General features: G+C 68.9%; 51 protein-coding genes (2 of these 51 running past the window's edge). 19 read left to right on the plus strand and 32 right to left on the minus strand.

What is annotated here, in order from left to right:
- Positions 1-1002 carry the 3' portion of a benzoyl-CoA 2,3-epoxidase subunit BoxB gene (gene boxB / locus ACOCMH_RS06070; protein ID WP_427308246.1) on the plus strand. The gene continues 426 nt to the left of window position 1, outside the view, so the window shows 1002 of its 1428 coding nt (coding positions 427-1428); its start codon lies beyond the left edge, outside the window; its stop codon occupies positions 1000-1002.
- Between the two features lie 194 nt (positions 1003-1196).
- Positions 1197-2477 carry a benzoyl-CoA 2,3-epoxidase subunit BoxA gene (gene boxA / locus ACOCMH_RS06075; protein ID WP_427308247.1) on the plus strand — a complete coding sequence of 427 codons (1281 nt, stop codon included), beginning with the start codon at positions 1197-1199 and terminating at the stop codon, positions 2475-2477.
- Positions 2478-2568: 91 nt separating this feature from the next.
- On the opposite strand, the gene fusA is transcribed toward boxA, so the two are convergent.
- Both fusA and ACOCMH_RS06085 read right to left on the minus strand, forming a co-directional pair.
- Positions 2569-4632 carry an elongation factor G gene (fusA, locus tag ACOCMH_RS06080; RefSeq protein WP_427308248.1) on the minus strand — a complete coding sequence of 688 codons (2064 nt, stop codon included), beginning with the start codon at positions 4630-4632 and terminating at the stop codon, positions 2569-2571.
- A gap of 206 nt (positions 4633-4838) precedes the next feature.
- Positions 4839-5720: an oxidoreductase gene (locus ACOCMH_RS06085; protein ID WP_427308249.1), complete on the minus strand. Its 882-nt coding sequence runs from the start codon at positions 5718-5720 to the stop codon at positions 4839-4841.
- Between the two features lie 189 nt (positions 5721-5909).
- Here ACOCMH_RS06085 and gcvA point away from each other — a divergent pair, with 189 nt between their 5' ends.
- The gene (gcvA, locus tag ACOCMH_RS06090; RefSeq protein WP_427308250.1) at positions 5910-6806 is read left to right on the plus strand and encodes a transcriptional regulator GcvA; all 897 of its coding nucleotides are present in this window, start codon (positions 5910-5912) and stop codon (positions 6804-6806) included.
- 15 nt (positions 6807-6821) lie between these two features.
- Here gcvA and ACOCMH_RS06095 read toward each other — a convergent pair whose 3' ends face one another.
- From ACOCMH_RS06095 to ACOCMH_RS06140, 10 genes are all read right to left on the minus strand, one after another.
- Positions 6822-7502 carry a nitroreductase gene (locus tag ACOCMH_RS06095; RefSeq protein ID WP_427308251.1) on the minus strand — a complete coding sequence of 227 codons (681 nt, stop codon included), beginning with the start codon at positions 7500-7502 and terminating at the stop codon, positions 6822-6824.
- Complete coding sequence (locus tag ACOCMH_RS06100; RefSeq protein WP_427308252.1) at positions 7499-8731, minus strand: CaiB/BaiF CoA transferase family protein; 1233 nt, start codon at positions 8729-8731, stop codon at positions 7499-7501. Before ACOCMH_RS06100 ends, ACOCMH_RS06095 begins: the two co-directional genes overlap by 4 nt.
- Before the next feature lies 1 nt (position 8732).
- Positions 8733-9158: a PaaI family thioesterase gene (locus ACOCMH_RS06105; protein WP_427308253.1), complete on the minus strand. Its 426-nt coding sequence runs from the start codon at positions 9156-9158 to the stop codon at positions 8733-8735.
- Positions 9155-10138 (minus strand): tripartite tricarboxylate transporter substrate binding protein, encoded by a 984-nt coding sequence (locus ACOCMH_RS06110; protein ID WP_427308254.1) that lies wholly within the window; start codon positions 10136-10138, stop codon positions 9155-9157. Before ACOCMH_RS06110 ends, ACOCMH_RS06105 begins: the two co-directional genes overlap by 4 nt.
- A 32-nt stretch (positions 10139-10170) precedes the next feature.
- Positions 10171-10974 carry an enoyl-CoA hydratase/isomerase family protein gene (locus tag ACOCMH_RS06115; RefSeq protein WP_427308255.1) on the minus strand — a complete coding sequence of 268 codons (804 nt, stop codon included), beginning with the start codon at positions 10972-10974 and terminating at the stop codon, positions 10171-10173.
- A gap of 10 nt (positions 10975-10984) precedes the next feature.
- Positions 10985-11749 (minus strand): SDR family oxidoreductase, encoded by a 765-nt coding sequence (locus ACOCMH_RS06120; protein WP_427308256.1) that lies wholly within the window; start codon positions 11747-11749, stop codon positions 10985-10987.
- A gap of 1 nt (position 11750) precedes the next feature.
- Positions 11751-12896 (minus strand): thiolase family protein, encoded by a 1146-nt coding sequence (locus ACOCMH_RS06125; protein WP_427308257.1) that lies wholly within the window; start codon positions 12894-12896, stop codon positions 11751-11753.
- Positions 12897-12925: 29 nt separating this feature from the next.
- Entirely contained in the window at positions 12926-13279 is a 354-nt protein-coding gene (locus tag ACOCMH_RS06130) for a Zn-ribbon domain-containing OB-fold protein (protein ID WP_427308258.1), read from the minus strand.
- Between the two features lie 166 nt (positions 13280-13445).
- Positions 13446-14375, minus strand: a complete 930-nt coding sequence (locus ACOCMH_RS06135) for a LysR family transcriptional regulator (RefSeq protein WP_427308259.1) — start codon at positions 14373-14375, stop codon at positions 13446-13448.
- A gap of 125 nt (positions 14376-14500) precedes the next feature.
- On the minus strand, positions 14501-14944 hold the full coding sequence (locus tag ACOCMH_RS06140) for a GNAT family N-acetyltransferase (protein WP_427308260.1): 444 nt from the start codon (positions 14942-14944) through the stop codon (positions 14501-14503).
- An 839-nt stretch (positions 14945-15783) separates the two neighbouring features.
- Between ACOCMH_RS06140 and ACOCMH_RS06145 the strand changes: the two genes are divergently transcribed.
- Positions 15784-16557 (plus strand): SDR family NAD(P)-dependent oxidoreductase, encoded by a 774-nt coding sequence (locus ACOCMH_RS06145; protein WP_427308261.1) that lies wholly within the window; start codon positions 15784-15786, stop codon positions 16555-16557.
- Here the strand turns inward: ACOCMH_RS06145 and pdeM are convergent.
- The 8 genes from pdeM to ACOCMH_RS06185 form a co-directional block, all read right to left on the minus strand.
- Complete coding sequence (gene pdeM, locus ACOCMH_RS06150) at positions 16542-17249, minus strand: ligase-associated DNA damage response endonuclease PdeM (protein WP_427308262.1); 708 nt, start codon at positions 17247-17249, stop codon at positions 16542-16544. The genes ACOCMH_RS06145 and pdeM overlap by 16 nt on opposite strands.
- On the minus strand, positions 17246-19951 hold the full coding sequence (locus ACOCMH_RS06155; protein WP_427308263.1) for a ligase-associated DNA damage response DEXH box helicase: 2706 nt from the start codon (positions 19949-19951) through the stop codon (positions 17246-17248). Before ACOCMH_RS06155 ends, pdeM begins: the two co-directional genes overlap by 4 nt.
- Positions 19948-21621, minus strand: coding sequence for an ATP-dependent DNA ligase (locus ACOCMH_RS06160; RefSeq protein WP_427308264.1), 1674 nt, complete (start codon positions 21619-21621; stop codon positions 19948-19950). Before ACOCMH_RS06160 ends, ACOCMH_RS06155 begins: the two co-directional genes overlap by 4 nt.
- Complete coding sequence (locus tag ACOCMH_RS06165; protein ID WP_427308265.1) at positions 21618-22724, minus strand: ligase-associated DNA damage response exonuclease; 1107 nt, start codon at positions 22722-22724, stop codon at positions 21618-21620. The genes ACOCMH_RS06160 and ACOCMH_RS06165 overlap by 4 nt, the downstream gene beginning before the upstream one ends.
- Positions 22725-22997: 273 nt before the next feature.
- Positions 22998-24443 (minus strand): NAD(P)/FAD-dependent oxidoreductase, encoded by a 1446-nt coding sequence (locus ACOCMH_RS06170; protein WP_427308266.1) that lies wholly within the window; start codon positions 24441-24443, stop codon positions 22998-23000.
- Between the two features lie 15 nt (positions 24444-24458).
- Positions 24459-24872: a nuclear transport factor 2 family protein gene (locus tag ACOCMH_RS06175; protein WP_427308267.1), complete on the minus strand. Its 414-nt coding sequence runs from the start codon at positions 24870-24872 to the stop codon at positions 24459-24461.
- Between the two features lie 140 nt (positions 24873-25012).
- Entirely contained in the window at positions 25013-26575 is a 1563-nt protein-coding gene (locus ACOCMH_RS06180; protein WP_427308268.1) for a PLP-dependent aminotransferase family protein, read from the minus strand.
- 120 nt (positions 26576-26695) lie between these two features.
- On the minus strand, positions 26696-28132 hold the full coding sequence (locus ACOCMH_RS06185; protein WP_427308269.1) for an amino acid permease: 1437 nt from the start codon (positions 28130-28132) through the stop codon (positions 26696-26698).
- A gap of 320 nt (positions 28133-28452) precedes the next feature.
- On the opposite strand from ACOCMH_RS06185, the gene ACOCMH_RS06190 reads away from it, so the two are divergent.
- From ACOCMH_RS06190 to ACOCMH_RS06200, 3 genes are all read left to right on the plus strand, one after another.
- Entirely contained in the window at positions 28453-29316 is an 864-nt protein-coding gene (locus tag ACOCMH_RS06190; protein WP_427308270.1) for an IclR family transcriptional regulator, read from the plus strand.
- Positions 29317-29397: 81 nt separating this feature from the next.
- Positions 29398-30387 (plus strand): AAA family ATPase, encoded by a 990-nt coding sequence (locus ACOCMH_RS06195; protein WP_427308271.1) that lies wholly within the window; start codon positions 29398-29400, stop codon positions 30385-30387.
- Positions 30384-32105: a cobaltochelatase CobT-related protein gene (locus tag ACOCMH_RS06200; protein WP_427308272.1), complete on the plus strand. Its 1722-nt coding sequence runs from the start codon at positions 30384-30386 to the stop codon at positions 32103-32105. Before ACOCMH_RS06195 ends, ACOCMH_RS06200 begins: the two co-directional genes overlap by 4 nt.
- 39 nt (positions 32106-32144) lie before the next feature.
- Here the strand turns inward: ACOCMH_RS06200 and ACOCMH_RS06205 are convergent, their stop codons facing one another.
- From ACOCMH_RS06205 to ACOCMH_RS06220, 4 genes are read right to left on the minus strand one after another with little or no spacing between them, the layout of a single operon-like run.
- Positions 32145-32474 carry a 2Fe-2S iron-sulfur cluster-binding protein gene (locus tag ACOCMH_RS06205; protein ID WP_427308273.1) on the minus strand — a complete coding sequence of 110 codons (330 nt, stop codon included), beginning with the start codon at positions 32472-32474 and terminating at the stop codon, positions 32145-32147.
- A 33-nt stretch (positions 32475-32507) separates the two neighbouring features.
- Positions 32508-32825 carry a ferredoxin gene (locus tag ACOCMH_RS06210; protein WP_427308274.1) on the minus strand — a complete coding sequence of 106 codons (318 nt, stop codon included), beginning with the start codon at positions 32823-32825 and terminating at the stop codon, positions 32508-32510.
- A 1-nt stretch (position 32826) separates the two neighbouring features.
- A complete protein-coding gene (locus tag ACOCMH_RS06215) occupies positions 32827-33162 on the minus strand; it encodes a 2Fe-2S iron-sulfur cluster-binding protein (RefSeq protein ID WP_427308275.1) in 336 nt (111 codons plus the stop codon).
- Positions 33163-33219: 57 nt separating this feature from the next.
- The gene (locus tag ACOCMH_RS06220) at positions 33220-34758 is read right to left on the minus strand and encodes a hypothetical protein (RefSeq protein WP_427308276.1); all 1539 of its coding nucleotides are present in this window, start codon (positions 34756-34758) and stop codon (positions 33220-33222) included.
- Positions 34759-35156: 398 nt separating this feature from the next.
- On the opposite strand from ACOCMH_RS06220, the gene ACOCMH_RS06225 reads away from it, so the two are divergent.
- The 10 genes from ACOCMH_RS06225 to ACOCMH_RS06270 all read left to right on the plus strand — a co-directional run bounded on the left by ACOCMH_RS06225 (position 35157) and on the right by ACOCMH_RS06270 (position 44960).
- Positions 35157-35852 (plus strand): sulfite exporter TauE/SafE family protein, encoded by a 696-nt coding sequence (locus ACOCMH_RS06225; protein WP_427308379.1) that lies wholly within the window; start codon positions 35157-35159, stop codon positions 35850-35852.
- Positions 35853-35913: 61 nt separating this feature from the next.
- A complete protein-coding gene (locus tag ACOCMH_RS06230) occupies positions 35914-36846 on the plus strand; it encodes an ornithine cyclodeaminase family protein (RefSeq protein WP_427308277.1) in 933 nt (310 codons plus the stop codon).
- Between the two features lie 162 nt (positions 36847-37008).
- Positions 37009-37740, plus strand: a complete 732-nt coding sequence (locus ACOCMH_RS06235; protein ID WP_427308278.1) for a TenA family transcriptional regulator — start codon at positions 37009-37011, stop codon at positions 37738-37740.
- 25 nt (positions 37741-37765) lie between these two features.
- Positions 37766-39211 (plus strand): aldehyde dehydrogenase family protein, encoded by a 1446-nt coding sequence (locus tag ACOCMH_RS06240; protein WP_427308279.1) that lies wholly within the window; start codon positions 37766-37768, stop codon positions 39209-39211.
- A gap of 27 nt (positions 39212-39238) precedes the next feature.
- The gene (locus ACOCMH_RS06245) at positions 39239-39718 is read left to right on the plus strand and encodes a GlcG/HbpS family heme-binding protein (protein WP_427308280.1); all 480 of its coding nucleotides are present in this window, start codon (positions 39239-39241) and stop codon (positions 39716-39718) included.
- Positions 39719-39739: 21 nt separating this feature from the next.
- Positions 39740-40741, plus strand: coding sequence for a 2Fe-2S iron-sulfur cluster-binding protein (locus ACOCMH_RS06250; protein ID WP_427308281.1), 1002 nt, complete (start codon positions 39740-39742; stop codon positions 40739-40741).
- A 70-nt stretch (positions 40742-40811) separates the two neighbouring features.
- Positions 40812-41522, plus strand: a complete 711-nt coding sequence (locus ACOCMH_RS06255; protein ID WP_427308282.1) for a GntR family transcriptional regulator — start codon at positions 40812-40814, stop codon at positions 41520-41522.
- Positions 41523-41687: 165 nt separating this feature from the next.
- A complete protein-coding gene (locus ACOCMH_RS06260) occupies positions 41688-41864 on the plus strand; it encodes a hypothetical protein (protein ID WP_427308283.1) in 177 nt (58 codons plus the stop codon).
- 255 nt (positions 41865-42119) lie between these two features.
- Positions 42120-43616, plus strand: a complete 1497-nt coding sequence (locus ACOCMH_RS06265) for an amidase (RefSeq protein ID WP_427308284.1) — start codon at positions 42120-42122, stop codon at positions 43614-43616.
- Positions 43617-43655: 39 nt separating this feature from the next.
- Positions 43656-44960 carry an MFS transporter gene (locus ACOCMH_RS06270; protein ID WP_427308285.1) on the plus strand — a complete coding sequence of 435 codons (1305 nt, stop codon included), beginning with the start codon at positions 43656-43658 and terminating at the stop codon, positions 44958-44960.
- Positions 44961-44988: 28 nt separating this feature from the next.
- Here the strand turns inward: ACOCMH_RS06270 and ACOCMH_RS06275 are convergent, their stop codons facing one another.
- The 8 genes from ACOCMH_RS06275 to ACOCMH_RS06310 all read right to left on the minus strand — a co-directional run bounded on the left by ACOCMH_RS06275 (position 44989) and on the right by ACOCMH_RS06310 (position 54354).
- A complete protein-coding gene (locus ACOCMH_RS06275) occupies positions 44989-45759 on the minus strand; it encodes a sulfite exporter TauE/SafE family protein (protein ID WP_427308286.1) in 771 nt (256 codons plus the stop codon).
- A complete protein-coding gene (pta, locus tag ACOCMH_RS06280; protein ID WP_427308287.1) occupies positions 45756-46790 on the minus strand; it encodes a phosphate acetyltransferase in 1035 nt (344 codons plus the stop codon). The genes ACOCMH_RS06275 and pta overlap by 4 nt, the downstream gene beginning before the upstream one ends.
- 127 nt (positions 46791-46917) lie before the next feature.
- Positions 46918-48684 (minus strand): sulfoacetaldehyde acetyltransferase, encoded by a 1767-nt coding sequence (gene xsc / locus ACOCMH_RS06285; RefSeq protein ID WP_427308381.1) that lies wholly within the window; start codon positions 48682-48684, stop codon positions 46918-46920.
- 398 nt (positions 48685-49082) lie between these two features.
- Positions 49083-50261, minus strand: coding sequence for a c-type cytochrome (locus tag ACOCMH_RS06290; RefSeq protein ID WP_427308288.1), 1179 nt, complete (start codon positions 50259-50261; stop codon positions 49083-49085).
- Positions 50262-50301: 40 nt separating this feature from the next.
- Positions 50302-51141, minus strand: coding sequence for an ABC transporter ATP-binding protein (locus tag ACOCMH_RS06295; RefSeq protein ID WP_427308383.1), 840 nt, complete (start codon positions 51139-51141; stop codon positions 50302-50304).
- Entirely contained in the window at positions 51135-52193 is a 1059-nt protein-coding gene (locus ACOCMH_RS06300; RefSeq protein ID WP_427308289.1) for an ABC transporter permease, read from the minus strand. Before ACOCMH_RS06300 ends, ACOCMH_RS06295 begins: the two co-directional genes overlap by 7 nt.
- A gap of 4 nt (positions 52194-52197) precedes the next feature.
- Complete coding sequence (locus ACOCMH_RS06305; RefSeq protein ID WP_427308290.1) at positions 52198-53214, minus strand: ABC transporter substrate-binding protein; 1017 nt, start codon at positions 53212-53214, stop codon at positions 52198-52200.
- Between the two features lie 42 nt (positions 53215-53256).
- On the minus strand, positions 53257-54354 hold the full coding sequence (locus tag ACOCMH_RS06310) for an LLM class flavin-dependent oxidoreductase (RefSeq protein WP_427308291.1): 1098 nt from the start codon (positions 54352-54354) through the stop codon (positions 53257-53259).
- A 191-nt stretch (positions 54355-54545) separates the two neighbouring features.
- On the opposite strand from ACOCMH_RS06310, the gene ACOCMH_RS06315 reads away from it, so the two are divergent.
- Both ACOCMH_RS06315 and ACOCMH_RS06320 read left to right on the plus strand, forming a co-directional pair.
- Positions 54546-55757 (plus strand): acyl-CoA dehydrogenase family protein, encoded by a 1212-nt coding sequence (locus ACOCMH_RS06315; RefSeq protein WP_427308292.1) that lies wholly within the window; start codon positions 54546-54548, stop codon positions 55755-55757.
- A 108-nt stretch (positions 55758-55865) separates the two neighbouring features.
- A protein-coding gene (locus ACOCMH_RS06320) for a cysteine dioxygenase (RefSeq protein WP_427308293.1) crosses the window boundary here: on the plus strand, positions 55866-56377 show its 5' portion. It continues 106 nt past the right edge of the window; 512 of the gene's 618 nt are visible here — the first part of the coding sequence; the start codon lies at positions 55866-55868; its stop codon lies beyond the right edge, outside the window.

Below are 56377 nucleotides of genomic sequence, written 5' to 3' on the forward strand. Positions count from 1 at the left end.
CGCAACCTGTTCCAGGTGAACGTGGAAGAGGGCCGCCACCTGTGGGCCATGGTCTACCTGCTGCACAAGTATTTCGGCCGCGACGGCCGCGAGGAAGGCGAGGCATTGCTCGAGCGCCGCAGCGGGCAACAGGACAACCCGCGCATCCTGCAGGCGTTCAACGAACAGACGCCGGACTGGCTGTCGTTCTTCATGTTCACCTACTTCACCGACCGCGACGGCAAGTTCCAGCTGTGCGCGCTGGCCGAAAGCGCGTTCGACCCGCTGGCGCGCACGACCAAGTTCATGCTGACCGAGGAAGCGCACCACATGTTCGTGGGCGAGTCTGGCGTGTCGCGCGTGATCCAGCGCACCTGCCAGGTGATGAACGAACTCAAGACCGACGATCCGGCCAGGCTGCGCGCGGCGGGCGTGATCGACCTGCCGACGCTGCAGCGCTACCTGAATTTCCACTACAGCGTGACCATCGACCTGTTCGGCGCCGACGAATCCAGCAACGCCGCCACCTTCTACAGCACCGGCCTGAAAGGCCGCTACGAGGAAGGCAAGCGCATGGACGACCATGTGCTGAAGGGCCAGACCTACCGCGTGCTGCAGGCGCAGAACGGCCAGCTGACCGAGAAGGAGGTGCCGATGCTCAACGCGCTCAACGAAGTGTTGCGCGACGACTACATCAAGGACAGCATGGCCGGCATCGAGCGCTGGAACAAGGTGATCGACAAGGCCGGGATCCCGTTCCGCCTGAAGGTGCCGCACAAGGCGTTCCACCGCAACATCGGCGCGCTCGCCGGCGTGAAGGTATCGCCAGACGGCCGCGTGATCTCCGACGCCGAATGGCGCGATTTCCGCGACCAGTGGCTGCCCACCGAAGGCGACCGCGCCTTCGTCGCCAGCTTGATGGGCCGCGTGGTCGAACCGGGTAAGTTCGCCAACTGGATCGCGCCGCCGGTGATGGGCATCAACCGCCAGCCGGTGGATTTCGAGTACGTGCGCTTCAACTGAAGCGAAGGGCGTGTCCACGCCGCCGGTTTTCTCCCCTCTCCCCCGAGTGGGAGAGGGGCGGGGGTGAGGGCGGGAGCTTCAACGAAGCGCGGCGCCTGAACCACCCCTCACCCTGCCCTCTCCCCTGAGGGGAGAGGGGAACACCGACGGCAGTGGCTATAGACCCTGGAAGCACTCTGATTCTGGAGACCGCCATGGACATGGCAGAAATTCAAGTCATCAAGCAGCACCTGATCGATCCCGAGATCTGCATCCGCTGCAATACCTGCGAAGCCACCTGCCCGGTGGGCGCGATCACGCACGACTCGCGCAACTATGTGGTCGATGCCGACAAGTGCAACCTGTGCATGGCCTGCATTGCCCCGTGTCCGACGGGATCGATCGACAACTGGCGCGACATGCCGAAGCTGCGCGCCTATCGCGTCGACGAGCAGCTGAGCTGGGACGCACTGCCGGATCCACTGTCGCCCGAGCAGCTTGCCGACATGGTGCCCGGTGCCGCCATGCAGACGGCAGCGCCCGAGGTTCCCGCGGCATCGCCGCTGGCCGGCAGCAGCGATGAAACCTTCAACAGCGCCCGCTATGGCGCCACCGTGCCGCCGTGGTCGGCCGCGCATGCCTACACCAACCTGTATGGCGCCAGATCCGCGCAGAAGACCATCACCGCCACCGTGACCGGCAACGTGCGCGTGACCGAGGTCGGGCGCGAGTACGACACCCACCATATCGTGCTGGACTTCGGCACGACCCCGTTCCCGGTGCTCGAAGGCCAGTCGATCGGCATTGTCCCGCCCGGCACCGATGCCGGCGGACGCGCGCACCATGCCCGCCAGTACTCGGTGGCCAGTCCGCGCAACGGTGAGCGCCCCGGCTACAACAACCTGTCGCTGACCATCAAGCGGGTGCTGGCAGACCATGACGGCAATCCCGTGCGCGGGGTCGCGTCCAACTACATGTGCGACCTGAAGGTTGGCGACAAGGTGGAAGTGATCGGGCCGTTCGGCGCGAGCTTCCTGATGCCCAACCACCCGCGCTCGAACATCGTGATGATCTGCACCGGCACCGGCAGCGCCCCGATGCGGGCGATGACGGAATGGCGCCGGCGGCTGCGCAAGGCCGGCAAGTTCGACGGCGGCAAGCTGATGCTGTTCTTCGGCGCGCGCACGCGCGAAGAGCTGCCATATTTCGGCCCGCTGCAGAATTTGCCGAGGGACTTCATCGACATCAACCTGGCGTTCTCGCGCACGCCGGGACAACCCCGGCGCTACGTGCAGGACCTGATGCGCGAACGCGCGGCGGACCTCGCCGCGCTGCTGGCATCGCCCGATACCTGCTTCTATGTGTGCGGGCTCAAGAGCATGGAAGAGGGCGTGGTGCTGGCGCTGCGGGAGGTCGCGCAGCAGGCCGGGCTGAACTGGGAGCCGCTGGCCGAGGGGCTCAAGCGCGATGGGCGCTTGCACCTGGAGACGTATTGAACCAACGCCTTCAGAGCGAGCGACTACTCTAGCCCACGCAAGTTTCCCTCTCCCTTTGGGAGAGGGGAGCAAGCCCGTCAGCCCGGCACCCTCAATCCGTATCCAGCTGCGCCTTGTGCCGCGACGCCATCTTCTCCTGCTGCGCCGGCGGCACGTTGTCGTAGTGGCTGAACTGGATGGTGTAGCTGCCGTGCCCGCCGGTAATGCTGTTCAGCCGCGACTGGTAGTCGTTGAGTTCCGACAGCGGCACCTGGCCGGCGACGATCACCGCGTTGCCGGCCGCGGTGCGCGTGCCATGAACCTGGCCCCGCTTGGTCGACAGGTCGCCGATGATGTCGCCCATGGCGTTGCCCGGCGCCGTGACTTCGATATCGACGATCGGTTCGAGCACGCTGGGCCTGGCCTTGAGCACCGCATCGATAAACGCCTTGCGCCCCGCGGTCGCGAACGCGACTTCCTTGGAATCGACCGGGTGGCTCTTGCCGTCATACACGGTCACGCGCACATCCTGCATCGGGAACCCCGCCAGCGGGCCGCTGTCCAGCGCCTGGCGGATTCCTTTCTCGACAGCGGGGATGAACTGCCCGGGAATCGCACCGCCCTTGACCGCATCGACAAAGTCGAAGCCTGCGCCGCGCGCCAGCGGTTCGACGCGCAGCATCACCTCGCCGAACTGCCCTGCGCCGCCGGTCTGCTTCTTGTGGCGGTGATGGCCCTCCGCCTTGGCGCCGATGGTTTCGCGATAGGCGATCTTGGGCGGGCGCGTCGCCACTTCCAGCTTGTACTGCTCGGTCAGCCGTTCCAGCGCGCAGCGCAGGTGGAACTCGCCCAGGCCGAACACCACGGTCTCGTTGGTGCCGGCCGGGTGCTCCACGCGCAGGCACGGGTCTTCCGCGCTGAGCTTGTGCAGGACCTCGGCCAGGCGCTGCTCGTTGCCGCGCCGCGCCGGCTCGATCGCCAGGCCATAGATGGGGGTGGGGAACTCCAGCGGGGTCAGGTGGATATCGCCGTCCTCGGTGGCGTCGTGCAGCACCGCGTCGAAGCCCAGTTCATCGACCTTGGCCACCGCGCAGATATCGCCCGGGCCGGCACGCGGCACTTCCTGGGTCTCCTTGCCCTGCAGCCGCAGCAGGTGCGCCACCTTGAACGGCTGGCGGCCCTCGCCGATATAGAGCTGGCTGTCGCGCGTGACCGTGCCCTGGTGGATGCGGAACACGGCCAGCTTGCCCACGTAGGGATCGATCACCACCTTGAACACATGCGCCAGCACATGCTTGTCCGGCACCGGCTCGGCGCGCACCGCCTTGCGCTGTTCCGCGCCGTCGGCGTCCTCGCCGGTGGAGCGGTAGAACAGCGGCGGATTGCCTTCGGTGGGATTGGGCAGCAGCCGCACGAACACGTCGAGCAAGGCGTCGATGCCGGCGCCGGTGGCGGCCGAGGTAAAGCAGATCGGCACCAGGTGGCCTTCGCGCAGCGCCCGCTCGAACGGCGCGTGCAGCTGTTCCGGGGTGATGGCTTCGCCTTGCTCCAGGTACAGCTCCATCAGCTCCGGGTCGATTTCGATCACCTGGTCGATCAGCGCATCGTGCGCGGTGGCAACCGATAAAAAATCCGACTCGCCGGCCGGATTGAAGAAGCAGTCGACCACCTTGCCGCCGTGGTCGGCCGGCAGGTTGATGGGCAGGCATTCCTTGCCGAAGGCCTCCTGGATCTCCGCCAGCAGCGCCGGCAGGTCGACCTTCTCGCCGTCGATGCCGTTGATGATGATCATCCGGCACAGCTGGCGCGCTTGCGCCCAGGCCATGGCCCGGCGCGTGGTCATCTCGATGCCGGTCTGCGCATTGATGACGATGGCTGCGGTCTCCACCGCGGCCAGCGCGCTGATGGCGTGCGCGGAGAAATCCGGGTAGCCCGGGGTGTCGATCAGGTAGATGCGAGTGTCGCGGTAGTGCAGGTGGGCGACCGCGGCGCTGAGCGAGCGCTTGTACTTGCGCTCGAGCGGATCGTTGTCGCAGACGGTGGATCCGCGTTCGATGGTGCCGGGCGTGTGCACCGCACCGCCCTTGTACAGCAGCGCCTCGGCGAGCGAGGTCTTGCCGCTTCCTGCGTGCCCAAGCAGGGCGACCGTGCGGATGGCATCGGGACTATCGTGCATGGTGGCTCTCGGTTCGTCCGGCAATGACTCTCAGGGCATTATTGGCGAAATTCGGCGGAAGCGACATATATGCGTGGCCGATACGGTGCGATGCGGACATACGACAGCCTGACAAGTGGCACGGCCGTCGCTCGCCGGGGCTGGTTCGCAAGACTGCGCGGCTTCCTGCGCTGCAGCAAGCCGCGCGCTAGTGCACCGCAGCAAACTCAACGGCGCACGTCGTCGTGGTCGGTCGACACCGCCAGCGCCTGCCACGCGGCCAGTTCGCTTTCTACCTTGCGGTTCTTCTCGGTGATGCGGTAGACCGTGTCCGAGCCCAGCGGCAGCCGCACCGGCGGGGTTTCGCTGTCGGCCAGGGTCAGCAGGGCTGTCGCGAGCTTGGCGGGGTCGCCGGGCTGCTGGTGGTTGGCCGACGCCATGTGCTCACGCATTGCGCCGACCGTATCGGCGTACGCCGCGATCTCGGTGCGCACGCGCACCAGCGAACTGGCATCGAGGAAGTCGGTGCGGAAGAAGCCCGGCTCGACCACGGTGGCGCGGATGCCCAGCGGCGACAGTTCCGCATCGAGTGCTTCGGTCAGACCCTCCACCGCGAACTTGGTGGCGCCATAGACACCCCAGCCGGGATACGCGGCGTAGCCACCGATCGACGAGATGTTGAGGATGCGGCCGCTGCGCTGCTGGCGCATCTGCGGCAGCACGGCACGCGTCACGGTCAGCACGCCGAACACGTTGGTGGCGAACTGCTGCTCGACCTCCCGCGCGGAGGCCTCTTCGACCGCGCCCAGCAGGCCGTAGCCGGCGTTGTTGACCAGCACGTCGATGCGGCCGAAGCGGGCCACGGCGGCCTTGGAGGCGGCGATGGCCTGGGCTTCGTCGGTAACGTCCAGCGTTACGCCCAACAGATTGTCGTGTTCGCCCAGTGCGGCGGTGATCGTCTCCGGGCGCCGCGCGGTGGCGACGACCCGATCGCCACGCGCCAGCGCGGCACGGGTCAGTTCCAGCCCGAAGCCGCGCGAAGCGCCGGTGATAAACCAGACCTTGCTGGTGGCGTTGCTGTTGGCGTTGATGGTGGTGTTGGCGGACATGGTGAATCTCCTTTCTGGGTGTTCGGTTTGACTGTGATGTCTGATGGCGGGGGCCACGGAGACAAATTTAGGCCGGCGCTGTCTGCAGCACTAGAGCGTGCAATCGCGTTTCAATGACAACCAGAAGTTGGGAATAACCAGCCGCCTCAACGATTGAGCAATTCTCAACCGTATGGCAGACTCGCCGGCATGGACAAACTGCCCCCACTGAACGCGTTGCGCGCCTTCGAGGCGGCCGCGCGGCACCTCAGCATCACCACCGCCGCCGCGGAGCTGCACGTCACGCCCGGCGCCGTCAGCCGCCAGATCCGTGCGCTGGAAGAGGGGCTGGGCGTGCAGCTGCTCCATCGCGGCCACCGCCAGATCTCGCTCACGCGGACCGGCGAGGACTACTACCGCGCCGTGACCAAAGCGATGGAAGACCTGCGCGAGGCCACGCGTCGGCTGAGCAAGCGCGCCAGGCGCAGGCAGCTCAGGGTGCGCGCCTACACCACCTTTGCCATGCGCTGGCTGATTCCGCGGCTGTCGAGCTTCCATGCGGCCCATCCCGGTATCGAAGTCCTGCTGACGGCATCGCTCGACCCGGTCGACTTTCGCAAGGAAGACATCGATGGCGCGATCCGTCTGGGCGACGGCAAGTGGAGCGGCGTGAATACCTACCGGCTGGTGTCGAACATCCTGGTGCCGGTATGCAGCCCGGGGTTGCTGGAAGGCGGGCCGAAGGTGAAGAAGCCCGCTGACCTGCAGCACCAGACCCTGCTGCACTCGATCGCGCGGCCTGACGACTGGGCCCACTGGCTCAAGGCCGCGCGCGCGGAGGGGCAGGTCGATGCGCACAGCGGCATGACCTACCAGAGCTCGGCCATGGCCTATGCGGCCGCGGTCGAAGGGCAGGGCTTTGCCATCGCGCAGCGCTTCCTGGTGGCGGCCGACCTCGAAGCCGGCCGGCTGGTGGCGCCGTTCCGCGAGACCGTGGACATGGGCGACTTCACCTACTACCTGCTGACGCCTGCCGACCGCAAGGAAAGCCCGAGCATGGCGGTATTCCGGCAGTGGTTGCTGACGCAGTTCGACACGCAAGGCTGAGGCGCATCGCTTCGCTCACCATCCTGCAAAGCGCGCGAAGGCCTCCACCGGCTCGCGCGCGGTGCGCAGGCGGTTGGCCGGTTCGCGCGGATCGGGATGGCCGAGCGACATGCCGCACACCACGATCTCGCTGTCCGGTATCTGCAACTGCGCGCGGATGATCTGGTGGTAGCGCGCAAACGCCTGTTGCGCGCAGGTTTCCAGGCCATGCCCGAGCGCTGCCATCATCACCGCATGCAGGAACATGCCGAGATCCAGCCACGCAGCCTGGCCCTGCCCGCGCTCGATGGTGAAGAACAGCCCCACCGGCGCGCCGAAGAACGCGTAGTTGCGTGCGTACTGGCGCGCCATGCTGGTGTCGTCGCCGCGCGGGATGCCGAGCAGGCCGTACAGCGCCTTGCCCAGCGTGCGGCGCCGGGCCAGGTATGGCTCGCGCCATGCGGGCGGGTAGTAGACGTATTCCTCGCGATGCTCACCGCCGCCGGTGTCGTGCAGCGCCAGCAGGGCTTCGCTGAGGCGGTCGCGCACGTCGCCGGCGCAGGCGTAGACGCGCCACGGCTGCGTGTTCGATGCGCTCGGGCTGCGCGCGGCGTCGGCCAGAATCGCGGCCACGGTTTGCCGCGGCACCGGCGTATCGAGAAAGCCGCGCACGCTGCGGCGCGCATGCAGCGCCGCGATGATGTGGGCGCGGTTCATGACGCCGCGGCGGCAAGGCGCTGCTGGCCGGCATCGGCGCAGTGGATGGCGTCGTGCTCTTGCAGCGCGGCGATTTGCGACGGGCTGTAGCCCAGCTCGGCCAGCACGGCTTGCGTATGCTGCCCGCAAGCCGGCGCCGGCCGCGCTGGCAGCGCGTTTTCCTGCGCGCTGTTGATCGGGAATCCCGGCATGCAGATATCGCCCAGCGTGTCGTGCCAGACGCGTTGCACCATGCGGTTGGCGGCCACCTGCGGGTGCGCCATGACATCCTCGTAGGTCGCCACGCGCGCGCACAGGATGTCGGCGTCCTGCAGGATGGCCAGCCACGCATCGGTCGGGCGGGTGACGAACTCGCTGGTCAGCACCTCCACCATTGCCGCGCGATTGGCCACGCGCAGCGGCGAGGTGGCGAAGCGCGGGTCATCGGCCAGCTCGGGCCGTCCCAGCACAGCGCACAACCGGCGCCAGCGCTCGGGCATGTAGGCGGCCACCATGACCCAGCCGTCGGCGGTGCGGAAGGCCTGGTTGGGCGCGGAATAGGGCGCCGCGCTGCCCACGCGCTCTGGCAGTTGCCCGTCCGCGCAATAGCTGGTGATGGATGACTGCTGCAGCGCCAGCGCCGCATTGAGCAGGTTGACGTCGAGATGGCCGCCCAGGCCGTCGCGTGCCCGCTGCGCGAGCTTCGCCAGCACGCCCACGCAGGCAACATAGCCGGTCGTCACGTCGACCACCGGCGCCTGCACCTTGCACGGCTCGCCGTCGGGCAGGCCGATCAGGCTCATCAGGCCGGAATCGGCCTGCATGATGCCGTCGACGCCGGCGCGATGCGCATACGGCCCGTCCTGCCCGTAGGCGGAGATCGAGCAGTAGATCAGCGCGGGGTGGGCTTCAGCCAGTTGCGCATGGCCGAGGCCGAGGCGCTCCATCACGCCCGGGCGCATGCTTTCCACCACGATGTCGGCGCCCGCGATCAGGCGGCATGCCACGGCCACGCCGTCAGCGGACTTGAGGTCGAGCGCAACCCCCAGCTTGTTGCGGTTGAAGCCGTGGAACAGCGCGCTGTCGTCGCCGAGCCAGCCCGGTCCCAGACCGCGGCCCAGCTCGCCGCCGGCCGGCTCCACCTTGATGACCCTGGCGCCCATGTCGGCCAGAAGCATGGTGCAGGTCGGCCCGGCGCCGATCTGCGTAAAGTCGATGACGGTCAGGCCGTCCAGTGCGTCGCGCAACATGTCATGCCTCCGGAAGGGTGCGGGATCGTTTGAACGTGCCTTGCGCGGTGGCCACCAGCACGCCGGCATCGGTGGCCAGCTCCGCCGAGGCGAAGTACAGGCTCTTGCCGGCACGGGTGACCTGCGCCGTGGCGCGCAGCCGGCCCGTGCTGGCCTTGCTGAGATAGCTGATCGTCAGCATCACCGTGACCGCGTGGCCAAGCGCGCCGTCAGGGCCGGCGGGCAGCCCGGCATAGCCGCAGGCGGCGTCGAGCAGGGTGGCGGTCACGCCGCCCTGCACGCTGCCCTGGCGGTTCAGGTGGCGCGGCTCAAGGTCGAGCTCGAAGGTGCAGCGGCCGTTGCCGACGCTGGCCAGGCGGATGCCAAGGTAGTCCAGCAGCGGGTTGTCGGTGGGAGGCAGGACATGGCGTTCATCAGGGACGTTCATAGGGCCACCTTGATGTTGTTGTCCTGGATCACGCGCTGCCAGCGCGACATTTCCTTGCCGATATGGGCCTTGAGTTCGGCCGGCGTGGACGCCTGCGCCTCGAAGCCCTGCCGGGTCAGCTGCTCGGCGACGTCGGGCGACTTGAGCGCGGCCACCAGCGCGGCGTTGACCTTGTCGACCACGGCTTTCGGCGTGTGGGCCGGTGCCAGCATGCTGTACCAGAGTTCCGCGTCATAGCCGGTGATGCCGGCTTCGGCGAAGGTGGGCAGGTCCGGCATCAGCTTGCTGCGCTTCTTGCCGGCGATGCCGAGCGCGCGCAGCTTGCCGGCGCGCACATACTGGATCGACGAGGCAAAGGTGGCGAACGAGATCTGTACCTGGCCCCCCATCAGGTCGGTGATCGATGGGCCGGTGCCGCGGTAGGGCACGTGCAGGAGCTCAGTCTTGTTCAGCTTGGCAAACACTTCGCCGGCCAGGTGCTGCGGCGTGCCGGGGCCGGGGCTGCTGTAGCTGAGCTTGCCCGGATTGGCGCGGGTGAACTGGATGAATTCCTGCAGCGTGCGGAACGGCTGGTCGGGATTGGCGACCAGCATGATCGGCACCGACGCGATCAGCCCGACCGGCTCGAAATCGCGCTCAATCCGGAACGGCACCTTCATGCCGAGGAACGGGTTCATGGTGACCTGGCTGGATGCGATCACCAGCGTGTAGCCGTCCGGCGCTGCATGCGCGACATAATCGGTGCCGAGGTTGCCGCCGGCGCCGGGCTTGTTCTCGATCACGATGGTCTGGCCCAGCACCTGGCCCATCTTGGGCGCGATCACCCGCGCGAGGATGTCGTTGCCGCCGCCGGGGGCGAACGGCACGACCAAAGTGATCGGCTTCTGCGTGGGGAAGGAGGCCTGCGCCGTCGCACCTAGTGCCGTGGTTGCGAGCACGCCGGCCAGCGCCGCACGCATGAATCGGAAAATTCCTGCCATGGTTGTCTCCTGTCTGGCTCTGGTGGGTCCGCTCAGCGGCCCGTGTAGCGAGGCTGCCGCTTCTCGGCGAAAGCCTGCCGGCCTTCGGTGCGGTCGGTGGTATCGCGCAGCACGCCCCAGTAGAGTTCGGTCAGCTGCTGCGCATCGGCTTCGCTGAGGTGGCTGGTCTGGCGCGACAGCCTCTTCACCGCCTGTACCGCCAGCGGCGCATTGGCCGCGATGCGCGCGGCAATCGCCAGCGCGCGGTCGAGCAGCGCGTCCGGCGCCACCGTCTCGGTGACCAGGCCAATGCGCGCGGCCTGCTCCGCGTCGATCCGCTCGCCGGTCAGCACCATCTGCATTGCGTGTGCTGCCGGCACGGCCTTGAGCAGCCGATGCAGGCCCGAGACGGCGGGGATCGACCCGACCGCGGCTTCAGGCAGGCCGAAGCTCGCCTGCTCCGACGCAATCCGCACATCGCATTGCAGCGCGATCTCCAGCCCGGCGCCTAGGCAATGGCCGTTGACCGCCGCGATCAGCGGCTTGCACAGGCCCAGGTCGGTCAGGTCCATCAGCCGGATATAGAGGCCGAGTTCGGCCGCCTGCTCTGGCGCGCGGAACAGCGCTTCCGGATAGGTGGCGGGCGAGTTGCGCGTGCCTTTCAGGTCGGCGCCCGCGCAGAAGGCGCGCGTGCCGGCGCCGGTCAGGACGACCACGCGCAGGTCGTCGCGGTCGCGCACCTCGGTGAGGTGAGCGCGCAGTTCGCGCAGCGCGGTCAGGTCCAGCGCATTGAGCGCCTCCGCCCGGTCGATCGTCAGCACGGCGACCGCGCCTTCGGTGTGGAGTCGTACGGTCATGGCGGCCTCCTTAAACGCTCGGCGACGACAAGCTGCGCCCGCCGCAGACATAGAGCGTCTGCCCGGTCACGTAGGACGACTGCCGGTCCAGGAAGAAGCTGACCGCGTTGGCGATGTCTTCGGCGGTGCCGATGCGCTGCACCGGCACAGACTTCTGCAGCCGCGTCTGCACCTCGGGCGCGAAGCCGCGGAACAGCGGGGTATCGACGACGCCGGGCGCCACTGCGTTGACGGTGATGCCCTTGCCCGCGAACTCGATCGCGAGCGAGCGCGTCAGGCTGACCACGCCGCCTTTAGCTGCAGAATAGTTGGCCTGTCCGAATCCACCCAGCCACGCCCGCGACGATATATTGACCACGCGCCCGTACCCTCGCTCGACCATGCCCGGCAGCGCCGCGCGGCAGCACAGGAACTGCGAGCGCAGGTTGGTATCGATGACCAGGTCCCAGTCTTCGTCGGTCATCTTCAGGAAACGCATGTCGCGCACCGCGCCGGCGTTGTTGACCAGGTAGTCGACGCGGCCAGTCCGCGCCTGCACCTGCGCAAAGGCATCGTTGACCGCGGCCGAGTCGGTCAGGTCGGCGCTGGCGCCGAAGGCGTTGAGGCTCTCGGCGGCCAGCGCGCCGACGGCGGCATCGAGCGCGGCGGCGTCGCGGTCGAGCAGGGCCACGGCCAGCCCTTGGCGGGCCAGTTGCGTGGCGATGCCCAGGCCAATGCCGCGTGCGGCGCCGGTGACCACGGCCACATGGGAAGGATCGAAGCGTTGCGTACCCATCTCAGACTCCCAGCAGGTGGACGGAAGAGGCGGCGTGGTCCACGCCCGCGATGCCGCCGCCGGTGCATTGCGTCAGGCCGATGCAGGGGGTGTCCACCTGGCGTTCGCCGGCGCGGCCCTGCAGCTGCCACAGGATCTCGACCATCTGCGCTACGCCGGTAGCGCCCAGCGGATGACCCTTGGCCAGCAGGCCGCCGCTTGGGTTGACCGGCACGCGCCCGCCCAGGCGCGTCGCGCCGGACTTGAGCAGGGGCACGGCGTCGCCGCGTGGTGCCAGGCCGAGGGCTTCGTAATAGAGCAGTTCGGCGATGGTGAAGGCGTCGTGCAGTTCGACCACGTCGACGTCCTGCGGGCCGAGACCGGCCTGTTCATAGGCCTGGCGTGCGGCGCGCGCGGTGATCTCGGCGTCGAGGATGTCGTCGTCGGCCTCCTCGCGCATGCCCGACACCACTACCGACGCGAGCACCTTCACTGGCCGCGCCTGCGCCGGCCGGCGCGTGCTCAGCACCACCGCCGCCGCGCCATCGACCTGCGACGGGCAGCACTGCAGCAGCGTCAACGGGTCGGCGATCATGCGCGAGGCCAGCACTTCCTCGACCGTGGTGGTCTTGCGCTGCTGGGCATATGGGTTCAGCGAGCCGTGGTAGCGGTTCTTCACGGCCACTTCGGCGAGGTCAGACGGATTGGCGTCGCGCTCATGCAAGAAACGCGTGCCGCGCATCGCATATACCGCGGGCAGCACCATGCCCGACTTCGCATAGAGTTCGGTCTTATGGTCGTTGCGCTGCAGCGGGATGGTGCCGCCGCCGAGCGCAGTCAGCTGCTCGATGCCGAAGACCAGCACCGTATCGTATTGCCCTGCCAGCAGCGCGTGCCGTGCCAGGTGCACGCCGGTGGCGCCGCTGGCGCAGGCGTTCTCGACGTTGTAGACCGGGATGCCCTTGAGCCCCAGGTCGCGCACGATCAGCTGGCCGAGGATCATGCCGCCCAGCACGTTGGCGCAGTAGACCGCCTGGATGCGGTCGGCCGGCACGTCGGCATCGGCCAGCGCCTTCAGGATCGCCTGTTGCGCCAGTTCCGGCGCCAGCACGCCAGGGTGGCGGCCGAACGGCGTCATCGCGCCACCGTGGATGTAGATGTCCTGCATCTTGCTTACCTTTCCTTTTTCTCGAGCGTTCAGGCCGTGACGGCCTCGAAGACATAGCCCAGCCCGGCGTCATGCCGCTGCGTGTAGCGCTGGCCGATGACCGGACGTGCCGTGCCCAGCAGCCGGCCGAAGATGCGCACCGGGCCGACGAAATCGACATAGCCGAGCGCATACGGAGCCAGTCCGCTCTTGGGCGCGGGGTGGATCACCGTGAAGCTGTAGAGCACGCCCGTGCCAGTGATGGCGACGGTCTCGTGGCCGTCCGCCAGTGGCGAAGCGGCGGGCAGCGCCGGGAAGATCCACTCGCCGGAAGCGCGCTCGCGCGAGGCGAGCAAGTGGGGGATGGGTTCCGCGCTCCAGAGCGGATAGGGCTGGTCTGACACGGCAGTCTCCTGTGGGTTGGCCTTGGCGTAATAGTTCTCGCCGGCGGGCTGCGCGACAAACGATATTTCTGGTCGTTTCGCTTGAGAAAAAGTCAAGCGTATGGGCGAAATGGGGCGTCTGGAAGGGCGCTTATACGCGGGACGGAGTCAGCCGTTCAGGACACGCTCAGGGCACGATCCCGACCAGGCGCGACAGCGACTGCTCCGCGCCCCGAGCCGCCTGCGCCACGAAGTCGATGAAGCGGCGGACCCGCACCGGCATCTGGCTGCGATGCGGGTAGTACATGTACAGGCCGACATTGCTGCTGCTGTACTCCGGCAGGATCGCCTTCAGCCGCCCGCTGACGAGGTCGGAGTGGATCATGTACGCCGGCAGCTGGCCGATGCCCATGCCGGCGCGCACCGCTTCGACCTCGGCTTCCACGTCATTGAAGCTCGCTACGGCGGGCACTTCCTGGTAGATCAGGTCGCCGTCCACCTGCAGTTCCCACGGCACCATGCGCCCGGTGGCGGGGCGGCGGAAGCCCGTGCACTGATGCTGCGGCAGGTCGTCGAGGGTGGCCGGCTCGCCGTGCCGCGCCAGGTAATCCGGCGCCGCGCAGATGACCAGCGGCAGGTCGCACAGCCGCCGTGCCACCAGGTTCTGGCCGGGGCTGCTGCCGACGCGGAAGCCGACGTCGATCCTGGCTTCGACCAGGTCGGTGAAGAGATCGCTCAGCACCACATCGAAGGTGATGCCGGGATATTGTTCGCGAAAGCCGCGCACCAGCGGGACCAGCACGCGACTGCCCAGCGACGGGGGTGCAGTCAGGCGGATCATGCCGTCGTCGTCGCTCTTGCTGCCTCGCACCTGCTCGAGCGCTTCGTCGAGCTGGCGCATGCCCGGCGCGGCCAGTTCGAACAGGCGTGTGCCTTCTTCCGTCAGGCTGAGCTTGCGGGTGGTCCGGTGCAGAAGCCGCACGCCGAGATGGTCCTCCAGCGTGCGCACCGCCTTGCTGGCGGCCTGCGGGGTCACGCCGGCTTCCACCGCGGCGCGGTGAAAGCTGCCGGCGCGCACCACGCCGAGGAAGAGGGTGAGGACACGGGCTTTGTCCATGACTGGCAACCGATGGTAGAGAGACCGGCCATCATAGTGCGGATTCGGAGCCAACTGGACGCCGAGGGCACCATGGAACGCGTGCCGTGAACTACCGCGAAGCGGATAGAGCGGGGCCGACGGTGCTACTTGAGCTCGCAATGCATGCACAGCCCGGGCGGTATGCCCGCGATTTTCAGCGTATGCGATGCACGGACTTCAGCGGGAAGCGTCTCTGCGGAGCACAATTCGAAGCCATAGCGGGCGAAATGGCTAGGGCAATTGCTGGTCGCCAGAACGGCGCGACGCACGCCCTGCGCGCGCGCCCGCATCAAGACCGCCGAGACCAGGTGAGTCGCCACCCCCAACTGGCGATACTCGGGAAGGACGGCCACCGACCGGATGACGATGAGATCGTCGTATCGTTCGGCGCCGGCGCATCCAACCACGCGGCCTTCCAGCTCGGCGACATGAAAAGCCTCCAACTGCGCTTCGATCTCGTGCTGGTCCAACCCGCATTGCGCGAGAACCTTCGAAACAGCCGGCAGATCTTGCGTTGCCGCAGACCGAATGCGTAGATCTTTGATCATGATGAAGCCTGCCGCCGGCGGTCCCCGACGCGTGGGCGGACGGTGGAATTTGGTGTAGGGGGGAGGAAAGTACCTTATCCATCCCCGCCGGCCTAGGTTTTCGTACACTAGAAAACCCTAGGATTTCGGGTAAGCCCTGTAAAGCAATACAGGGGAAATCGCGTTGCCGCTGCGGCCGCCTGCCGGCGCCGCCATTGCAGGCGGCGCCGGCGCTATGTTTCTCGCCCGTTTGACTGGCGCTGGTCAGGAGTCCGCGCGGGCTCGGATGTCGCAGGTTTGTAATTAAGGCTTTGGCTTTCCTTGTAATCCGTGGACTCGTAGCGCCGGCAGCGGATGGTGAAGCGCGGCAGGGCCGCTGGTGCGCAGCCCCATGCACAAGCGCCCACGGCACGAATGTTGCGGCTGGTCTGGGCAGCGATGGGCATATCGCTGGCCCGGGAGGCGACCGGGTCGACTATCCACCCGCCACAAGGCGTTCGTCGGGTTGCGACTGCGCCGGGACCTTTCGACCAAGGAGAGCTGTCATGAATATCGTCTGGCTTGTTGGGGCCGTAGTCATCATTCTCGCGGTACTCAGCTTCTTCGGCCTGCGCTAGTCCGCGTCGCGCGCAGCGTGCCGGCATGGGGCCCGGTGGCCCGGCGCCCAAGGCACGCGCGCACCGGTGGCGCCTGATGACGGCGCCGTTGTTGCAATGCGGCGTGGCTGCGCCACGCCCGCCGCACTGTTTCCTGTTTCCCCCTCCGCAGTCCAATTTCATCTGATCCGACGACGAGCTTTTGCGCCTGTCCGGCCAACAATGTCCGGCGAAGACAGCGACAAACCATCCGAGGAGACAGACATGAGCAAGCATCCGTTCGACCTGACCGGCAAGGTGGCATTGGTGACCGGGGGTAACGGCGGCATCGGCCTGGGCATTGCCGAAGGGCTGGCCGCGGCCGGTGCCGATATCGCGATCTGGGGCACCAACGCGGAAAAGAACGCCGCCGCGGCGGAGCGCCTCGCCGCGCACGGGCGCAAGGTGCATGCCGAGCTTTGCGACGTGGGCGACGAGCAGGAGGTGGATGCCGCGATGGCGCGCACGGTGGCGGCGCTCGGCCGCATCGACGGCTGCTTTGCCAACGCCGGGGTCGGCAGCGGCAACAAGGGACCGTTCGACCAGATGGCGACCGAGGCCTGGCGCCGGACCCTGCGGGTCAACCTGGACGGCGCCTTCTTCACGCTGCGCGCGGCGGTGCGGCAGATGCTGGTGCAGGGCGAGGGCGGCGTGCTGTGCAGCACGGCCTCGGTGGCGGCGATCGAAGGCGCGCCGCGCTCGGAACACTACGCCGCGACCAAGGGCGGCGTGATCTCGATGATGCGCGGGCTCGCGGTGGAGTACGCGCGCAAGGGCATCCGTGCCCATTCGATCCTGCCCGGCTGGATCAAGACCGAGATGACCAGCGCGGCGCAGGGCAACGAGGCCTTCCAGGAGATGGTGCACAAGCGCGTGCCGATGCGCCGCTGGGGCGAAGGCAGCGACTTTGCCGGCATCGCGGTCTACCTGATGAGCCCGGCATCGGCCTACCACACCGGCGATACCTTCGTCATCGACGGCGGCTATACCCTGTTCTGACGCGCCGGGCGTGCCGGCCAGACCTTGCCGCCGCCGACGACATAGGCGCGCTCATCGGCTTGCGGCCGCACCGTGGCATGGCCGGTGAAGGCGCCGAAGGCGGGCAGGATGGCGCCGCGCGGCCCGAACAGGAAGCACGGCAGGCGCAGGCTGTCGGCGCCGCTGCCGCGCAGGCGGCAGGCCGGATGCAGGTGGCCGGCCAGCACATAGCCCAGCGGCGAAGCGCCGGGCATATGGCAGAGCGCGAACGGGCCGGCGATGGCCGGCTCCGACACCACGGCGATCTCGAGCGACGCGGGCGGGTCGCCGGCGCGCGCGTCATGGTTGCCGCGTACCAGCGTGCAGCGCAACGGCGCAGGCAATTCCTGGCGCCAGTCGTATAGCGCCTGCAGCACCGATGGCGTGCGCGATGCGCGCGCGTGCAGGAAGTCGCCCAGGAACACCAGTTCATCGACCGGCAACTGCCGCACCAGGCGGGTCAGCAGTGCCAGGTTGTCGCCGGTGGTGCCGTGCGGCACCGGCTGCCCCAGCGCACGGAAGGCCGCAGCCTTGCCGAAATGCACGTCCGCCACCATCAGCATGCCGGCCGCCGGCCACCACAGCGCATGTTCGGGCAGCAGCCACAGGGTTTCGCCGGCTGCGGACACGGCTAGCGCGCCGCCGTCCTGCAAGGTGCGGGCATCGACGTTCATAGCAGCGGCAACGGCCTCGACGGCTTGCGCTGGCGCCGCGGGCGGCGCGCGCCGCGGCCGGACGGGCCGGCATGGTCGGCCATGCCAAAGCGCGCGGCCTCGGCCACTGCCTCGGCCGGCATGCCCGCGGCTTCGCCGGGTTCAGGGCCGGCAGCCAGCTCCAGGTCGGCCAGCATCCGTGCGATGCGGTCGGCCAGTTTCTCGGTGCTGAGCTTCTCGCGCAGGAACTCCACCACCAGCGGGAACGACAGCGGCGTGGGGCGCTTCAGCGCGTGCAGGTCGAGCTTCAGCGCTGCCAGCCGCTCCAGCGTCGCGGCAAGCCGGTGCGCGTCCAGCTCCTGCATCAGCACTTCGCGTTCGGCCTGGCCCAGCAGCAGGTTGCTGGGATCATGCTTGCGGAAGACCTCGTAGAACAGGCTCGAAGACGCCTGCAACTGGCGCGCGCTCTTCGGCGCGCCAGGATAGCCCTGGAAAATCAGCCCGGCCACGCGCGCAATCTCGCGAAAGCGCCGCAACGACAGCTCGCCTGCGTTCAGGCTGCCCAGCACGTCGGCGGCCAGGTCGCGCCGGCGTTCGTCGGCCAGCACCTGCGGCAGCCAGCGGCCCCAGTCCACCGGCGCCGACGCCAGCAGTTCCAGCCCGTAGTCGTTGACCGCCACCGAGAACGTGGCGGGCACCTGTTGCCCCAGCCGCCACGCCAGCAGGCTGCCCAGTCCAAGATGGACCGAGCGCCCGGCGAACGGATAGAGGAACAAATGCCAGCCCTCGCGCGATTGCAGCGACTCGGCCACCAGGGTGTGGCGCGAGGGCAGCGCCGACCACTGCGCCTGCAGGTCCACCAGCGGCTGGATCAGCGGCAGCTCGGGCGTGGTGCGCGGGTCCAGCTGCCCCGCCGCGGCGGCGGCGAGGGTGTCGATCACCGCTTCGGCCAGCTCGGTCGACATCGGCATCTTGCCGCCGTTCCAGCGCGGCACCACCGGGCGCCTGCCCGTGGCGCGGCGCACGAACGCGGTCATCTCCTGCACGCGCACCAGCTCCAGCAGCCGGCCGCCGAACAGGAAGCAGTCGCCCGGTGCCAGCCGCGCGATAAAGCCTTCTTCCACCGAGCCCAGCGAAGCGCCACCGGTGCCAGCGCGGCTCCAGTAGCGCACCTGCATGGTGGCATCGCTGACGATGGTGCCCACGCTCATGCGGTGGCGCCGCGCCAGCCCCGCGTCCGGCACGCGCCAGACGCCTTCGTCGTCGGGCACGGCGCGGCGGAAGTCCGGGTAGGCCGACAGCGTGGCGCCACCCTGGCGCACGAAGTCCAGGCACCACTGCCATTCGTCGTCGGTCAGGGCGCGGTAGGCCCAGGCGGAGCGCACTTCCGCCAGCAACGCTTCAGGCCGGAAGCCGCCGCCCAGCGCCACCGTCACCAGATGCTGCACCAGCACGTCGAGCGGCTTGTCGGGCGACTCGCGGGCCTCGATCCGCCCGGCCTGCACCGCGTGCCGCGCGGCCACGGCCTCGACCAGTTCGAGGCTGTGGGTGGGCACCACGGTGACCCGCGAGGCGCGTCCCGGCGCATGGCCGGAACGCCCGGCGCGCTGCAGCAGCCGCGCCACGCCCTTGGGCGAGCCCACCTGCAGCACGCGCTCCACCGGCAGGAAGTCCACGCCCAGGTCCAGGCTGGAGGTGCACACCACCGCGCGCAGGGCGCCGCTCTTCAGGTTCAGCTCGACCCATTCACGCACCGCGCGGTCGAGCGAGCCGTGGTGCAGGGCGATCTCGCCGGCCCATTCCGGCCGCGCGTCGAGCAGTGCCTGGTACCACAACTCGGCCTGCGAGCGCGTATTGAGGAAGACCAGCGTGGTGCTGCTGTGCGCCAGTTCTTCCACCACATGCGGCAGCATCGACAGCCCCAGGTGGCCGGCAAACGGGAAGCGGCTGACGTTGTCGGGCAGCAGCGTGTCGATCACCAGCTTCTTGGGGGTATGGCCATGCACCAGCACGCGCCGCTCGCCGGGCACGCCGCTCAGCAGCACATCGGCCGCGTGCGGCAGGTTGCCCAGCGTGGCCGACAGCCCCCACACCATCAGCGCGGGCTGCCATTGGCGCAGCCGTGCCAGTGCCAGCTGCACCTGCACGCCGCGCTTGTTGCCGAGCAGCTCGTGCCATTCGTCGACCACCACCATGCGCACGCGCCGCAGCGTGTCGTGCGCGTCGGCGCGCGTCAGCATCAGCGTCAGGCTTTCGGGCGTGGTCACGAGTGCGGTGGGGAAGCGCCGCTGCTGCGCCGCGCGCTCGGCGCTGCCGGTGTCGCCGGTGCGCAGCGCGACGGTCCAGTCGAGGTCGAGCTCCGCCAGCGGCGCCTGCAGCGCGCGCGTGGTGTCGGCCGCCAGCGCGCGCATCGGCGTCAGCCACAGCACGGTCAGCGGCGGCGCGGGCTTGTCGTGCGAGGGGGCTCCGCGCGGCGTGGCGAACGCCATCAGCGCGCCCAGCCAGGCCGCATAGGTCTTGCCGGTGCCGGTGGTGGCATGCAGCAGTCCGCTCTGGCCGCGCGCGATGGCGGCCCAGACCTCGCGCTGGAACGCGAAGGGCTCCCAGCCGCGCGCGTCGAACAGCGCCTGCATGCCTTGGGCGACGGTCAGCGGCTGCGCGGCTGGCGGTCCGGGCGCGATGGAAGGCGCCGCCGGCTGGCGCGCGCTGCGGGGCGGGTTCATGCTGCATCCTCCCGCGGCGTGCCGGCGGTCGGCAGCAGCGCTTCGAGCGTGGCCAGCGTGTCGGCCTCTTCGATCGGCTTGTCCGTGCGCCAACGCAGCATGCGCGGAAACCGTACCGCGATGCCGCTCTTGTGGCGCCCGCTGCGGGCAATGCCTTCGAAGCCGAGCTCGAATACCTGCGTCGGTTCCACGCTGCGCACCGGGCCGAACTTTTCCACCGTGGTGCGGCGGATGATGGCGTCGACCGCGCGCATCTCGGCGTCGGTGAGCCCGGAATAAGCCTTGGCGAAGGGCACCAGCGCGCGCCCCGGCGTCCCCGGCGGGCCGTTCCAGACCGCGAAGGTGAAATCGGTATAGAGGCTGGCGCGGCGCCCGTGGCCGGGCTGCGCGTAGACCAGTACGGCATCGACCGAGTACGGGTCGATCTTCCACTTCCACCAGACCCCGACATCCTTGGTGCGGCCGGCGCCATAGGCCGCGCTGGCCGCCTTCAGCATGAAGCCTTCGACCCCCAGTTCGCGCGAGGCGTCGCGCAGGCGGGCATAGTGTTCCCAGTCGTCGGCTTCCACCAGCGGACTGAGTTCCAGCGCGGGGTGGACATGATCGGCCACCACCCGTTCCAGCCGCGCGCGGCGCTCGGCTTGCGGCCGGGTGCGCCAGTCCTCGCCTTGCCATTCGAGCAGGTCATACGCCATCAGGATCGCCGGCGCCTCGCGCAGCAGCTTGGCGCCCAGCGTCTTGCGGCCGATGCGCTGCTGCAGCAGCGCGAAGGGCTGCACGCGGCCCTGCTGCCAGACCACGATCTCGCCGTCGAGCACGGTGCCGTCCGGCAGCGGGGCGGCGGCCTGCTGCAGTTCCGGGAAGCGTTCCGTAATCAGTTCCTCGCCGCGCGACCACAGCCAGGTCTGGCCGCCGCGCCGCACCAGTTGCGCGCGGATGCCGTCCCACTTCCACTCGACCAGCCACGCGCCGGGCGCGCCCAGCACGGCGTCGAACTGCTCCAGCGGGGCCTGCAGCGGGTGCGCCAGGAAGAACGGATACGGCTGGCCGCTGGCGCGCAGCGCGCGGTCGTCTTCGTCCTCGGGCGCCAGCAGGGCCAGGAAGCGCGCCGCGTCGGGCCGGGCCGACAGATCGGTGTAGCCGACCATGCGCTCGGCCACGCGCTTGGGGTCGATGCCTGCCACCTCGCCCAGCGCACGCGTCACCAGCAGCCGCGACACGCCCACGCGGAAGGCGCCGGTGATCAGCTTGAACAGCACCAGCCGGCCATGCGCATCGAGCGGACGCCACAGCGCGTCGAGCCGCGGCAGCAGCGTTTCCGGCGGCAGCCCGCGCAGCGGCAGCAGGCGCTGCTCGACCCATTCGGCCAGGCCGGCGTGGTCGGCATCCTGTGGGTCCGGCAACAGCAGCGCGATGGTCTCGGCGAGATCGCCGACGGCCTGGTAGCTCTCTTCGAACAGCCAGTCGGGCAGGTCGGCGGCCTGGCGCGCGAGGTCGCGCAGCAGCGACACCGGCACGATCTGGCGCGGCTTGCCGCCGGCGAGGAAATAGACCGCCCAGGCGGCATCCCCGGGCGGCGCCGCGCGCAGGTAATCGACCAGCGCGGCCAGCCTGGCCTTGGTCGACGTGGTGCCATCCAGCGCGGCGTAGAGTTCGGCGAAGGCCTTCATGGCGTGGTTGCTTGCTGGCCTGCCGCGGCGGACGCCGCCGGGTCCGGGAGCGCGGCTTCATCGTCGTCGCCATATTCCGTGTCGAAGGCCTGGGCCTGCCAGCCGCGTTCGCACAGATAGCGCACCATCACCGGCACATTGCCATGGGTCACGATGATGCGGCCGGCGCCGGTGGCGCTGATCGCCTGCAGCAGCCCGGGCCAGTCGGCATGGTCGGACAACGCAAAGCCGCGGTCGACGCCGCGGCGCCGGCGCGTGCCGCGCAACTGCATCCAGCCGCTGGCGAAGGCATCCGAGGCCTCGCCGAAACGGCGCAGCCACGGCGAGCGCTGCGCCGACGGCGGCGCCACCACCAGCGCCTGGCGCAGCAGCGGGCTGCGCGCCGGCAGTTCGGAAACCAGCGCCGTCGGCGGCAACTCGACGCCGGCCTCGGCATACGCGGCATTGAGCAGCGTCAGCGCGCCGTGCACGATCACCGGGCCGGACATGCCATCGGCGCCGGCATGCCGCAAAAGGCCGTGCAGGATGCGCTGCGCCTTGCCGAAGGTGTAGGCATAGACGATGCTGGCGCGCCCGGCCCGGGCATTGGCCTGCCACCAGCCGAAGATCTCGGCCATCAGCGTGGCCTGCGGGGGCCAGCGGTAGATCGGCAGGCCGAACGTGCTTTCGGTGATGAAGGTGTCGCAGCGCACCGGCTCGAACGGCTCGCAGGTGCCGTCGGCCTCCAGCTTGTAGTCACCCGAGGCGACCCAGACCTGCCCGCCATGCTCCAGTCGCACTTGCGCGGAACCCAGCACGTGCCCGGCCGGGTGCAGGCTCAGCGTGACGCCGTGGTGGGTGATGCGTTCGCCGTAACGCAGGGTATTGAGATGGATGCCCGGCAGCCGCGCCAGCAGCACGCCGCGCCCCGCCGCCGCGCACAGGTAGTGCGCATGGCCGAAGCGGGCGTGGTCGGAATGGGCATGGGTGATGACGGCGCGCTCGACCGGGCGCCACGGATCGATGTAGAAGTCGCCGGGCGGACAATAGAGGCCTTCCGGCCGGGCGACGATCAGGTCGCCGGGGCGGGCGGATTCGGATGGTAGCTGCCGGATCGGGTCCAAGCGTGCCTCCTGATGCACTGCGGCCGGCGCGCGGCCGCGATGCTCCCGCGGAGGGAGACCTGGGCATCATACTGCGCGGCTCTGCAGGGTGTGGAGGCGGTGGGGGCTGGTTCGGGTGTCGGTGGGGGTCTGACAAGACGCCGGGCCGGTGAGGCCCGTTTCAGCGCAACGCGCCGGTAGTTTGCTCCCCTCTCCCGCAAGCGGGCGAGGGGAGCGATCGCTACGGCGGCAGAGAGGGCATGCGCTTTCAGCCGGCAGGGCTGTCAGAACTGCTTACAGCACGTCATCCTTCATGTGATACCAGTGGTACAGCACCCGCTGACCGAGCCGGCGGAACGGCGCGAACATCTGCGATTCCACCATCTCGCGCACGTTCGGGAACGGCAGCGGCGAGCGGAAGATCGGCAGTTCCGGCAGTGCCGACGACTTGCCCGCGATCAGCGCGGCCAGGCGCTTGCCGGCCTGCGCGGAATACATCACGCCGTTGCCGCCGTAGCCCATCGCGTAGTAGATCGACTGCGCCGGATCCGGCTGCGTGATACGCGGCATCATGTCGTGGCTGACGTCGACCCAGCCCCACCAGGAATAGTCGACCTGGATGCCCTGCAGCGCGGGAAACTTGCGGTGCATGTCGGCGATCAGCTTCTGCTTGTACTGGTCCTGCGGCGCGTCGTTGCCGGTGATGGCGCTGCGGCTGCCGATCTGCAGGCGGCCGTCAGGCATCAGCCGGTAGTAGTGGCGCAGGATGCGGGTGTCGGTGATGACCTGGGTGGTGCGGAAGTTGCACGCGGCCAGTTCGTCGGCGGTGAGCGGGCGCGTGACGATGGAGTTCGACAGGATCGGGAACAGCCGGTTCTTCAGCTCGCGGTGCAGCGACTGCGAGGTGTAGCCGCCGGTGGCCACGCCCACGGCGCGGGCGCGCACGATGCCCCCGGGTGTGCGCAGGTAGTGCACGCCGTTGCGGGTTTCCCAGCCGGTCACGGGGCTGGACGGGTGTACCTTGGCGCCGAGTTCACGCGCGCGGCGCAGGTAGCCGAAGGCGAGCTTGCCGGCATGGATGCCGATGCCCTCGGGTTCGTGCATGGCCCCGGCGGCTTCCTTGTCGTCGACGTATTCCCGCCGCACGGTGTCGGCGTCGAGAATGCGCGCGTCGTACTTGAATACCTCGCGCAGGATCTTCGCCTCCTTTTCCAGCGCGGGCATCACCTTGTCGCGGTGCGCGATATACAGGTGCCCGCCGGGCTGCGGATCGCAGTCGATGTTCTGGATCAGCCCCTTGAAGGTCTCCATGCCGTCGCAGACTTCCTGGTGCAGGCGCAGCGCGGTATCCAGGCCGTAGCGCTGGATCCACTGCGAGCGCTTGAGCCGCCCCGATGCGCACTGGGCCTGGCCGCCGTTGCGGGTGCTGCAGCCCCAGCTGACGCGGTTGGCCTCGAGCACGGTGGCCTTGATGCCGTATTCCTGGGCCAGGAAGATGGCGCAGGTCAGGCCGGTGAAGCCCGAGCCGATGATGGCCACGTCGACGTCGATGTCGTGCGTGATGGGGCCGTCGTCGGCCGGCGGCTCGCCCGCGGTGCCGATCCAGTAGGTGGGGGCGTATTCCCGGCCGTGGCCGGGGTTGGAGGTGTGCAGCGGGTCGTAGGCGGGATCGTACGGCCGGGTCGGCGCGGTCGACTGCTCGCCGGCCAGGAGGCTGCTGCGGGGGGCTACGGCTTGCATGGCGCGTCTCCTCGCTCAGGCTGCGGTGGTGGCCTGCGGTGCCACCACCGGCGGGCGGTCCTTGCGGTAGGCATTCTTCACCGCGATCTTGCCGCCCCGGAACGTGAACACGTCGACCATGCGCGCCTCGATGCGGGCGCCGTCGGCACGGGTGCCGCGGAAGGTCGATTCGCTGACGCCGCGGTCGCCCACGACGAAGTGGTCGCCATCGACCCATTGCGCATCGGGGAAGGTCTGCCAGGCCAGCTGGAAGCCTTCGCGCACCGCCTCGCGGCCGACAAAGCTGCGCCCCAGCAGGTCGGGGCCGGCCACGCCATGGAAGACGCAGTCATCGGCCATGCAGCCCATCAGCGCGTCGATGTCGTGGCGGTTCCAGGCTTCGTTGAAGGCTTGCAGCAGTTCGATGCCGGCGGTGTTGTCCTTGGACATGGCTTGGTCTCCGTGAGTGTGTTGTGCCGGTCCGTGGGGAACCGGCCATGACTGGAGGATAGGGAAGCCGGCCGCGGCGCTGTAGCGCCAGTTCGGGACAATCGCTTGGGCCAGCGGCGCGGGCCGCGCCGCGGCCTGGGTCAAGCGGCGGGGCGGGCCCGGGAAGTGACGGCGGCGGGGGCCGCCGGCGCGCCCGCGGTAGCCTGCAGTTCACGCGCCACGCCTGCCAGCACGCGGATGCCGGGCTCGATGCGGTCCAGCGAGATCGACGAGTAACCCAGCCGGAAGCCATTGCGCGGCGCGGGCTCGGCCATGAAGAAGACGCTGCCGGGCTCGATCAGCACACCCTGCAGCTCGGCCAGCCGCGCCAGCGCATCGGCGTCGAGCCAGGACGGCCCTTCGATCCAGCATGACGCGCCGCCGGCGATCGGCACCGCGCGGAAGTCGGGCATATGCGTGGCCAGCGCCGCCAGCACCGCTTCGGCGCGCTCGCGGTGTGCCGCGGCCAGCCGGCGCAGGTGCGCGTCATAGTGGCCGAGGGACAGGAACAGCGAGAACGCGCGCTGGATGTATGCCGACGGGTGCCGCAGCATCAGCCGGCGCGCGCCGCGCAGTTCCGCAATCAACGCCGCCGGGCCGACGATGTAGCCGATGCGCAGGCCCGGCGCCAGGCTCTTGGACAGGCTGCCGACGTAGATCACGCGGTTGCTGCGGTCCAGGCTCTTGAGCGTGGGGGTGGGGTCGCCCTCGAAGCGGCTCTCGGCCTCGTAGTCGTCCTCGATCAGCACGAAGTCCGCTTCCTCGGCCTGCCGCAGCAGTGCCTGGCGGCGTGCCAGCGGCATGGTGACGGTGGTCGGGCACTGGTGGCCGGGGGTCACGTAGACGTAGTCGCAGGCGCGCTGCGCATCGGACAGCATCAGGCCATCGTCGTCGACGGGCAGCGGCACCAGGTTGGAGGTGTGCGAGCCGAAGATATTGCGCGCGTCCGGATAGCCGGGGTCTTCGATGCCCACCGGCGTGTCCGGGCTCACCAGCAGGTCGGCCAGCAGGTACAGCGCCTGTTGCGCACCCACGGTGATCACGATCTCGTCGGTGCCGGCCCAGACCCCGCGGCGCGGCAGCACGCGGGTGCGGATCTGCTGCACCAGCGACTCGTCGTCGCGCAGGATCATGTCCTGGGCCCAGTCGTGGATGTCGAGCACGCTCAGCGCCTTCAGGCAGCATTCGCGCCAGTCCGCGGTGGGGAACAGCGCCGGGTCGTACTGGCCGTAGATGAAGGGGTAGGGATAGTCGCGCCAGTTGGCGCGCTTGACGATATTGCGCTGCTGCGTGGGACGGAACACGAAGCGCCGTTCCCAGTCGGGCTCGCCCGTGCGCGCGGGCACCGGTTCGCCGCGCAGCGAGGCGACGCCGCTGACGCGGGTGCCGAGGATCCCGGGGTTGACGAAGTAGCCGCTGCGCTCGCGCGCGACCAGGTAGCCTTCGTCGACCAGTTGCTGGTACGCCAGCACCACCGTGTTGCGCGCCACCCGCAACTGCGCCGACAGCTCGCGGCTGCTGGGCAGCGGCTCGCCGTGCGGCAGCTGCTCGTCAAGGATGGCCGAGACCAGCATCTGCCGGATCTTGCCCTGCAGGCTCAGGCCCGAATGCACATGCTGCTGGAACAGCTGCGACCAGAGGGTGGTGGGAGACTTCAGGCTCATGGGGCAGGGGGCGTTTCCCGAACGGCGAAGCGCGCCAGCATACCGCACCGGCGCGCCACGTCAGTCATGGCTGGATTGCATCAGGCATGTCAGCGCCGGACATCGACGCGTCGATGCGCATCAATACTCGTGCAGGTCGCGGCGCGGCACTTCCGCCAGCGGCACTACATGATCGACGCCACGCCGAAACAGTTGGCGCGCCGCGTAGGCCACCAGCAGGATCGCGAGGCTGACCACGCCCAGCGCCAGGGGCGTGCGCTGGTCGGGAATAAAGGCCATCGCCACCACGATGCCGAGCATGCCGACGATCGCCACATAGGTGAGGTACGGATAGCACCACATGCGCACGCGCAGCTGGCCCGGCGCCTCGCGCTCCAGCCGCGAACGCAGGCGCAGCTGCGAGATCGCGATCAGGATGTAGACGAAGATCGCCACCGTGCCGTACGAGTTCACCAGGAAGGCGAACACCGTCTCGGGCGAGACATAGGACATCACCACCGCGCCGTAGCCGAACAGCGTCGCCACCAGGATGGCGCGCACCGGCACGCCGTTGCGGCTGACGCGGGCCAGCGACTGCGGGGCGTCGCCACGGCGGGTCAGCGCAAACAGCATGCGCGACGACGCGTACAGGCCCGAGTTCAGCGCCGACAGCACCGCGGTCAGCACGATCGCATTCATGATCTGCGCCGCCGCCGGCACGCCCATCACGTTCAGCGCGCTGACGTACGGCGTGGCGATGCTGGTGGAGTTCCACGGCACCAGGCATACCACCAGCAGGATCGAGCCGACATAGAACACCAGCACGCGCGTGATCACCGAGCTGGTGGCCTTGGCCACCGCCTTCTGCGGCTCGGCGGTCTCGGCGGCGGCGATGGTGACGATCTCGGCGCCGAAATAGAAGCCGGTGGCTGCCACCGCGCCGGTCAGCACCGGCACGATGCCGTTGGGCATGAAGCCGCCGTTGGCGGTCAGGTTGGCCACCTCCATGCCGTGCGCCCCGGGGGCCAGGCCCAGCACGTAGACGCCGGCGACGAACAGGAACACCATGATCGCGGCCACCTTGATCGAGGCGAACCAGAATTCGAACTCGCCGAATGACTTGACCGAGACCAGGTTGGTCAGGGTCAGCATCACCAGCAGCACCAGGCTGATGATCCAGTTGGGCACGTCCGGCAGCCAGTAGCGCACCAGGTCTGCGCCCGCCACCGCTTCCAGCGCCACCACGATGACCCAGAAGTACCAGTACATCCAGCCGGTCAGGAAGCCGGCCAGGTTGCCTACCGCCGGGCGGTCGCGCCAGGCTTCGCGTGCATACTCGTAGAAGCCGCCGCTGCCGGGCATGGCGCAGGCCATTTCGCCCAGCATGCGCATCACCAGCACCACCAGCAGGCCGGTGATCAGGAAGGAAATGACCGCGGCCGGGCCGGCGGACTTGATGACGACGCCGCTGCCGACAAAGAGCCCCGCGCCGATCACGCCACCGAGCGCGATCATGGTCATGTGGCGTTGCTTGAGGCCGTGGGATAGTCCGTTGCCGGACGGTGATTGTTGGATCATGTTGTGTCTCCTGTGCTGCGCTTGCTGTCGGTACTGCGTTGCAGCCAGTCCAGCGTTTAAGGCAGGCGCCACGGCTTCTCTTCGGTATAGGTGGCAGGGCAGTAAATGCCAGCCTGGGGCCGTGGTCGTTCAGTATTTGCAATCCCCGGGAGAGGATGGCCTATCCGTACATATCGACTTGTCTCCGGTGTTTGCTTAAAAAATGGAACCAGAAGTTCCGAAAAATTATTGTTTAACCGGAATGTAGGCCGTTCAGGCCGGAAGGTCAACCAGAAGTTTCGATAATTGATATGATTTGACTCTGAAAATGAAACTTACCTATGATGGAGCCAGGCATAAACGATATGCGCCTCGCCAAAAGTGAAGCCAGGCCGGATGGAGACACGCCGGCGCTGCGCTTGTTCGGCCTGCTCGAGGTCATCGCGGAGAAGGACCAGTCCTTCAACCTGCAGGCGCTGGTGGAAGAAACCGGCCTGCCCAAGCCCACGCTGCACCGCATGCTGCAGCAGCTCGAGGCGGCCGGCCTGATCCAGCGCAATGGCGACGGGCGGCAGTACGGCACCGGCCTGCGGCTGCGCCGGCTGGCGGAGAACCTGTTGCTCAACAGCACCTCGCATGGCGCGCGCCACATGGTGCTGCGTCGGCTGGTGGAAGAGGTGGGCGAGAGCTGCAACCTGACCGCGTTCTCCGGCGGCGAGGTGCTGTACCTGGATCGGGTCGAAACCGCGGCGCCGCTGCGCTTTTACCTGCATCCGGGCTCGCGCGTGCCGGCGCACTGCTCGGCCACCGGCAAGCTGTTCCTGGCGCAGCTGGCGCCGGCGCAGCGGCAGCGGCTGCTGGCCAACGTGGAGCTGGAGCGCTACACGCAGAACACTATGACCGACCATGCGCAGCTGGAGGCGGAACTGGAGCGCGTCAAGCGCGACGGCTACGCGATGGACGATGAAGAATTCCTGCCGGGCCTGGTCTGCATCGGCGTGCTGGTGCCGGCGGCCGATGGCGGCAAGTCCAACCTCGGGCTGGCGCTGCAGGCCCCGGTGATGCGCGTGGCGCGCGACAAGGCGGTGCAGCTGCTGCCAGCGCTGCAGCGGGCGGCGGCGGCGCTGGCGGCGATCGAGGCCGACAGCGCCGGCGGCTGGCAGGGAGGCACCGAGGCCACGGACGCCGCGGAAGAGGACGAATAGCAAGCACGGCGTCACGCGGAACTGCTCCGCTTGCCGCGGTGCCGATGGCATGGCAATGCGATAAGCAAGGAGGAGCAAGAGGTGACGCAAGAACAGTTCGGCAAGCCGGACCGGATGATTCCGGTGCGCAGCGCGTTCGGCATCGATTCCAGCCTGATGGTGCCGGCCTTCAGCCAGCGCGACGACCATGTGCCGGAGATCGATCCGGCCTACCGCTTCCAGCCGGAGGTCACGCTTGCGATCCTGTCGGGCTTCATGCGCGACCGGCGCGTGATGGTGCAGGGCCTGCACGGCAGCGGCAAGTCGACGCATATCGAGCAGGTGGCCGCGCGGCTGAACTGGCCCTGCGTGCGCGTCAACCTGGACGGCCACATCAGCCGGCTCGACTTGGTCGGCAAGGATGCCATCGTGGTGCGCGACGGCCGCCAGGTCACCGAGTTCCAGGAAGGTATCGTGCCCTGGGCGCTGCAACGCCCGGTGGCGCTGATCTTCGACGAATACGACGCCGGCCGGCCCGACGTGATGTTCGTGATCCAGCGCATCCTGGAGCGCGACGGCAAGTTCACGCTGCTGGACCAGAACCGCGTGATCCGCCCGCACTCGTCCTTCCGCCTGTTTGCCACCTCCAATACCGTGGGGCTGGGCAACGTCAACGGGCTCTATCACGGCACGCAGTTGCTCAACCACGCGCAGATCGACCGCTGGAACGTGGTGGCGACGCTGGACTACCTGCCGCACGACGAAGAGGCGGGCATCGTGCTGGCCCGCGTGCCCGAACTGGATGACGCGGACGGGCGCGCGCTGGTCGACGCCATGGTGGCGCTGGCCGGCCTGACCCGCCGCGGCTTTGCCGCGGGCGATGTGTCGGCGCTGATGTCGCCGCGCACGGTGATCAGCTGGGCCGAGAACTGCCAGATCTTCCGCGACCCCGCGCTCGCGTTCCGGCTGACCTTCCTGAACAAGTGCGACGAGGCCGAGCGCCCCGTGGTGGCGGAGTACTACCAGCGCTGCTTCGGCCACCTGCCGGGCGAGGCCGCCGGCGTCAGCACCGCGTCGGAGCCCGCGCGATGAATGCGGCAGCGCTCGCCCGGCAGCTGCGCCGGCGCCAGCGGCAGGACGAACTGTCCGGCGCGGCCGTGCGTGCGCTCACCGGCGACGCGGCGCTGCATTTCCGCGACGGCCAGCTGTGGCGCGCGCTGCGCCCGGTGCCGCAGCATGCGCCCCACCTGCGCACCGACCTCGACACCGACACGGCCGCCTGCCTGCGCGGCGCGGCGGATGGCGCCGCGCTGCGCCAGGCGCATTCCGACGCCGCGCTGCATCGGCGGCTGTGCCCCGCCGATGCGGTGGCGCGGCTGATGTTCGAACTGCTCGAACAACTGCGTTGCGAGACCCGCCTGCCGCGCGGCATGGCTGGTGTCGCGGCTAACCTGCGCCATCGCTTCCTGGCGTGGTCGCGCGCGTTCCATCGTTCCGGGCTGACCGACGGGCATCTCGGCATCCTGCTCTATACCGTGGCGCAGGTGGCGTGGTCGCGCCTGTCGGGCGAACCGGTGCTGGAAGAGACCGAAGACCTGATCGAGGCCACGCGGGCGGCCATCGTGCCAAAGCTGGGCATCGCGCTGGCCGGCCTGCGTGCGCAGCGCCACGACCAGGCCGCCTACGCGCAGCATGCGCTGGCGCTGGCGCATGCGGTGGCGCAGATGATTCGGACCGAAGCGCCCGGTGCCGGCGAAGACGATGACAATGCCCCCTCCGCCGCACGCGCCGGCTTCGCGCTGTGGCTCGACTTCGACGAGGCGCCGGCGGAGGACTTCGCCTTGGCCGACAGCGGCCACAGCCGCGTGCTCGCCAACGCCACCGATGGCTACCGCATCTACACCACCCGCTACGACCGCGAAGTGCGCGCCGCCACGCTGGTGCGCCGCGCCTTGCTGGACGAGTACCGCACCCGGCTGGACGCGCGCATCGCGCGCGCCGGGGTCAACATCGCCCGGCTGGCGCGCCGGCTGCGCGCGGCGTTGTCGCAGCCGCGCGTGGACGGCTGGTCCTTCGGCGAGGAAAGCGGCCGCATCGATGGCCGCCGCCTGGCACAGCTCGTCAGCTCGCCCGCCGAGCGGCGGCTGTTCCGGCAGGAAGCGCACAAGGCCCATGCCGACTGCGTGGTCGGCTTCCTGATCGACTGCTCCGGCTCGATGAAGGCGCAGGCCGAGCCGCTCGCGCTGCTGGTCGACCTGCTTACCCGCGCGCTGGACCAGGCCGGCGTCGCCACCGAGGTGCTGGGCTTTACCACCAACGCGTGGAACGGCGGGCGCGCGCGCAGCGACTGGCTCGCGCGCGGCCGCCCGCAGCACCCGGGCCGGCTCAATGAAACCTGCCACATGGTGTTCAAGGACGCGCAGCGCAGCTGGCGCCGCGCGCGCACCGACCTCACGGCGTTACTGAAGCCCGACCTGTTCCGCGAAGGCGTGGACGGCGAGGCCGTCGAGTGGGCCTGTGCGCGCCTGCATGCCAGCGGCAAGGCCCGCCGCATCCTGGTGGTGGTGTCCGATGGCAGCCCCATGGATACCGCGACCGGGCAGGCCAACGACGCCTGCTACCTGGACAACCATTTGAAGGCCGTGGTGGCGCGGCACGAGGCACTGCGGGATGTGGAGGTGCTTGGGCTCGGGGTCGGGCTGGACCTGAGCCCGTATTACCGGCATGCGCTGGCGCTGGACCTGTCGCAGCCGGTGGATATGGCGATGCTCGATGAGGTGGCGGGGCTGGTGACGGCCAGGCGGCGCTAGCGGCGGCGCCCTCGACGCCCGCCGGTCCGCAAGGTCGGATTACTCACCGCTGGCGGCCGTGGGCTGTGGCTGCCCGGCCATGGCCTTCGGCTGCCACGAGACCGCGACATCGCCAGCCATGAAGGTCTGGCACGCCAGCCGGAATCCATCCGCCAGCTCGGCTTCCGTCAGCAGTTTCCTTTCCTTTGGCTTGACCGCATCGGTATGCTCGCGGCCGGTCTCGATGCGGCACTTGCAGGTACCGCACAGGCCGCCGCCGCATTTGAAGGGGATGCCGCCCTGTTCGCGCAGCGATACGCGCAGCAGGTTGCTGTTGGCCGGTGCGCTGACGGTCTTGCCGTGGTTGGTGAGGAAGGTGATCTGGATCATGGCGATTGATGCCTGGCGTGCAGGCGCGGGATTTCAGGGCCGGTCGTGCGCGGCAAGCGGCGCCGGCACCAGGGCAAGGTCCATGCTGCCGAAGCTCGCCAGCTTGCGCAGCGCATCGCGGGCGGCTTCGAGCGTGGCGTACTGGTCGAGGAAGCGCGTCGAGACCAGGTTGACGATGCCGGGCGGCGTCTCTTCCCGCACCCGGACCTTGGTATCGGCCGCCAGCTCGGCAATGACGAAGCGCGCGGTGGGCTTGCCGTAGAAGACGTAGTCATAGGCCTCGACCGCGGTCATGCCGTCGGTCGGTTCGGTACGGAACTGGCCGGGGCGGCTGGTGAGCAGCACGAACATGTCAGGCCCCCACGCTTGCCCGCGCCAGCGCGGCTGGCGCCGGCAGGTCGTCCTGCGCCAGCTCGATGTCATGCTCGATCCATAGCTGGCAAGCCAGGCGATAGCCCGCTTCGAGCCGATCGCCGAGTTGCTTCTTTTCCTTCCAGTTGGGCGGCGGCAGGTGCTCGGCCCCGGCGAGCACGCGGCACGCGCACTTCGAGCATTTGCCCATGCCGCATTCGTAGCGCAGGTTGGGATAGGGGAACTGCCGGATGCCGGCGCGGACCACCAGGTTGGTGCCGGGGCTGACCTCGCCGGTAAAGGCCTGGCCGGACTTGTGCAGGATGATTTTTGGCATGGTTGGTAGCGAAAAGGTCGGGTAGGACGCGGCTGTCGTCGCGGTGCTGTGTTCCGCCTACGACCACAACAACATCGCCGCCACGGTGGAGCAAGCCAGCCCGATCAGCACCGGGATCAGCAGCGCGCGCACCGCTTCCAGTACCGGCACGCGGGCAAAGCCGGCGACCGCGATCAGCGACGACCACGCCACCAGCGTGCCGCCGCCGGTCCAGACCGCGCCCATCTGGCCCACCGCCGCCAGCGTGGCGGGGTCGAAGCCCACCACCGGCCCCAGCGCGCCGGCCAGCGTGCCGGTAAGCGGCAGGCCGGCGAAGCCGGAGCCGTCGATGCCGGTAATCATGCCCACCAGCAGTACGCCGAACGCGACCAGCACGTGGTTGTCCGGGATCATGTGCTGGTAGGCCTGGATCAGTTCGAACAGCAGGCTGGGCGCCTTGCCCGGCGGCAGGCCAAGGATCTGCGCCGCGGTCTCGCCGGCGCCGACGAAGAAAAAGCCGGCGATCGGCAGCACCGAACCCATGGCCTTGAAGGCGAAGACGAAGCCGTCGGTGATGTGCTCCGGGCAGACGTCGAGCATGCGCCGCGGGCCCTCCGCGGCCAGCGTCGCCAGCATCATCAGCACCGCCGCGACCCCGCCCACCAGGGCGGCGGCGTCGCCGCCCTTGAGGTCCTGCACGCCGGCGCCAAGCTTGGGCAGCACCATCACCGCAACCACCGCGAGAAAGGCCAGCGGCGTCACGATGGCAAAGCACTTGGACCATTTCACCCGGCGCCTGGCCACCATCGACAGGCTTGCCTCGATATTGCTGTCGGTGGCGAGCGGTTCGGCGTGGGCGGTGCCGCGGGCGATCTCGGCCTTGTCGAAGGTGATGCCGCCATCGATGCCCTCGGCGGTGCCGCCGGCACGCGCCTGCCAGCGGTCGAGCAGGGTGCCGCTGGCCGGCACGATGTGCTTGCGCATCGACAGGTAGGCCAGGCACAAGGCAATGCAGCCGGTAATCAGCGACAGCGACAGCGCACGGTCAGCCACCACGGCCGCGCTGACCGCCGCGCCGGCGGCCTTGGCGCTGATGCCCGGCGCGACGCCGATCACATAGTCCGATGACAGCGCCATGCCTTGTCCGGCGATGGCAATCGCCATCGCGCCCGCCAGCGGCGGCAACCCCGCGGCGATCGCCGCCGGCAGCAGGATGGCCGATACCAGCGGCACGGCCGGGGTCGGCCAGAAGAACAGCGAGATCACGTAAGTGATGCCAGCCAGGATAAAAAACGCGGAATGCCCGTTCTTCATCACCACACGGAAGGGTTCGACCATGCGGATGTCTGAGCGCAGCGTCTTGAGCGCGTTGAGCAGCGCCGTCATGAAGGCGATCACCAGGAAAATGTTGAACAGCTCCCGGGCGGCGACCAGGCTGGCGGAAAACACCCCCGCCAGCGCGGAGACCGGGCTGCCGGTCAGCGCAAGGATGACCAGCGCGGTACCGGCGATCGAAGGGACAACGACATTGGCGCGCAGGATCATCGTCAGCACGATGACTGCTACCCCGGCCAGATAGATCCAGTGCGCGGCACCGATCACGACTTGTTGTGACATGAAGACTCCCTGGGGGCGGAGGGGTTGTGGGGGCGGCCCCACCGGCTGCATGGGATCGTGACGGTATACTATATTCCACGAATGTTCCGCGCCAAGCGATTTTTTATTGGGACTAATGCGGATGCCAGATCAGGGCGTGATCCCTACGGGCCGCACAATTATTGGGATTCCCGGCGCCTCAACGCCGCTCGAGGGTGCATCGACCTGCGCGCAAGTTGCTGTCACTCCTACGGATATGTAGACTGTATACCGTGATCTGTTGATCGGCACCGGCCTACCGCGCAAGCTGGCGTTCGTCCCGACTGCCTTACATGCCCATATCCACGACTTACGCCATGCCCCCCGCCTTGCTGACATCGCTGCTGCCGCCAGGCCTCGCCCTCCCGGACTACCTGTGGATGGGCGTGCTCATCCTGGTCGGCGCATGCCTGCAAGGCGTGGGCGGGATCGGCTTTGCGATGCTGTGCGCACCGCTCGGCGCGATCTTCTTCCCGGACCTCGTGCCGGGGCCGCTGCTGGCGATGGGGTGCTGCCTGTCATTGATGGGAGCGCTGCGCGAGCGCGAAGCCATCGTCTGGCCCGTTGCCGGCTTTGCCCTGGTGGGGCGCGCGCTCGGAGGCGCGGCGGCGGTCCTGACCATCGCCTGGCTTGCGCCAGGACCGCTGGCGGTGCTGTTCTCGCTGTCGATCCTTGCCGCGGTGGCGCTGAGCCTGCTCGGCTGGCGCCTGCTGCCGGAGCCGCGCAACGTCGTGATTGCCGGCACGCTGTCCGGCTTCATGGGAACCCTCACCTCGGCCGGCGCGCCGCCGTTCGCGCTGGTCATGCAGCACATGGCGCCGGCGCCGATGCGCGCCACCATGGGCTGCATCCTTTCGGGCGGCGCCGTGCTGTCGCTGGCCATGCTGGCGCTGGCGGGGCGCTTCGGCATGGCGCAGCTGGTGCTGGCACTGGCGCTCGCGCCGTTCCTGCTGGCCGGTTTCGCGCTGTCGAACCGGCTGCGCGGACGCGTTTCCGCCAGCACGGTGCGCCGCTTGCTGCTGGGCGTGTGCGCGGCCGGCGCCCTCGGCGTGCTCGGCCGCGCGGCCCTCGCCTGAGGCGGGCGCGGCTCTTCTGATTTCCCGTCGTTTCCGATCCCACCCACCCAGCGGAGTTGCCATGCAGCACATCACAGACGCCATGATCGATGCCCACGTCACCCCGGAAGCGGCCCGGCGGGTCATGGAGGCCGCGTTTACAAGCTTCGGGCGCGGCGATGCCGCGATGCAGGCGCGCATCCGCACCGAGGCGGGCGGCGTCAAATTGTCCACGCTGGGGGCCGTGATCCCGCAGCAGGGCGTGGCCGGAGCCAAGGTCTACACCACCATCAATGGGCAGTTTTCCTTCGTCATCCTGATCTTCTCGACCGACGACGGCCGCCCGCTGGCATCGTTCGACGCCGGCGCGATCACGCGCCTGCGCACCGCGGCCTGCACCACGCTGGCGGCGCAGCGGCTGGCCCGCGCCGGCGCACGCACGCTGGCCTTGTTCGGCGCCGGCACGCAGGGCGCGCAGCACGCGCGCCAGCTCAGCGCCACGCTCGGGCTTGAACGCATCCTGGTGTCAGATCCGCACGCCGACGCCGCCATGCCGGACCGGCTGTCGGCACAGTGCGGCATCCCGGTGGCGCTGGCCGAGCCCGATGCCGCGGTGGCGGAGGCCGACATCATCATCACTGCCTCGCGGGCCACCACGCCGCTGTTCGCCGGCGCGGCCATCCGGCCAGGGGCCTTCGTCGCCGCCATCGGCTCCAGCCTGCCGCACACGCGCGAACTGGACGACACCGCGCTGCGCCGCGCCGCCGCCGTGGTGGTGGAGTGGCGGCCGCAATCGACCCGCGAGGCAGGCGATATCGTGCTGGCCGCCCCCGACGCGCTGCCGCCGGAAAAAATCGTCGAACTGGCCGACGTCGTGCTCGGCAAGGTGTCGCCGCGGCAGCGGGACGACGACATCGTGATCTACAAATCGGTCGGCGTGGGCCTGGAAGACGTTGCGCTGGCCGGGTTTGCATGGTCATGCATTGCCGCCGGGGCGGGCGTCCGGCCCGACTGATCCGGTCCCACCTATGCCGGGTAAACACTGAGGTGATGAATCAACAGTGGCCCTTGTCGTCTCCGAGCGACTGTATATAGTATACAAACATGCCGGCACGGCCCAATCGCCCGATCCGGCATCCAACCCATCGTCCCACCTCGCCAACCAGGAGCCCCCGTCATGGCCGAACTGATGACCCGCGAAGATTTCCGTGCCGCCCTCGAACAAGCCATCAAAGGCAAGAGCGCCAACCAGGCGCCGTTCAGCGTGGCGTGGGCCAGCGGCAAGCTGACCCGCGCCCACCTCGCGCGCTGGGCCGAGAACCACTACCACTACGTCGGCCCGTTCGCGGACTACCTCGGCTATATCTATGCGCGCACGCCGGACCGCTACACCGAAGCCAAGGATTTCCTGCTGGCCAACATGTACGAGGAAGAGATCGGCGGCGACCGCCACACCGACCTGCTGATCCGCTTTGCCGAAGCCTGCGGCACCACGCGCGAGCGCGTGCTCGACCCGGACAACATGTCGCCGACCACACGCGGCCTGCAGAGCTGGTGCTATGCGGTGGCGATGCGCGAGGACCCGATCGTGGCCGTGGCCGGCCTGGTGGTGGGGCTGGAATCGCAGGTGCCGTCGATCTACCGCAAGCAGACGCCAACGCTGCGCGACAAGTACCAGTTCACCGACGAAGAAGTCGAGTTCTTCGACCTGCATATCGTCTCGGACGAGATCCACGGCGAGCGCGGCTACCAGATCGTGCTCGAGCACGCCAATACGCCGGAACTGCAGCAGCGCTGCCTGAAGATCTGCGAGATCGGCGCGCAGATGCGGCTGCTGTACACCACCGCGCTCTATCACGACTACGTCGAAAAAGAGCTGCCGCTGCCCGAACTGGACATGGCTGCCTGAGCCGCGCCACGCAACGGAATCGACGATGACTGTGTTCCTCAACCACATCGACGGCGAATGGACGGCCTGCCGCTCGGGCCGGACCTTCGATAACGTCAACCCGGCCGACACCGCCGACATCGTGGGCCGCTTCCAGGCGTCGTCCGCGGCGGATGCGCAGGCGGCCGTGGCGGCCGCGGCGGCGGCCTTCGCCGGGTGGAAAAAGACGCCGGTCGGCAAGCGCGCCGCCATGCTCAACCGTGCGGCCGACCACCTCGAAGCGAATGCCGACAGCATTGCCGCAGAACTGACCCGCGAGGAAGGCAAGGCGCTGGCGCTGGCGCGCGACGAAGTGCTGCGCTCCGCCCAGACGCTGCGCTTCTATGCGGTGGAAGGGCAGACCTTCACCGGCGAGGTGTATCCCAACGACGACCCCGACCAGCTGGTCTACAGCCAGCGCGAGCCGCTTGGCGTGGTGACGGTGATCGCGCCGTGGAATTTCCCGCTATCGATCCCCGCGCGCAAGATCGCGCCGGCGCTGGTCACCGGCAACACGGTGGTGTTCAAGCCGTCGTCCGAGGCGCCGCTGTCGGGTTACCGGCTGGCCGAGGCGCTGGTGCAGGCCGGGCTGCCCAAGGGCGTGCTCAACTTCATCACCGGCAGCGCCGCCGAGATCGGCGCTGCCATCACCGCCGCGCCGGCGGTGCGAGCGATATCGTTCACCGGCTCGTCGCGCGCCGGCGAGCAGATCCACCGGTCGGTGCCGCTGACCACGCGCACCCAAATGGAACTGGGGGGCAAGAACCCGCTGATCGTGATGGAGGACGCCGACCTCGACCGCGCCGTCGACCTGACCATCAAGGGCGGCTTCTCGCTGTCGGGCCAGGCCTGCACCGGCACCAGCCGCGTGCTGGTGGCCGAATCGGTCAAGGCGGCCTACACCGAACGCCTGCTGGCGAAGGTGGCAACGCTGAAGGTAGGCAGCGGCGTGACGCCCGGCATGGACCTGGGGCCACTGGCCTCGCACAAGCAGCTGGAAACGGTGCTGCGCTACCTCGACATCGGCAAGTCCGAGGCAACGCTGCTGTGCGGCGGCATGCGCCTGGCCGGCGGCGACTTCGACAAGGGCTATTACGTCGCGCCGACGGTATTCACCGACGTGACGCCGCAGATGCGGATCGCGCGCGAGGAGATCTTCGGGCCGGTGATCGCCATCCTCGGCTTTACTGACTACGGCGACGCGATCGCCAAGGCCAACGATACCGAGTACGGCCTGGCCGCGGCCATCGTCACCAGCGATCCGCGCTATATCCACCACTTCGCCAGCGATATCGAGGCGGGCACGGTCAAGATCAACCGCACCACCACCGGCAACCTGGTCAACGCGCCGTTCGGCGGGCTGAAGCGGTCGAGCACGTCGACCTTCCGCGAATCGGGCCGCACCGGGCTGGAGTTCTATACACAGGTCAAGACGGTCTACCGGGGCGCCTGAGCCCGACCGTCGCAAGGAGTCATCGCCATGAAGAAAGCCATCAAGCTGGAATTGCGCGAAGCGCGCCACATGGTCGCCGCCGCGATCCGCCGTTCGCAAGACATCGGCGTGCTGGAGTCGATCTGCGTGGTCGACGAAGGCGGCTACCCGCTGGTGCTGGAGCGCATGGACGGGGCCCGCATTACCGGCCCGCAGATCGCCTGGAACAAGGCCTTCACCGCCGCCGGCCACAAGCGCTCGACGCACCTGTTCACCACGCCGCCGAACGGGCCGGCACTGCCGGGCAACGAGGCCTTCGGCATCCAGTGGAGCTTCGAGGGCAAGTTCGCCGCGTTTGTCGGCGGCTTCCCGATCGTGGTCAACGACGAGGTGATCGGCGGCATCGGCCTGTCGGGCGGCAACGGCGAACAGGACACGCAGGCCGGCCTGGCCGCCTTGCAGGCGCTGGCCGAATTGCTGGCGCCTCAGGACCTGAAGGTGCTGGTACAGGCCGACATCAAGAAGTAAGCACGCTTGCCTGGAGCTTCCATGTCGTACCGCATCCAGATCGCCGAAACGGAACAGGTGTTCCGGGTCGAACCCGGCGAGACCGTGCTGCAGGCCGCGCAGCGCGCCGGCATCGCCTTGCGCCATGATTGCCAACTGGGCGGCTGCGGCACCTGCCGCATCCGCCTGCTCGACGGAGAGGTGAGCTACCACGAGGAACCGTTCGGGCTGGCGCCCGACGAGGCCGCGGCCGGCTTCGCACTGGCGTGCCAGGCGCAGCCGCAGGCCGACCTTGTCATCAGCACGGCGCGCGACGACGAGGCCTGCGCCGAACCGGCACGCCATCGCGCGGTGGTGCACGCGGTGCGGCCGCTGTCGGCCGACGTCATGCACGTCGAGCTGGAGGTGCCGGACGGGGGGGCGCTCGATTACCGTCCCGGGCAATACCTGAAGCTGATGAGCGGCGACGGGCTCGCGCGCAGCTTCTCGATGGCATCGGTGCCGCGCGACGGGCGCATCGACCTGCATGTGCGGCGCATTCCCGGCGGCACCTTTACCGACGGCATCCTGCCGCGCATGCGGGCCGGCGATGCTATCGAGGTCGAACTGCCGCTGGGCAACTTCTTCTACCGCGCGCGGGACTACCGGCCGCTATTGATGGTGGCCACCGGCACCGGCCTCGCGCCGATCAAGGCGATCCTGGAATCGCTGATGGAAGACCCCGACTGCCCGCCGGTGTCGTTGTACTGGGGCATGCGCCAGGTGCAGGACCTGTACCTGCATGGGGAGATCCCGGCGTGGGGCGAACGGCTCTACGACTTCCGCTACGCGCCGGTGCTGTCGCGGGCCGGTGCCGACTGGCAGGGCCGGCGCGGCTATGTGCATGACGCGGCGCTGGCTGACCTGGGCGACCTGAGCGAATACGCCATCTACCTGTGCGGCTCGCCCAACATGATCCGCGACGCGCGTGCCGCCTTTATCGCGCATGGTGCCAGCCCCGACCATCTCTACGCCGACAGCTTTACGTTCCAGCACCCTTGTTAAGACATGGCGGCATGCAAAAATGGCTGGTATACAATGACGCCAGCCTCTCCGCTTACGCCTCTGCCGACCCATGTCCCTCACTCCGTCCCCTGCCGCGCCCGCCGAGCCGCTGAGCCTCGGTGCCAGCCACTCGCCGCTGTTCGCCCTTGTTACCGACAAGCTGCGCGAAGGCATCCTGAACGGCAAATATGCCCCGGGCGAGCGGCTGGTCGAAAACAAGCTGTCGGCGGAGCTGGGCGTGTCGCGCATCCCGGTGCGCGAGGCGCTGCGGGCGCTCGCCAGCGAAGGGCTGGTGCAGATCGAGCCGCGCCGCGGCGCGACCGTGGCCAGCCTGTCGCCGGTGATCGCGCGCGAGATGGTGGAGGTGCGCGCCACGCTGGAAGGCCTCAACGCCAAGCTTGCCGCGCAGCGGCGCGACCCGGCGCTGGTGGCTGAACTCGAAAGCGTGTTGCGGCAGGGTATGGAAGCCGCGGCGCAGGGCAGCGCGGATGAACTGCTGGCGCTGAATACCCGCTTCCATGAAGTGCTCGGCACCATCGCGGCCAACAGCGTGCTGCAGGAAATGATGCGCTCGCTGCGCGAGCGCACCGCGGTGCTGTTCGGCCCCGCCAACGTGGTGCGCGCGCGCCAGAACTGGGACGAGCACGCGCAGATCCTGCAGGCGGTGATCGCCGGCGACGCCGACCTCGCCGCATTGCTGGCGGCGCGGCACGTCTACAGCGCCGCCAAGGCGGCTGACCTGCCGGTGGAGGGGCAGGGCGGTGCGGCCCGGGCCGCCTGAACGCGTGGGCTGCCTTTTCTCGGCCGTCCCGTCGTTGTCCTGAACGCCGGCAGTATCCCCGGCCCGAATGCATGGATGCCCTGCAGAAGGGCATGACGTGCCCTGTCATGACGCACTGCACCATATGAGTGTATACTTTAGCCATTCAGGGTCACGACATTTGCCATGCTGTCATCGGAACAACGCTACCTTTCGCAACCTGTCGGCCAGCAGTTGCTGCGCCACTTTGCCGCCCGCGACGCCGTGCGCCATGCCACGCCGCTGGTACCGCTGCGGCTGCACGATATCGGCCGCTTCTTCCTAGCGCTGCGCGGCCGCGCGCCGCGCAGTGGCCACTGCTGAGCCACACTGAATGACGCGCGGCGGTCCCTGCCGCGCGGCCTGGCTGTTCCGTCTTCCTTCCTGGCACGCGTTCTGCGAGCCATCCTTCCCTGTGATCCAATCGCCCTCGCACGCCGCTCGCGCCGTGTCTGCACGCGCATTGTCCTTGCGCTACGCGCGAGACGGAATATAGTATACCAACGCAATCGCGGTACGCCTGAGCCCTGCATACGCCCCCACCGCGCCGAACGGCGCGGATAACGACAAGGAGCCGATGTGAACCTGCCGGACTGGACGACTGGCGGCTTTCCGCCGCTATGGGAGGTGGCACAGCGGCTTGCCGGCGGCACGGTGTCGTCGGAGCAGTTGGTGGATGCCTGCGAGGCGGCCCAGGAGCAATGGCACGGCATCATCAATGCGCTGGTGCTGTCGGATTTCGGCGCGGCCCGCGCGGCGGCGCGCGACAGCGACCGGCGCCGCCGCGCCGGGCAGGCTCGCGGCGTGCTCGACGGCGTGCCGTTCTCGGTCAAGGAATCGTTCGATGTGGCCGGATGGCCAACCACCTGCGGCCATCCGGCCCTGCGCGGGCACGTGGCCCAGCGCGATGCCGTGGTCGTGCAGCGGCTGCGCGATGCCGGCGCGATCCTGCTGGGCAAGACCAACGTCCCGCTGGGGCTGCGTGACTGGCAGAGCTACAACGCCATCTACGGCACTACCCGCAACCCGCACGATCCAACGCGCACGCCGGGCGGCTCGTCGGGCGGCAGCGCCGCGGCCGTGTGCGCCGGCCTGTCGTTCTTCGACGTCGGTTCCGACATCGGCTCCTCGCTGCGCAATCCGGCGCATTACTGCGGCATTTTCTCGCTCAAGCCGAGCCACGGGCTGGTGCCGCTGGCGGGCCACGGCACCGGCGCCGCGCGCTTCGGCGAGCAGGACATCAATGTGGCGGGCCCGCTGGCGCGCAGCGCGCGCGACCTGGAGCTGGTATTGCGTGCCATCGCGGGCCCGGCCGGCGACGAGGCGCTGCCCTACCGCCTGCAGTGGCCGGCATGTCCGCAGCGCCGGCTCGCCGACTTCCGCGTCGCCGTGCTACCTACCCATGCCCAGGCGGAGGCCGATGCTGAGGTCGCCGCGCAGATCGAGCAGCTGGGCCACTGGCTGGCCGGGCAGGGCGCACGCGTCGACTGGCATGTGCGGCCGGACTTCGACGCCGGCGAGCTGTGGCATGTCTATGTCACGCTGCTGCGCGCCACCACCTCGGTACACATGGACGACGCGGCCTTCGCCGATGCGCTGGCCCGCGGCGCCGCCACCGATGCCGGCGATCACGACTACGCCACCCTGCAGTACAGCGGCGCGACCGTGAGTCACCGCGACTGGCTGCGCCTGCAGGTGGCGCGCGAACGCTTTGCCGCCGCATGGCGCCGCTTCTTCAGCGTCTACGACGTGCTGCTGTGCCCGGCTGCCGCCACCACGGCATTTGCGCTCGACGAGACCGGCGAGCCGTGGCAGCGCTCTGTCACCGTCAACGGCCGCCCACAGCCGATGACCACCCAGTTGTTCTGGGCCGGCCATTCCGGGCTGTGTGGTTTGCCTTCCGCCATGGCGCCGATCGGCCCAGGCGCCAGCGGTTTGCCGGTCGGGGTGCAGATCGTCGCCGGCCGCTACCAGGATCTCACCGCGTTGCGTTTTGCCAGCCTGCTGGAGGAAGCGGGCTATGCCTGCCGGCCGCCGCCGCGGCCAGCCGCCTTGCCGGCGGGCTTTCGCCGGTAACGAGACCAGACCACATCACATACCACTGGGGAGGGGAGCATGTTCGATTGGTTCCGTGATTTATCGCGCATGGAGCGCAAGGGCTTCTATGGCGCGTTCCTGGGGCATGCCGTCGACGTATTCGACTTCATGATCTATTCCTTTCTGATTGCCACGCTGCTGGGGCAGTGGGGCATGAGCAAGTCGACCGCGGGCGCGATCGTCACGTGGACGCTGGTGTCGTCGCTGGTCGGGGCCATCGGCGCCGGCATCCTGGCCGACCGCTACGGCCGTGTGCGCGTGCTGCGCTGGACCATCATCGTGTTTGCTGGCGCGTGCTTCCTGTGCGGGCTGGCGCAGTCGCCGCAGCAACTGATGGTATTCCGCATGATCCAGGGTCTCGGCTTCGGCGGCGAGTCGTCGCTGTGCATGGTGCTGGTGACCGAGATGATCCGCAACCCGGCGCACCGCGGCAAATACTCCGGCTTTACCGCGAGCAGCTACTCCTTCGGCTGGGGCGCGGCGGCGATCGTGTACGCGATCACGTTCAGCGTGCTGCCGGCGGAGACGGCGTGGCGTGTCTGCTTCTTCCTAGGCATCCTGCCGGCGCTGGTGGTGATCTACCTGCGCCGCAACCTGGAAGAGCCCGAGATCTTCCTGAAGAGCCGCGCGGCCGGCAACCGCGGACCGGGGCTGGCGGGGCTGGGCCGGCTGTTCCGCGGCCCGCTGCTGGCAAAGACGCTGCTGTGCAGCCTGCTGTCCGGCGGCATGCTGGGGGCCTACTACGCCATTGCGACGTGGCTGCCCACCTTTCTCAAGACCGAGCGGGGCTTGTCGGTGTTCGGCACCAGTTCCTACCTGGCGGTCACGATCATCGGCTCGCTGGCCGGCTACGTGGCGGGCGCCTATGCCACCGACCGCTGGGGCCGGCGGCTGACGTACATCGTGTTCGCCGCCGGCGCGTTCGTCGCCGCGCTGGTCTACATGGTGATCCCGGTGTCCAACACGTCCATGCTGTTCCTGGGCTTCCCGCTGGGCGTGCTGATGCAGGGCGTGTTTGCCGGCATCGGCGCGACCATTGCCGAGTCGTATCCCAACGATATCCGCGCCACGGGCTATGGCGTCTCTTACAACGCCGGCCGCGTGATCGGCTCGCTGTTCCCGCTGTCGGTCGGGTGGCTCAGTTCCGGGCAAACCTCGCTGCCGACCGCGATCGCGATCGTCGCCGGGGTGGGCTATGCGATGGTCGTGATCGCCGCGGCACTGCTGCCCGAAACCACCGGCATGGACCTGGAGCAGGCGGGCGGCAGTGGCGGGCAGCAAGAGGCCGCGCCACTGGCGCAGCCAGCGGGGACCGTGGCCTGAACGTGCTGGCAGGGCGCTGCCGACGACGTCAGCGCAGCCACGCCGACAGCGCCGGCAGCATCAGGCTGACCCCGATCCCGATCAGCACGCCGAACGCGACCCGCCGCGTGGTGGTCGGCGAGAACGGCGGCGGAAAGCGCCGTCCCAGCAGCGTGGCAAGCACCACCACCGGCACCCCGACCGCGGCTTGCAGCCAGATCGCGGTATCGAGTTGCCCTTGCCAGGCCGAGAACAGCGTGCGCACGGTCGAGGTCACGGTAAAGACCAGGATCAGCGCGCAGCGGATTTCCACCGGCTTCATCGGCTGCCGGTAGAACTGGAAGATCAGCGGCGGCCCGGACACGCCGAACATGCCGCTCAGCAGGCCGCCGAAGACGCCGCTCATGAAGAAGCTGCCGTCGCCGGAGCGTCGCGGCAGCGGGTCGGGCTTGAAGGCCGCGCTCAGGCCGCCGTACAGGATCACCGCGCCGAGCAGCAGCTGCAGCAGCGTGGCGGCGCTGCTGCTCAGGTATTCCAGCACCAGCACGCCGACCAGCACCGAAGGCAGGATGCCGATCGCCGCCGCGCCCACCGCGCGCCAGTCGATGTGCTGGAACTTGCCCGGCAGCGCGCAGGCGCTGTTGGCCAGCGTCACCAGGCTGACCACGGCGGCCACGGTGGCCACGGGCGCCAGCCCGAGCCCGCTGGTAGCGCCCATCACGATCATGCCGAGGCCAAAGCCGGTCACCGTTTGGAAATAGGTGCCGGCACCGAGCAGGGCCTGCAGGCCCAGCAGCGGCAACAACAGTTCTGCTTTCATGCCGCCGCCTGCTCGCCCTTCGGCGCCTGCGCCGCGGTGGCTTGCGCCTGGACCACGGTGACGGCGATGACATGGAACACATCGTCGGCGCTGCAGCCGCGCGACAGGTCGTTGGCGGGCTTGTTCAGCCCCTGCAGCATCGGCCCGATGGCCTTGGCGCCGCCGACGCGCTCGGCCAGCTTGTAGCCGATATTGCCTGCCTCCAGGCTGGGGAACACCAGCACGTTGGCGTGGCCGTTGACCTGCGAGTGCGCCACCTTGCGCGCGGCGATCTCGGCAACGATGGCGGCATCGAGCTGCACATCGCCGTCGATGGCCAGCCCCGGCCGCTGGGCACGCACGCGTTCGGTGGCGGCCACGACCTTGTCTACGGCGGCGTGATGCGCGCTGCCGCTGGTCGAGAACGACAGCATCGCCACGCGCGGCTCGTCGTTCAGCAAGGCGCGCGCGCTGTCGGCGGCGGCCATGGCAATGTCGGCGAGTGCCTCGGCGTCGGGATCGACCACCAGTCCGCAGTCAGAGAAGATCAGCCCGCCCTTGAGCGTGTGGAAGGGTTCGCACAGCATCATCAGGAAGAAGCTCGACACCAGCCGGAATCCGGGCGCCAGCCCGATCAGCTGGATCGCGTTGCGCACCACGTCGGCGGTGGTATGGGCGGCGCCCGCGACCGAACCGTCGGCGTGGCCCAGGCGCACCATCAGGTTGGCAAAGCACAGCGGGTCCAGCACGGCACGTTTCGCTTCATCGAGCGTCATGCCCTTTTTCTGGCGCAGCGCAAAGAGCTGCTGCGCGAACGAAGGCGTCAGCGCCGAGGTGGTGGGGTCGACCAGCGTCATGCCGTCGAGCCCGATCCCGTGGATGGCCGCGGCGGCGTTGATCTGGCGCGTGTCGCCCACCAGCACGATGCGCGCGATGCCCTCCTGCGTGGCGCGCTGCGCGGCCAGCAGGATGCGCGGGTCATCGCCCTCGCACAGCACGATGCGGCGAGGCGCGGCGCGGGCGCGGTCGATGATGCGGAGGATGGGTTTCATGGTGGTTGGCTTTGTAGAACTGAAAAAAGGGCCGGAGCCCTTGTCATGCTTGCGGTTTGCTCCCCTCTCCCGCTTGCGGGAGAGGGAGCGCACCGACCGCTAGCGAGAGGCCTGTGCAGACCGAGACTCAGACATAGTCCTTGTACTTGTCCAGGTAGCGCACCGGCTTGGCCAGCGCATCGCGGCGGAACGGGTCGCCCAGTTCGCGGGTGCACATGATCTCGATGATGGTGGTCTTGCCGTGGTTCATCTGCAGGTCGATGGCGCGCTTCAGTGCCGGGCCCACGTCTTCCAGGCGGTCCACCACGATGCCTTCCGCACCCATCGCCTTGGCGATTTCGGCGAAGCTCTGGTTGTCGAGCTCGCCCGCGACGAAGCGGCGGTTGTAGAAGTCCACCTGGTTCTTCTTCTCCGCGCCCCACTGGCGGTTGTGGAACACCACCGCGGTCACCGGGATGTTGTGGCGCACGCAGGTCATGGTTTCCATCAGGCTCATGCCCCAGGCGCCGTCACCGGCGTACGACACGGCCGGGCGATGCGGTGCCGCCACCTTGGCGCCGATGATGGTGGGGAAGGCGTAGCCGCAGTTGCCCCAGCTCATTGCCGCGAAGAAGCTGCGCGGCTTCTCGAAGCGCAGGTAGCTGTTGGCCACCGAGTTGATGTTGCCGATGTCGGTCGACACCATCACGTCTTCCGGCATGGCCTTTTCCAGCTCGCGCAGTACCTGGCGCGGATGCAGGTAGTGGCCGCCGGTGGGCGTGCGCTCGTTCTTCTGCTCCTCGATCATGTCCAGGCTGTACGGGTCGCGCTCATGCGTCCACTCGTCCAGCTCCTTCTCCCACGCGGCCTTTTCGTTGGCGATTTCGGTGGCGCGGCCGTCGCGGGTGGCGTCGCAGGCCAGCGTGCGGCCGGCCAGGCGCTGGGTCAGCGCGATCGCGGCGGCCTTGGCGTCGCCGCAGATGCCGACCGAGATCTTCTTCACCAGGCCCAGCATCTTGTGGTCGGCGTCGATCTGGATGATCTTGGCGGTCTTCGGCCAGTAGTCCATGCCGTGCTGCGGCAGCGTGCCGAACGGCCCCAGGCGCGAGCCCAGTGCCACCACCACGTCGGCGCGCGCGATCAGCTTCATCGCCGCCTTCGAGCCCTGGTAGCCCAGCGGACCGCACCACAGCGGGTGGCTGGCGGGGAACGAGTCGTTGTGCAGGTAGCTGTTGACCACCGGCGCGCCCAGGCGCTCGGCCAGTGCCTTGCACTCTTCGATGGCATCGGCCATGACCACGCCGCCGCCGGAAATGATCACCGGGAACTTGGCATTGGCCAGCAGTTCGGCGGCTTCGTTCAGGCTCTGCTCGCCGCCGGGGCCGCGATCGAGGTTCTGCGGCTTCGGAATCTCCGCGGTGATCTTGCCGTAGAAGTGGTCGCGCGGGATGTTCAGCTGGGTCGGGCCCATTTCCGCCTTGGCGCGGTCGAAGCAGCGCGCGGTGAACTCGGCCATGCGCGCCGGGTTGGTGACGTGGCCCTGGTACTTGGTGAACTCCTGGAACATCGGCAGCTGGTTGGCTTCCTGGAAGCCACCCAGGCCGATGCCCATGGTGCCGGCTTCGGGGGTGACGATCACCACCGGGCTGTGGGCCCAGTAGGCGGCCGCGATGGACGTCACGCAGTTGGAGATGCCGGGGCCGTTCTGGCCGATCACCACGCCGTGGCGACCGGACACGCGGGCGTAGCCGTCAGCCATGTGGCCGGCGCCTTGCTCGTGCACCACCGGGATCAGGCGGATGCCAGCCGGTGCAAAGATATCCATCGCATCCATGAAGGCCGAGCCCATGATGCCGAACATGTCGGTCACGCCGTTGGCGGCCAGCGTTTCGACAAAGGCTTCGGAAGGGGTCATGGTCTGCGGGCCGGTCGGCACCTGGCTGTCCTTCGCGGCGGCGGAGCCACCGGAAACGGCGGGATGCGAGGTGGTTTCGAGGTCGCGCATGGCGTTGTCTCCTGATGAGGGTCTTATAAAGTGGAACGAGGCGTTCCGGAAAATTGCTTGTTGGGGGAAATGTAGGCGCAAGACTTCCGTTGGTCAATAGAAAGTTTTGGTTTACGGAATGAATTCGATAAAAAATTGAGACAAACCGGCTATGCGAGTGCTCTTTGAAGCATTTTGATCAGCGGGGAACGTGGCAAGCAGAGCGCGGCGGCCCAACGCTGGGGCAAAGAGGCTCAGCTGTGGCGGCAAAAAGGGAGAGGTCGATCAGGCGGGCCGCGCGCGGGCGCCTGCGGCACGGCGATGGCGGCTCAGTGAACGAAGCCGCCCTTGACGAAGCGCACCGGCTCGGCGTCCATGCGCAGCAGCAGCGCCGTCAGCCCGTCGGTGACAGGCGACGGCGCGCCTTGCGTGCCGGCTGACGGGCCCGCCACGCAGACCAGGTCTGCGTCGGACCATGGCTGTCCAGGCGTGCCGCGGGCACGCAGCCAGCCGGCGCGGTCAGCCAGTAGTTGCGTGCCGGCCAGGCGCGCAGGCGCCTGGCCGGAGATCGTCGCGAGGATCTGCCACGCCTGCGCGGAGGCCGCGGTGCAGCCCGCGCGGAAGGTCGGCACTTGCGCCGGCGGGCGGCCGTCCGGCGTGACCAGCACGGTCAGGAAGCGCGGGTCGTCGAACGGCAGCGCGGTGGCGCTGTCGACCGCCACCAGCCGCACGCGCTGCCCGCCGCGCCATGCGGACAGCGCCACTGGCGCGGCGCCGGCGCACCGTACCACCATCTCCGGCAACGGCAGCGGCACCGGCCAGTTGCCGGCGCTGCTGCTGCTTCCGGCCGACAGTGCCTTCATGTAATCGATCACGGCCCAGGCCTCGCGGTCACCAAGCCGGTCGCCGAAGGCAGGCATGGTGGTCCGCCCCTGCCGGTCGCGCATGCCGGCCAGCACGTGCCAGAACAGTTCGCCGTCAGCGCGGCGCGCCAGCAGCGGGCTGGCCAGCGTGGGCGGCCACTGCGCCAGGCTGGCGGCGAGCGGTCCTTCGCCGCGTCCGTCGATGCCGTGGCAGCCGGCGCAATGCTGCGCATAGACGCGCGCGCCGAGGGCAATGGTGTCGACCGAAAAACCGGCCGGGCTGGCGTGGAAGCTGGTTGGCGCGGCCGGCACGAACAGCAGCGATGCGCTGGGCCACGGCGCCGCCGCCAGCGCCAGCGCGCCGGCAGCCAGCACCACGCCGCGGCGGCGGCGCCAGGCCAGGGCCGACGCCGTGGCCAGCAACGCGACGGCCAGCGCGCACAGGGTCAGGCCGACCTGGCGTGCCAGGCCGAGGTCGATCAGCAGGGTCTCGCCGGCCACGCGCCATGCCCAGGGCCAGGCGGGCTGCCCGTGGCTGTCGCCGCTCAGGCCCAGCGCATGCCAGAGTGAAAGCAGGCCGCGCTGCAGCGCCTCGATCAACCCCAGCAGCGCGTTCAGCCATGCCTGCGGCGGCGGGCCGCTCATCGGCCGGCCCGCGCGGGGAGGTACGGCGCCGGGCGTTGCATCACCAGCTGGCGTCGAGACCCAGGTGGCGCAGCGCTTGATGGCGCAGCGCGGTCAGCCGCGCATCGCCGCGATGGCGGGGATAGGGCAGGTCGACCTGGAGCTCGGCCGCGATGCGCGCCGGACGCTGGCTGAAGATGATCACGCGCTGCGCCAGGAACAGCGCCTCTTCCACGTCGTGCGTGACCAGCAGCGCCGAGAAGCGCGAGCGCTGCCACAGTTCGACCAGGTCGCTCTGCATCGCCAGCCGCGTCAGCGAATCCAGCTTGCCCAGCGGCTCGTCCAGCACCAGCAGTCGGGGCTCATTGACCAGCGCGCGCGCCAGCGCCACGCGCTGTGCCATGCCGCCGGACAGCTGGTGCGGGAACGCGCGCGCGAACGTCTCCAGCCCGACCCGGCGCAAGGCGTCGTCCACGCGATGGCGCTGCTGCGCGAGGATGCCCTGTGCCTGCAGCCCGAGCGCGACGTTGTCCCACACGCGGCGCCACGGGTACAGCGTGGGATCCTGGAACACCACGATGCGCGAGGGATCCGGCTCGGTGATGGGCGTACCGTCCTGCAAGATGGCGCCCGACGCTGGCTGGTCCAGGCCGGCGACCAGGCGCAGCAGCGTGGACTTGCCGCAGCCGCTGGGGCCGAGCAGGGCAACGAATTCGCCGGGCGCGACGTTGAGGTCGACGTCGTCGAGGACCTGCAGGCGCTCGTTGCCATGGCCGAACCAGTGGCTGACCCCGTGGATATCGATACGGGCGCCGGCCAGTACCGCCGAACCATCACCTGCTGCCTTCTGCGCGCGTCCTTCAGTCCCGGAAGCTTTCAATCGCTCGACCACGCTTACCATTTCACGGTCCCCTTCTGCCACGACAATACTCGGTCACGCGCGGCGAACAGCAACGTAATCACCCCGGAAAACAGCAGCGCCATCACGATCAGCGCCGCATACATGTTCACGTACGAGGCCCACCCCTGCGCCCAGGTCAGGTACCACCCCAGCCCCGACTTCACCCCCATCATCTCCGCTGTCACCAGCACCGAGAACGACGCCCCCAGCCCCATGAACAACCCGACAAACACCTGCGGCAGCGCTGCGGGAATCGCCACGCGCAACACCAGGAACCAGCCTGACGCACCCAGCGTGCGGGCCACGTCGTAGTAGCTCTTGTTGACGCCGGCGACGCCGGACCAGGTCAGCACGGCCACCGGGAAGGCGGTCGCCAGCGCGATCAGGAACACCGCTGCCGAGTAGCTCGACGGGAAGAAGTAAAAAGTCAGCGGCAGCAGCGCGGTCGACGGCAGCGGCCCCAGCACGCGCAACACCGGATGCACCCAGTAGCCGATGCGGCGCGACCAGCCGATCGACACCCCCACCAGGAAGCCTGCCAGCCCGCCATAGGCGACGCCCAGCCCGAGCAGCTTCAGCGTGTTCAGCGCACTCTCGCCCAGCCGCCTCCAGTCGTCCGCATACACCTCGATCAGCGCCTGCGGCGGTGCGAAGAAGGGTGTGGGCAGGATGGCGGTCTTGGCGGTCAGGATTTCCCAGGCCGACAGCGCCACGGGCAGCGCCACCAGCCACGGGCCGCCGGCTCGCAGCGCGGCCAGCGGACGTTGCGCCGGGCGGGACCGCGGGCCGGCCAGCGCCACCACGGCCAGCACGGCCGCGCCCGCCAGTGCCGCGAGGCCCAGCTCCGCGGTATAGGCCCAGTCGCTGAAGCCCGCTGCCTGATTGGGCCATTGCCACGTCAGCGCGCCGAACGCGGCCCACGCCAGCGCGGCGAGGATGCCGGTGGCCCAGACCGGCCGGGCGCTGCGTGGCGCGGCGGCCGCGTGCGCCAGGGGCGCCGCGGAGGGCTGGCCTGCGAGGCCGGGGTCGAGAGCATTCTGGCTTGTCGTCATGGCATTACCCCAGCACATTGGCGTAGACGTGCTGCGCCAGGCGTTTGGCATCGGTGGACTTCTTCAGCACGCCGATGCGGCGGAAATCATCGGCGTAGAACGCGATCTCGTCGCGCAGGTCGACGCCGGTCGGGTGGTGGGTGTAGGTCAGCGTGGCGTAGAGCTTGCGCAGGTCTTCGGGGTTGATCCTGGGCGAATACCTGGCGAACACTTTGGCGGCCTCGTTGGGATTCTCGTTGACATAGTCCGTGGCCTGCACGATGGCGCGCGCCAGCGACGTGGCAGCGGGGCGGTCGTTGCGCACCAGTTCGCCGCGCGCGCCGACCACGCAGCAGACCTTGCGCGCGTACTCGCCGGTGAGGTTGGTGGCCAGTTCCACATAGGCGCCGTTGGTGCGCTTTTCCAGCAGGTAGAGATTGGGGTCGCCGTCGGCGATGGCCTGGATCTCGCCCTTGTCGACCGCCACGCCCAGCAGGTCGGCCGGGTACTGGCGCCACGTGACGTCCTTGTCGGGATCGATGCCGTGCTTGGCCAGCAGGATGGTGAAGAAGTGCTTGCCCGGCGCCGCCAGGTCGCTGACGCCGACGGTCTTGCCCTTGAGCTGCTGCAGGGTGGTGACGCCCGCGGCCTTTGCTCCCACCAGCCGCACGCAGCCGCCGTGCGAGCTGCCGATGATCTTGACGTCGAAGCCGGCTTCGAGCGGCTTGAGCCAGCGGTGGATCATGCCCACCGCGGCATCGGCCTTGCCGGTGGCGATCGATTCCAGCAGCTGGTCGGTCGAGCCGCTGTAGTTGATCAGGTCGACCTGCAGGCCGTTCTTTTCGAAGAAGCCCTTTTCCTGCGCCACCACGACCGGCGTCAGGCAGAAGGAGTTCTGGTTCCACGCAAAGGTCAGCTTGCGCGGCGCCGACCAGGCCTGGCGGCCCAGGATCAGCGCGGGCGCGGCCACGGCCGCGGCGCCGGCAAGCCGCAGCACGCGGCGTCGGCGCGGGTCGGCCTGCTTGTCGTTGTTCTGGCTCATGTGGGATCCCTGTGGTCGTTGTTGTGTCGGGGCGAGGTGTGTTCAGGCGGCCTTGCGCTGCGCCGCTTGCGCAGCATCGTGCTGCGCCACCAGCGCGCGCACGCGCGGGATCAGTTCGCGGCCGTAGTCGAGCGCATCGTCGAGCGGATCGAAGCCGCGGATCAGGAAGGTGGTGACGCCCAGTTCGTAATAGGCCAGCAGCGCCTGCGCGACCTGCTCGGGCGTGCCGACCAGCCCGGTGGAGTTGGAACGGCCGCCGGTCTCGCGCGCGATCGCGGTCCACAGGCGCTGGTCGACGCGGTCGCCCTGTTCGGCCGCTGCCAGCAGGCGGCGTGCGCCTTCGCTCTGCTGCGGGCCGCCACGGCTGTAGCCGGCCTGCACGCGCAGCGCGCGGGTGCGCTCGAGGATGCGGTCGGCGCGGGCCCAGGCTTTTTCTTCGGTCTCGGCCAGCACCGGGCGGAACGACACCGAGAAGCGCACCGTGCGGCCGTGCCGCGCCGCTTCGGCACGGACGCGCGCGGTCAGCTCGCGCACCTGGTCAAGCGACTCGCCCCACAGCGCGTACACGTCGGCATGCTTGCCGGCGACGGCCAGCGCGGCTTCCGAGGCGCCGCCGAAGTAGATCGGCACATGCGGCTGCTGTGCCGGCTTGACCTCGGAGAAGCCCTGCGTGAAGCGGTAGAACTGCCCGTCATGGTCGAACGGTGCGGCTTCGGTCCAGATGCGGCGCAGGATATGCAGGTACTCGTCGGTGCGCGCATAGCGCTGGTCATGGTCGAGGAAATCGCCGTCGCGTTGCTGCTCGCTGTCCGAGCCGCCGGAGATGAAATGCACGCCCAGCCGGCCACCGCTGAACTGGTCGAGCGTGGCAATCTGGCGCGCGGCCAGCGTCGGCGCGGTAAAACCAGGGCGGTGCGCCAGCATGAAATGGATGCGCTCGGTCACGCTGGCGGCATAGGCAATGGTCAGCGTCGCCGACGGTCCGGTGGAGTGGTGCGGCGCCAGGATGCGGTCGAAGCCAGCCTGCTCGTGCGCCTGGGCAAACGCGCGCACATAGTCGCGATCGATCACCGGGCCTGAGGGGGGATGGATCTCGGACTGCTTCTGGCTCTGGATCATGCCGATGAAATCGACGCTCATGTGCGTTCTCCTGAAGTCGGTGTCGGGTTGGATGGGCTGAGGCAGAAAGTACGACAGCGGCGCGGCTTCGCTAACGAATAAAAACGACGCTCCATATTCAATAAGCATCGTTTTCGCCGGACCACGACGGCGCTACGCTAGGCGGCATTCGGTGCGCACCGTGCGCTCATCTTTTTCCGGAGTTTTGTTCCATGTCTTTGACGTCTGCCCTGCGCCCGCTGCCCGGCAGCGATGCGCGCCTTGGCGAGGCGCTCGCGGCGCTGTCCGCGCGCTTTGCCGGCACCGCGGGCGCGCACGATGCCGCGGCGAGCTTCCCGCACGACAACCTGGCGCAGCTGCACACCCATGGCCTGATCGCGCAGGTCGTGCCGCGCGCGCACGGCGGTGGCGGCGCGGGCCTGGCGCAGGCGCGCCGCATCGTGGCCGCGCTGGCGGGCGGCGATGCCGCCACCGCGCTGGTGCTGACCATGACCTACCTGCAGCACCGCGCGATCGCCCGCGCCGACTCGCACTGGCCGCCGTCCGTGCGTGAGCAGGTCTTTGGCAGCGCGGTGCGGGAGGGCGCGCTGATCAACGCGCTGCGGGTCGAACCGCAGCTGGGCTCGCCCGCGCGCGGCGGCCTGCCGGCCACGGTGGCGACGCGCGTGGCCGACGGCTGGCGCCTCAGCGGCCGCAAGCTGTACAGCACCGGCATTCCGGCCTTGCGCTGGCTTGCGGTCTGGGCGCGCACCGACGAAGCGCAGCCGCGCGTCGGCGTGTTCTTGGTGCCGGGCCCCGCGGCCGGCATCGCCGGGGTGCGCATCGTGGAGAACTGGAATCACCTGGGCCTGCGTGCCTCGGGCAGCCACGAGACCGTGCTGGACAATGTCTGGATTCCGCCGGACCACGCTGTCGATATCCGCCCGCCATCGGCCTGGGCCCCGGCCGGGTCCAGCCAGGCGGATCTCGACGCCAACGCGGACCAGCAGGCCTGGATGGTGGTGCTGCTGGGCAGCCTCTATGACGCGGTGGCGCGCGCGGCGTCGGCCTGGCTCAATGATTTCGTGCGCGAGCGCGCGCCCGGCAGGCTGGGTGCGCCGCTGGCCACGCTGCCGCGCGTGCAGGAGGCCGTCGGCGAGATCGCCGCGCTGCTGCGGGTCAACCAGGTGCTGCTCGACGACGCCGCCGCGCGCACCGACGCGGGCGATGCGCCGGCAGGTGCCGACAGCGGCCTGCTGAAGTTCACCGTGACCGGCAACGCCATCCGTGCGGTGGAACTGGCGCTGCAGTTGTCGGGCAACCATGGCCTGAGCCGCAACCACCCGCTCGAGCGCCACTATCGCGACGTGCTGTGCAGCCGCATCCATACGCCGCAGAACGATTCGATCCTGCTCGCCGCCGGGCGCGCGCAGCTTGGCGTGTAAGCGCTGCTGCCCCGGCCATGCTATGTTTGCGGGGCAGCGCCCCGCAGAGGGCCGCGCGGCCGGCGCCTTGCGGCCGGCAACCACCACGAGACACTCCGGAGCATTCCCATGGGTAGTTCCCCCACTCCCAACGCGCTGGCGCCACTGCGCGATTTCATCACCGGCCTGGCGGCGCTGCTCGACCAGCATCCCGACGAGCCGCGCATCCTGCGTGAAGGCGGGGCCTTGCTGGCAACGCTGGTCGCGCGCGATGACTGGCTGCCCGAAGCCTGTGCCCGGCCGCACCCCGAGTACTACCAGCAGCACCTGCTGCATTGCGATTCCGCCGAGCGCTTTTCCATCGTCAGCTTCGTCTGGGGACCGGGCCAGCGCACGCCGATCCACGACCACACCGTATGGGGCCTGATCGGCATGCTGCGCGGCGCGGAAGAGGCGCAGCCGTTTGCGCTCGACAGCGCCGGACGGCCGGTTGCCAGTGGCCCGAGCGTGCGCCTGCTGCCCGGCCAGGTCGAAGCCGTGTCGCCGGCGGTTGGCGATATCCATCGCGTCAACAACGCCTACGACGACCGCGTCTCGGTCAGCATCCATGTGTACGGCGGCAATATCGGCGCGGTGCGCCG

Source organism: Cupriavidus sp. H39, assembly GCF_050271075.1.
Classification (GTDB): Bacteria; Pseudomonadota; Gammaproteobacteria; order Burkholderiales; family Burkholderiaceae; genus Cupriavidus; species Cupriavidus necator_B.

Bases quoted from the DNA above. Each gene is read 5' to 3' on its own strand.
- fusA (WP_427308248.1), bottom strand. From the start codon at position 4,632: ATGCACGATAGTCCCGATGCCATCCGCACGGTCGCCCTGCTTGGGCAC.
- pta (WP_427308287.1), bottom strand. From the start codon at position 46,790: ATGAAACCCATCCTCCGCATCATCGACCGCGCCCGCGCCGCGCCTCGC.
- ACOCMH_RS06260 (WP_427308283.1), top strand. From the start codon at position 41,688: ATGCTGTCATCGGAACAACGCTACCTTTCGCAACCTGTCGGCCAGCAG.
- xsc (WP_427308381.1), bottom strand. From the start codon at position 48,684: ATGACCCCTTCCGAAGCCTTTGTCGAAACGCTGGCCGCCAACGGCGTG.
- ACOCMH_RS06110 (WP_427308254.1), bottom strand. From the start codon at position 10,138: ATGGCAGGAATTTTCCGATTCATGCGTGCGGCGCTGGCCGGCGTGCTC.
- ACOCMH_RS06275 (WP_427308286.1), bottom strand. From the start codon at position 45,759: ATGAAAGCAGAACTGTTGTTGCCGCTGCTGGGCCTGCAGGCCCTGCTC.
- ACOCMH_RS06315 (WP_427308292.1), top strand. From the start codon at position 54,546: ATGTCTTTGACGTCTGCCCTGCGCCCGCTGCCCGGCAGCGATGCGCGC.
- ACOCMH_RS06180 (WP_427308268.1), bottom strand. From the start codon at position 26,575: ATGAGCCTGAAGTCTCCCACCACCCTCTGGTCGCAGCTGTTCCAGCAG.
- ACOCMH_RS06185 (WP_427308269.1), bottom strand. From the start codon at position 28,132: ATGATCCAACAATCACCGTCCGGCAACGGACTATCCCACGGCCTCAAG.
- ACOCMH_RS06305 (WP_427308290.1), bottom strand. From the start codon at position 53,214: ATGAGCCAGAACAACGACAAGCAGGCCGACCCGCGCCGACGCCGCGTG.
- ACOCMH_RS06220 (WP_427308276.1), bottom strand. From the start codon at position 34,758: ATGTCACAACAAGTCGTGATCGGTGCCGCGCACTGGATCTATCTGGCC.
- ACOCMH_RS06120 (WP_427308256.1), bottom strand. From the start codon at position 11,749: ATGGGTACGCAACGCTTCGATCCTTCCCATGTGGCCGTGGTCACCGGC.
- ACOCMH_RS06230 (WP_427308277.1), top strand. From the start codon at position 35,914: ATGCAGCACATCACAGACGCCATGATCGATGCCCACGTCACCCCGGAA.
- boxA (WP_427308247.1), top strand. From the start codon at position 1,197: ATGGACATGGCAGAAATTCAAGTCATCAAGCAGCACCTGATCGATCCC.
- ACOCMH_RS06250 (WP_427308281.1), top strand. From the start codon at position 39,740: ATGTCGTACCGCATCCAGATCGCCGAAACGGAACAGGTGTTCCGGGTC.
- ACOCMH_RS06160 (WP_427308264.1), bottom strand. From the start codon at position 21,621: ATGAAGGCCTTCGCCGAACTCTACGCCGCGCTGGATGGCACCACGTCG.
- ACOCMH_RS06175 (WP_427308267.1), bottom strand. From the start codon at position 24,872: ATGTCCAAGGACAACACCGCCGGCATCGAACTGCTGCAAGCCTTCAAC.
- ACOCMH_RS06145 (WP_427308261.1), top strand. From the start codon at position 15,784: ATGAGCAAGCATCCGTTCGACCTGACCGGCAAGGTGGCATTGGTGACC.
- ACOCMH_RS06215 (WP_427308275.1), bottom strand. From the start codon at position 33,162: ATGCCAAAAATCATCCTGCACAAGTCCGGCCAGGCCTTTACCGGCGAG.
- ACOCMH_RS06095 (WP_427308251.1), bottom strand. From the start codon at position 7,502: ATGAACCGCGCCCACATCATCGCGGCGCTGCATGCGCGCCGCAGCGTG.
- pdeM (WP_427308262.1), bottom strand. From the start codon at position 17,249: ATGAACGTCGATGCCCGCACCTTGCAGGACGGCGGCGCGCTAGCCGTG.
- ACOCMH_RS06255 (WP_427308282.1), top strand. From the start codon at position 40,812: ATGTCCCTCACTCCGTCCCCTGCCGCGCCCGCCGAGCCGCTGAGCCTC.
- ACOCMH_RS06190 (WP_427308270.1), top strand. From the start codon at position 28,453: ATGATGGAGCCAGGCATAAACGATATGCGCCTCGCCAAAAGTGAAGCC.
- ACOCMH_RS06210 (WP_427308274.1), bottom strand. From the start codon at position 32,825: ATGTTCGTGCTGCTCACCAGCCGCCCCGGCCAGTTCCGTACCGAACCG.
- ACOCMH_RS06135 (WP_427308259.1), bottom strand. From the start codon at position 14,375: ATGGACAAAGCCCGTGTCCTCACCCTCTTCCTCGGCGTGGTGCGCGCC.
- ACOCMH_RS06270 (WP_427308285.1), top strand. From the start codon at position 43,656: ATGTTCGATTGGTTCCGTGATTTATCGCGCATGGAGCGCAAGGGCTTC.
- ACOCMH_RS06125 (WP_427308257.1), bottom strand. From the start codon at position 12,896: ATGCAGGACATCTACATCCACGGTGGCGCGATGACGCCGTTCGGCCGC.
- ACOCMH_RS06085 (WP_427308249.1), bottom strand. From the start codon at position 5,720: ATGTCCGCCAACACCACCATCAACGCCAACAGCAACGCCACCAGCAAG.
- ACOCMH_RS06105 (WP_427308253.1), bottom strand. From the start codon at position 9,158: ATGAACGTCCCTGATGAACGCCATGTCCTGCCTCCCACCGACAACCCG.
- ACOCMH_RS06200 (WP_427308272.1), top strand. From the start codon at position 30,384: ATGAATGCGGCAGCGCTCGCCCGGCAGCTGCGCCGGCGCCAGCGGCAG.
- ACOCMH_RS06225 (WP_427308379.1), top strand. From the start codon at position 35,157: ATGGGCGTGCTCATCCTGGTCGGCGCATGCCTGCAAGGCGTGGGCGGG.
- ACOCMH_RS06235 (WP_427308278.1), top strand. From the start codon at position 37,009: ATGGCCGAACTGATGACCCGCGAAGATTTCCGTGCCGCCCTCGAACAA.
- ACOCMH_RS06115 (WP_427308255.1), bottom strand. From the start codon at position 10,974: ATGACCGTACGACTCCACACCGAAGGCGCGGTCGCCGTGCTGACGATC.
- ACOCMH_RS06310 (WP_427308291.1), bottom strand. From the start codon at position 54,354: ATGAGCGTCGATTTCATCGGCATGATCCAGAGCCAGAAGCAGTCCGAG.
- ACOCMH_RS06300 (WP_427308289.1), bottom strand. From the start codon at position 52,193: ATGACGACAAGCCAGAATGCTCTCGACCCCGGCCTCGCAGGCCAGCCC.
- ACOCMH_RS06240 (WP_427308279.1), top strand. From the start codon at position 37,766: ATGACTGTGTTCCTCAACCACATCGACGGCGAATGGACGGCCTGCCGC.
- gcvA (WP_427308250.1), top strand. From the start codon at position 5,910: ATGGACAAACTGCCCCCACTGAACGCGTTGCGCGCCTTCGAGGCGGCC.
- ACOCMH_RS06295 (WP_427308383.1), bottom strand. From the start codon at position 51,141: ATGGTAAGCGTGGTCGAGCGATTGAAAGCTTCCGGGACTGAAGGACGC.
- ACOCMH_RS06170 (WP_427308266.1), bottom strand. From the start codon at position 24,443: ATGCAAGCCGTAGCCCCCCGCAGCAGCCTCCTGGCCGGCGAGCAGTCG.
- ACOCMH_RS06205 (WP_427308273.1), bottom strand. From the start codon at position 32,474: ATGATCCAGATCACCTTCCTCACCAACCACGGCAAGACCGTCAGCGCA.
- ACOCMH_RS06290 (WP_427308288.1), bottom strand. From the start codon at position 50,261: ATGAGCGGCCCGCCGCCGCAGGCATGGCTGAACGCGCTGCTGGGGTTG.
- ACOCMH_RS06140 (WP_427308260.1), bottom strand. From the start codon at position 14,944: ATGATCAAAGATCTACGCATTCGGTCTGCGGCAACGCAAGATCTGCCG.
- ACOCMH_RS06245 (WP_427308280.1), top strand. From the start codon at position 39,239: ATGAAGAAAGCCATCAAGCTGGAATTGCGCGAAGCGCGCCACATGGTC.
- ACOCMH_RS06155 (WP_427308263.1), bottom strand. From the start codon at position 19,951: ATGAACCCGCCCCGCAGCGCGCGCCAGCCGGCGGCGCCTTCCATCGCG.
- ACOCMH_RS06100 (WP_427308252.1), bottom strand. From the start codon at position 8,731: ATGTTGCGCGACGCACTGGACGGCCTGACCGTCATCGACTTTACGCAG.